46 protein-coding genes (2 of these 46 running past the window's edge) are annotated in these 57,671 nt (G+C 63.6%); 19 read left to right on the top strand and 27 right to left on the bottom strand.

All coding sequences use genetic code 11. The features are described 5' to 3' along the window. The 3 genes from CLV89_RS14580 to CLV89_RS14570 all read left to right on the top strand — a co-directional run. On the top strand, positions 1–957 hold the 3' portion of the coding sequence (locus tag CLV89_RS14580; RefSeq protein WP_106164460.1) for an iron-containing alcohol dehydrogenase. It extends 189 nt beyond the left edge of the window; only the last 957 of its 1,146 coding nucleotides appear in the window; its start codon lies off the left edge, out of view; its stop codon occupies positions 955–957. Positions 958–1,109: 152 nt separating this feature from the next. Then, entirely contained in the window at positions 1,110–1,562 is a 453-nt protein-coding gene (locus CLV89_RS14575) for a MarR family winged helix-turn-helix transcriptional regulator (protein ID WP_106164459.1), read from the top strand. Continuing rightward, positions 1,555–2,421: an alpha/beta hydrolase family protein gene (locus tag CLV89_RS14570; RefSeq protein ID WP_243395023.1), complete on the top strand. Its 867-nt coding sequence runs from the start codon at positions 1,555–1,557 to the stop codon at positions 2,419–2,421. The genes CLV89_RS14575 and CLV89_RS14570 overlap by 8 nt, the downstream gene beginning before the upstream one ends. Positions 2,422–2,425: 4 nt before the next feature. Here CLV89_RS14570 and trhO read toward each other — a convergent pair whose 3' ends face one another. Continuing rightward, positions 2,426–3,319 carry an oxygen-dependent tRNA uridine(34) hydroxylase TrhO gene (gene trhO, locus CLV89_RS14565; RefSeq protein ID WP_106164393.1) on the bottom strand — a complete coding sequence of 298 codons (894 nt, stop codon included), beginning with the start codon at positions 3,317–3,319 and terminating at the stop codon, positions 2,426–2,428. 215 nt (positions 3,320–3,534) lie between these two features. Between trhO and pncA the strand changes: the two genes are divergently transcribed. From pncA to pncB, 3 genes are all read left to right on the top strand, one after another. Further along, positions 3,535–4,128: a bifunctional nicotinamidase/pyrazinamidase gene (pncA, locus tag CLV89_RS14560; protein ID WP_207796939.1), complete on the top strand. Its 594-nt coding sequence runs from the start codon at positions 3,535–3,537 to the stop codon at positions 4,126–4,128. A gap of 86 nt (positions 4,129–4,214) precedes the next feature. Next, on the top strand, positions 4,215–6,485 hold the full coding sequence (locus CLV89_RS14555; protein ID WP_106164391.1) for a hybrid sensor histidine kinase/response regulator: 2,271 nt from the start codon (positions 4,215–4,217) through the stop codon (positions 6,483–6,485). A 63-nt stretch (positions 6,486–6,548) separates the two neighbouring features. Further along, positions 6,549–7,838, top strand: a complete 1,290-nt coding sequence (gene pncB / locus CLV89_RS14550) for a nicotinate phosphoribosyltransferase (protein ID WP_106164390.1) — start codon at positions 6,549–6,551, stop codon at positions 7,836–7,838. Between the two features lie 79 nt (positions 7,839–7,917). Here the strand turns inward: pncB and CLV89_RS14545 are convergent, their stop codons facing one another. The 5 genes from CLV89_RS14545 to CLV89_RS14525 all read right to left on the bottom strand — a co-directional run bounded on the left by CLV89_RS14545 (position 7,918) and on the right by CLV89_RS14525 (position 13,332). Further along, positions 7,918–9,375, bottom strand: coding sequence for an aldehyde dehydrogenase family protein (locus CLV89_RS14545; RefSeq protein WP_106164389.1), 1,458 nt, complete (start codon positions 9,373–9,375; stop codon positions 7,918–7,920). After that, positions 9,368–9,841 (bottom strand): GNAT family N-acetyltransferase, encoded by a 474-nt coding sequence (locus CLV89_RS14540; protein ID WP_106164388.1) that lies wholly within the window; start codon positions 9,839–9,841, stop codon positions 9,368–9,370. The genes CLV89_RS14545 and CLV89_RS14540 overlap by 8 nt, the downstream gene beginning before the upstream one ends. After that, on the bottom strand, positions 9,838–11,448 hold the full coding sequence (locus CLV89_RS14535; protein ID WP_106164387.1) for an ABC transporter ATP-binding protein: 1,611 nt from the start codon (positions 11,446–11,448) through the stop codon (positions 9,838–9,840). Before CLV89_RS14535 ends, CLV89_RS14540 begins: the two co-directional genes overlap by 4 nt. After that, on the bottom strand, positions 11,445–12,260 hold the full coding sequence (locus CLV89_RS14530) for an ABC transporter permease (protein WP_106164386.1): 816 nt from the start codon (positions 12,258–12,260) through the stop codon (positions 11,445–11,447). Before CLV89_RS14530 ends, CLV89_RS14535 begins: the two co-directional genes overlap by 4 nt. A 124-nt stretch (positions 12,261–12,384) precedes the next feature. Beyond that, on the bottom strand, positions 12,385–13,332 hold the full coding sequence (locus tag CLV89_RS14525) for an ABC transporter permease (RefSeq protein ID WP_106164385.1): 948 nt from the start codon (positions 13,330–13,332) through the stop codon (positions 12,385–12,387). 109 nt (positions 13,333–13,441) lie between these two features. Here CLV89_RS14525 and CLV89_RS14520 point away from each other — a divergent pair, with 109 nt between their 5' ends. After that, positions 13,442–14,584: an acetoin utilization protein AcuC gene (locus tag CLV89_RS14520; protein ID WP_106164384.1), complete on the top strand. Its 1,143-nt coding sequence runs from the start codon at positions 13,442–13,444 to the stop codon at positions 14,582–14,584. 87 nt (positions 14,585–14,671) lie between these two features. On the opposite strand, the gene CLV89_RS14515 is transcribed toward CLV89_RS14520, so the two are convergent. Then, positions 14,672–16,150, bottom strand: coding sequence for an ABC transporter substrate-binding protein (locus CLV89_RS14515; protein WP_106164383.1), 1,479 nt, complete (start codon positions 16,148–16,150; stop codon positions 14,672–14,674). Positions 16,151–16,390: 240 nt separating this feature from the next. Here CLV89_RS14515 and panB point away from each other — a divergent pair, with 240 nt between their 5' ends. From panB to glpK, 3 genes are all read left to right on the top strand, one after another. Continuing rightward, on the top strand, positions 16,391–17,224 hold the full coding sequence (gene panB / locus CLV89_RS14510; protein WP_106164382.1) for a 3-methyl-2-oxobutanoate hydroxymethyltransferase: 834 nt from the start codon (positions 16,391–16,393) through the stop codon (positions 17,222–17,224). Positions 17,225–17,239: 15 nt separating this feature from the next. After that, the gene (gene panC / locus CLV89_RS14505) at positions 17,240–18,082 is read left to right on the top strand and encodes a pantoate--beta-alanine ligase (RefSeq protein WP_106164457.1); all 843 of its coding nucleotides are present in this window, start codon (positions 17,240–17,242) and stop codon (positions 18,080–18,082) included. Positions 18,083–18,184: 102 nt separating this feature from the next. Then, on the top strand, positions 18,185–19,669 hold the full coding sequence (gene glpK, locus CLV89_RS14500; RefSeq protein WP_106164381.1) for a glycerol kinase GlpK: 1,485 nt from the start codon (positions 18,185–18,187) through the stop codon (positions 19,667–19,669). Positions 19,670–19,720: 51 nt separating this feature from the next. Here the strand turns inward: glpK and CLV89_RS14495 are convergent, their stop codons facing one another. The 11 genes from CLV89_RS14495 to CLV89_RS14445 form a co-directional block, all read right to left on the bottom strand. Then, complete coding sequence (locus tag CLV89_RS14495) at positions 19,721–20,977, bottom strand: flavin-dependent oxidoreductase (protein ID WP_106164380.1); 1,257 nt, start codon at positions 20,975–20,977, stop codon at positions 19,721–19,723. A 68-nt stretch (positions 20,978–21,045) separates the two neighbouring features. Next, positions 21,046–21,600, bottom strand: a complete 555-nt coding sequence (gene idi / locus CLV89_RS14490) for an isopentenyl-diphosphate Delta-isomerase (protein WP_106164379.1) — start codon at positions 21,598–21,600, stop codon at positions 21,046–21,048. A 155-nt stretch (positions 21,601–21,755) separates the two neighbouring features. Next, positions 21,756–22,205 carry a c-type cytochrome gene (locus CLV89_RS14485; RefSeq protein WP_106164378.1) on the bottom strand — a complete coding sequence of 150 codons (450 nt, stop codon included), beginning with the start codon at positions 22,203–22,205 and terminating at the stop codon, positions 21,756–21,758. A 133-nt stretch (positions 22,206–22,338) separates the two neighbouring features. Next, positions 22,339–23,358 (bottom strand): P1 family peptidase, encoded by a 1,020-nt coding sequence (locus tag CLV89_RS14480; RefSeq protein WP_106164377.1) that lies wholly within the window; start codon positions 23,356–23,358, stop codon positions 22,339–22,341. A gap of 99 nt (positions 23,359–23,457) precedes the next feature. Beyond that, complete coding sequence (locus CLV89_RS14475) at positions 23,458–24,204, bottom strand: SDR family oxidoreductase (protein WP_106164376.1); 747 nt, start codon at positions 24,202–24,204, stop codon at positions 23,458–23,460. 71 nt (positions 24,205–24,275) lie between these two features. After that, the gene (arfB, locus tag CLV89_RS14470; RefSeq protein WP_106164456.1) at positions 24,276–24,695 is read right to left on the bottom strand and encodes an alternative ribosome rescue aminoacyl-tRNA hydrolase ArfB; all 420 of its coding nucleotides are present in this window, start codon (positions 24,693–24,695) and stop codon (positions 24,276–24,278) included. Positions 24,696–25,024: 329 nt separating this feature from the next. Then, positions 25,025–25,657, bottom strand: a complete 633-nt coding sequence (locus CLV89_RS14465) for a queuosine precursor transporter (protein WP_106164375.1) — start codon at positions 25,655–25,657, stop codon at positions 25,025–25,027. Positions 25,658–25,790: 133 nt separating this feature from the next. After that, positions 25,791–26,720 (bottom strand): esterase-like activity of phytase family protein, encoded by a 930-nt coding sequence (locus CLV89_RS14460; RefSeq protein ID WP_106164374.1) that lies wholly within the window; start codon positions 26,718–26,720, stop codon positions 25,791–25,793. Continuing rightward, a complete protein-coding gene (gene mepA, locus CLV89_RS14455) occupies positions 26,693–27,616 on the bottom strand; it encodes a penicillin-insensitive murein endopeptidase (protein WP_106164373.1) in 924 nt (307 codons plus the stop codon). Before mepA ends, CLV89_RS14460 begins: the two co-directional genes overlap by 28 nt. After that, positions 27,613–28,998, bottom strand: a complete 1,386-nt coding sequence (locus CLV89_RS14450; RefSeq protein WP_106164372.1) for an MFS transporter — start codon at positions 28,996–28,998, stop codon at positions 27,613–27,615. The genes mepA and CLV89_RS14450 overlap by 4 nt, the downstream gene beginning before the upstream one ends. Positions 28,999–29,040: 42 nt before the next feature. After that, the gene (locus CLV89_RS14445) at positions 29,041–29,619 is read right to left on the bottom strand and encodes an acyl-CoA thioesterase (protein WP_106164371.1); all 579 of its coding nucleotides are present in this window, start codon (positions 29,617–29,619) and stop codon (positions 29,041–29,043) included. Between the two features lie 133 nt (positions 29,620–29,752). Here CLV89_RS14445 and CLV89_RS14440 point away from each other — a divergent pair, with 133 nt between their 5' ends. The 3 genes from CLV89_RS14440 to yaaA all read left to right on the top strand — a co-directional run bounded on the left by CLV89_RS14440 (position 29,753) and on the right by yaaA (position 33,006). Then, complete coding sequence (locus CLV89_RS14440) at positions 29,753–30,040, top strand: YggT family protein (RefSeq protein WP_106164370.1); 288 nt, start codon at positions 29,753–29,755, stop codon at positions 30,038–30,040. Positions 30,041–30,171: 131 nt separating this feature from the next. Beyond that, entirely contained in the window at positions 30,172–32,211 is a 2,040-nt protein-coding gene (gene recQ / locus CLV89_RS14435) for a DNA helicase RecQ (RefSeq protein WP_106164369.1), read from the top strand. Between the two features lie 30 nt (positions 32,212–32,241). After that, the gene (gene yaaA / locus CLV89_RS14430) at positions 32,242–33,006 is read left to right on the top strand and encodes a peroxide stress protein YaaA (RefSeq protein ID WP_106164368.1); all 765 of its coding nucleotides are present in this window, start codon (positions 32,242–32,244) and stop codon (positions 33,004–33,006) included. Positions 33,007–33,009: 3 nt separating this feature from the next. Here yaaA and CLV89_RS14425 read toward each other — a convergent pair whose 3' ends face one another. Continuing rightward, positions 33,010–35,262 carry a response regulator gene (locus CLV89_RS14425; RefSeq protein ID WP_106164367.1) on the bottom strand — a complete coding sequence of 751 codons (2,253 nt, stop codon included), beginning with the start codon at positions 35,260–35,262 and terminating at the stop codon, positions 33,010–33,012. A gap of 151 nt (positions 35,263–35,413) precedes the next feature. Between CLV89_RS14425 and CLV89_RS14420 the strand changes: the two genes are divergently transcribed. The 3 genes from CLV89_RS14420 (at position 35,414) to CLV89_RS14410 (ending at position 43,931) form a co-directional block, all read left to right on the top strand. Continuing rightward, positions 35,414–40,861 (top strand): alpha-2-macroglobulin family protein, encoded by a 5,448-nt coding sequence (locus tag CLV89_RS14420; protein WP_207796938.1) that lies wholly within the window; start codon positions 35,414–35,416, stop codon positions 40,859–40,861. A gap of 128 nt (positions 40,862–40,989) precedes the next feature. Continuing rightward, the gene (gene pbpC / locus CLV89_RS14415) at positions 40,990–43,038 is read left to right on the top strand and encodes a penicillin-binding protein 1C (protein ID WP_423837301.1); all 2,049 of its coding nucleotides are present in this window, start codon (positions 40,990–40,992) and stop codon (positions 43,036–43,038) included. Positions 43,039–43,064: 26 nt separating this feature from the next. Continuing rightward, the gene (locus tag CLV89_RS14410; RefSeq protein WP_243395022.1) at positions 43,065–43,931 is read left to right on the top strand and encodes a 2-keto-4-pentenoate hydratase; all 867 of its coding nucleotides are present in this window, start codon (positions 43,065–43,067) and stop codon (positions 43,929–43,931) included. Positions 43,932–44,155: 224 nt separating this feature from the next. On the opposite strand, the gene CLV89_RS14405 is transcribed toward CLV89_RS14410, so the two are convergent. Genes CLV89_RS14405 through CLV89_RS14390 form a run of 4 tightly spaced genes read right to left on the bottom strand, consistent with a single transcriptional unit; the run spans position 44,156 to position 50,915 of the window. Next, positions 44,156–46,198 (bottom strand): DUF7408 domain-containing protein, encoded by a 2,043-nt coding sequence (locus CLV89_RS14405; RefSeq protein WP_106164366.1) that lies wholly within the window; start codon positions 46,196–46,198, stop codon positions 44,156–44,158. Between the two features lie 45 nt (positions 46,199–46,243). Then, a complete protein-coding gene (locus CLV89_RS14400; RefSeq protein WP_106164365.1) occupies positions 46,244–49,006 on the bottom strand; it encodes a DUF4159 domain-containing protein in 2,763 nt (920 codons plus the stop codon). Next, positions 49,003–49,911, bottom strand: coding sequence for a DUF58 domain-containing protein (locus CLV89_RS14395; RefSeq protein WP_243395021.1), 909 nt, complete (start codon positions 49,909–49,911; stop codon positions 49,003–49,005). The genes CLV89_RS14400 and CLV89_RS14395 overlap by 4 nt, the downstream gene beginning before the upstream one ends. Next, on the bottom strand, positions 49,908–50,915 hold the full coding sequence (locus CLV89_RS14390; protein ID WP_106164364.1) for an AAA family ATPase: 1,008 nt from the start codon (positions 50,913–50,915) through the stop codon (positions 49,908–49,910). Before CLV89_RS14390 ends, CLV89_RS14395 begins: the two co-directional genes overlap by 4 nt. A 64-nt stretch (positions 50,916–50,979) precedes the next feature. On the opposite strand from CLV89_RS14390, the gene CLV89_RS14385 reads away from it, so the two are divergent. Further along, positions 50,980–51,561: a DUF1285 domain-containing protein gene (locus tag CLV89_RS14385; RefSeq protein ID WP_106164363.1), complete on the top strand. Its 582-nt coding sequence runs from the start codon at positions 50,980–50,982 to the stop codon at positions 51,559–51,561. A 268-nt stretch (positions 51,562–51,829) separates the two neighbouring features. Next, on the top strand, positions 51,830–52,597 hold the full coding sequence (locus CLV89_RS14380) for a hydroxypyruvate isomerase family protein (protein ID WP_106164362.1): 768 nt from the start codon (positions 51,830–51,832) through the stop codon (positions 52,595–52,597). 153 nt (positions 52,598–52,750) lie between these two features. Here CLV89_RS14380 and CLV89_RS14375 read toward each other — a convergent pair whose 3' ends face one another. The 4 genes from CLV89_RS14375 to CLV89_RS14360 form a co-directional block, all read right to left on the bottom strand. Further along, complete coding sequence (locus CLV89_RS14375) at positions 52,751–53,014, bottom strand: hypothetical protein (protein ID WP_106164361.1); 264 nt, start codon at positions 53,012–53,014, stop codon at positions 52,751–52,753. A 91-nt stretch (positions 53,015–53,105) separates the two neighbouring features. Beyond that, entirely contained in the window at positions 53,106–55,910 is a 2,805-nt protein-coding gene (gene polA / locus CLV89_RS14370; RefSeq protein WP_106164360.1) for a DNA polymerase I, read from the bottom strand. A 233-nt stretch (positions 55,911–56,143) separates the two neighbouring features. Next, complete coding sequence (locus CLV89_RS14365; protein WP_106164359.1) at positions 56,144–56,629, bottom strand: flavodoxin family protein; 486 nt, start codon at positions 56,627–56,629, stop codon at positions 56,144–56,146. 42 nt (positions 56,630–56,671) lie between these two features. After that, positions 56,672–56,854 carry a zinc-finger domain-containing protein gene (locus CLV89_RS14360; protein ID WP_106164358.1) on the bottom strand — a complete coding sequence of 61 codons (183 nt, stop codon included), beginning with the start codon at positions 56,852–56,854 and terminating at the stop codon, positions 56,672–56,674. A gap of 70 nt (positions 56,855–56,924) precedes the next feature. Here CLV89_RS14360 and CLV89_RS14355 point away from each other — a divergent pair, with 70 nt between their 5' ends. Further along, a protein-coding gene (locus tag CLV89_RS14355; RefSeq protein ID WP_106164357.1) for an ABC transporter ATP-binding protein crosses the window boundary here: on the top strand, positions 56,925–57,671 show its 5' portion. 183 nt of this gene lie beyond the right edge of the window; only the first 747 of its 930 coding nucleotides appear in the window; it begins with the start codon at positions 56,925–56,927; its stop codon lies beyond the right edge, outside the window.

Genomic DNA, 57,671 nt, shown 5'->3' with positions numbered 1-57,671 from the left:
GGGATGTTTTCAGAGGTGGACCCCAACCCGAACGAGAAGAACCTCGATGCCGGTGTCGCGGCCTACAAGGCAGGTGGCCACGACGGCGTGATTGCCTTTGGCGGCGGCTCCGGTCTTGATCTGGGCAAGATGGTTGCCTTCATGGCGGGCCAGACCCGCCCGGTCTGGGATTTCGAGGATATCGGCGACTGGTGGACCCGCGCCGATGCAGACGCTATCGCGCCTATCATCGCGGTGCCGACCACTGCGGGCACTGGCTCTGAAGTGGGCCGTGCCTCTGTGATCACCGACAGTGTTACCCATCAGAAAAAGATCATCTTCCACCCCAAGGTCCTGCCCACCGTGGTGATTTGCGATCCCGAACTGACCGTCGGCATGCCCAAGTTCATTACCGCGGGCACCGGCCTCGATGCCTTTGCTCACTGTGTCGAGGCATTCTCCTCGCCGCACTACCATCCGATGTCTCAGGGCATGGCGCTTGAAGGCATGCGCCTGGTCAAGGACTACCTGCCGCGCGCTTACGCCGATGGCACCGACATTGAGGCGCGCGCGCATATGATGTCTGCGGCGGCCATGGGCGCGACAGCCTTTCAGAAAGGCCTCGGTGCAATCCACGCCATGAGCCACCCGATTGGTGCGCATTTCAATACTCACCATGGAACCACCAATGCAGTCTGCATGCCTGCTGTGCTGGAGTTCAACGCCTCCGAGATATCGGAGCGGTTTGACATCGCGGCAGCCTACCTCGGGATTGAGGGGGGCTTTGAAGGCTTCAGAGCCTTTGTGCAGGAGTTCAATGACAGTCTCGGCATCCCGCGTGGCCTTTCCGAACTGGGCGTGACCGAGGACTCGATTCCGGAGCTGGTCAAAGGCGCGATCATTGATCCGAGCTGCGGCGGAAACCCGATCAAACTGACCGAAGAAAACCTGACGCAGCTGTTCAAAGCTGCGCTCTGACAGGGTCGCCCCCCGAAATGAGAGAGGCCGCGCCCCCTGGGCGTGGCCTTTTTTGTATCGAGACGCGCTTGCCTGACGTCGGGACACCATTGTCAGGAGCTGAAAGTAGTTCCTATACAAACTAAATTGCTTTGCATGCGAAGGAGATTGGTTTGACAAGGTTTCGTGTCTTTCATCACTTGCAAAAGGCCCATAGCGCGTTGTTCCGTGCTGCAGACAATCGCGGCCGGCAGGAACTGGATCTGAGCACTAGCCAGATGGCGGTGCTGATTATCCTGCTGAACGACGGTGCCCTTCCATCAACCGCACTTGCCGCCCAGCTTTCCATGGCCAACTCCGGCATCACAGGTCTGGTAGACCGGCTGAGCACGCGAGGGTTGGTATCCCGCAAACCGGCGACAACCGATGGACGCAGCATTCTCGTCCACCTGACCGAGAAGGGCGAAGCGCTGGCGATGCGCGCACGTCAGGACACGCGTCACTATAATGCAACCTTGCTGGCTCCGTTCAGCGACGAGGAATGCGAGGTGATCCGGCGCTTTCTGACCCATCTGGAAGACAACGCCGACAAGATCATCACAGGAGGCCCAGCGTCCCGTGGCTGAAACTTTGATCGAAGACATTGGCTTTGCGGCGGCAGATGGTTGGCCTCTGGCGGGCACGCTGTACCACAGTCAAGCCGAAGCGACACACGCGGTGATGATGTCGGCGGGCACAGGGTTTCCCCGCAGGTTCTACCGTCATTTTGCACAGTATCTTGCGGGGCGGGGTGCAATGGTATTGACCTACGACTATCGCGGTATCGGTGGATCCTTCAACGCTGGGCATGGCTTTGCCAATATCGAGTACTCCGACTGGGGCCGGTATGACATGTCCGCCGCAGTTGATGTTCTGGCGCGCGTTGCCGGTGATCTCCCGCTCACGCATGTAGCGCATAGTGTGGGGGGGCATTTTCTGGGTTTGATGCCGAACCAATCCCGGCTGCTACGGCATGCGTTTCTCAGTATTGGAACCGGTTACTGGGGCGGCCATCACTGGCGGAATATACCTAAGGAACTCTACTTCTGGTGGGGACTGGGAAGCTACTCTTTGTGGCGGCACAAGGCTGTGATGCCGATCGGAGGCTGGCAGGGCGAGGCGCTGCCTCCGCGTCTGTTCCGCACATGGAGACGCTGGAGCCACCGGCGGGGCTATTTCCAGCCTGATCTAGAGGGCGCCCTGCATCCTCAAGCCTATGCAGAGGTCAACGCGCCGATCCGGTCGTGGATCTTCTCGGATGATCCCATAGCCACGCGCGCGAGTGGACGGGACCTGCTCGCGGTTTATCCGAGTGCGGATACGGAACTGGTCGTGCGCAGTCCACGAGAGTACGGCGTGAACCGCATCGGGCACGAAGGCGCCTTTCGCCCGGGGCGTGAGGCTCTTTGGGACGAGGTATCTGGCTGGTTGGAACGCGGTCTTTAAAACGTCAGCTGAGCTCGCCGCGCTCGCGCGCCAGGCGGATTTGTTTCTGCCGCTCACGGAAGCGCGCTTTGTCCGCGTCGCTGGTGGTGTCGCGGCATTGGTGACAGGAGACCCCGGCCTCGAACTCCGGGCGCGCCTTGTCGGCAGGCAAGATCGGACGTCGGCAGCCGTGGCATAGCTCGTGGGGGCCTTCCGCCAGCCCGTGCCCGACAGACACGCGATTGTCGAAGACAAAACACTCGCCCTGCCAGGTGCTGTTGTCCTCGGGCATTTCCTCAAGGTAACGCAGGATGCCGCCCTTCAGGTGATAGACGTCCTCGACCCCCTGCGAGAGCAGGTAGTTGGTCGACTTCTCGCAGCGAATGCCGCCTGTGCAGAACATGGCAACGCGCTTGTTGTGAAAGCGGTCCTTGTTCTCTTCCCACCATTTCGGAAATTCGCGAAAACTCTCGGTTTTCGGGTCCAGAGCGCCTTCGAAGGTGCCGATGGCGACCTCGTAGTCATTCCGGGTGTCGATCACCACCACATCGTCAGAGCGGATCAGGTCGTTCCATTCACCCGGTTCTACATAGTGGCCGACCGTGGCGCGCGGATCGACGTCGGGCTGGCCCATGGTGACGATCTCTTTCTTCAGCCGCACCTTCATCTTGCCAAAGGGAGCTTGCTCTGCTGTCGCTTCCTTCCACTCCAGCCCGCCACACCCGGGCAGGGACTTGATGTGCGCAAGAACTGTGTCGATCCCGCGCCGCGGCCCCGCGATCGTTCCGTTGATCCCTTCCTTGGCCAGCAGAAGCGAGCCCTTGACGTCTTGCGCAAGACACAGGTCGAGCAGCGCCGGCTTTAGCGCGGCTGGATCGTCAAAGCGGGTGAACTGGTAGAGTGCGGCAATGGTGTACATAGAAGGGGCGGATAGAGCGAAGTGCGCAATTTTGCAAGATGAGAAAATGTCAACCATGAGCGCGCAAATAAGTAGCTGAAATATATCATTTGCTGGCGTTCGAGTCACAGGCGACCTCAGGGTGAAACACCTTGTGGTTGATTGCGCTTGCAGGCTGTTTGGCGCAGTCTTCTGATCAGACAGAGCCAACGATATGAACGATATTGGAGACGATGATGACCGAAGCGCTGATCGTAATCGATGTGCAGAATGATTTCTGCCCCGGCGGAGCGCTGGCCGTGCCGGATGGAGATCAGGTGGTCGCACCCATCAATGCCATGATGCAGCAGTTCGATACGGTGGTTCTGACTCAGGACTGGCATCCATCGGGGCATTCTTCCTTTGCCAGCTCGCATCCCGGACACGGGCCGTTCGATACGACGGAGATGCCCTATGGCCAACAGGTGTTATGGCCGGATCACTGTGTGCAGGACAGCTCGGGCGCGGCGTTTCACTCCGATTTGCGAACCGATGGCGACCTGATCATTCGCAAGGGGTTTCGTCCCGATGTTGATAGCTACTCTGCGTTTTTTGAGAACGATCAGATCACTCCGACCGGGCTCGAAGGATATTTGCGCAGCCGCGGGATCACGGATCTGACGATGGTCGGTTTGGCCACGGATTTCTGTGTCGCCTTTTCCGCGCTGGATGCCCGTCGTCTCAATTTCTCCGTCAGGGTTGTGCTCGACGCCTGCCGGGCGATCGACCTTGACGGATCTCTGAGCACCCAAATGGAGAATATGCGTCAGCGGGGCGTGAAATTTGCCTGAGCAAGTCGGTCATTTGTTAATCTCAGTGCTGTAAGAAGATGTCTGAGCCTGCCGACAGAGAGCAGGCGCAACCGAGTACACGTGACATGGAGCAGACCAAACCTGCATCAGACGGCCCACTGTCGTTACACAATGCTCAGTTCAGCCCCAAGGGGCTATTGTCGCGCTATGCAGTCATTCGCAGCAGGCTTTTCTATGGCCGCCTTTCGGTAGCCGTTGGAGCGACTCTTGTTCTGTCGCTGATTTTCAGCACCTTCTGGCCCTTGCTTGTTTTTGCAATCTACCTGACCGCTGATCTGGCAGAGACCGCATATCTGCGCAACTTGCCCAAGCGTCTGAATGCAGGGCTGCCGCTCGCTCGGGCACATCTGGTAATCTCGGTCTATTCAGGGGTGCATGCGCTGTGTATCTGCGCCTTCGCAATCATCCCTTATTTTCGAGTGCATGTGGAGCGCAGCTCTCATGATGTGCTGGTTGAGCCCTTCTTTGCCTTGTGCATCGTACTTGGCGCCTCGCTAAGCGCTTCTCTTGATTTTCGCTATTCGCCGTGGTCGGCCACGGTGCGCTTGATCTTCCTGCTCTTGCCGCCGCTTGGGATTGCAGCGCATATCTTGCAGGTACATGAAGCCGATAGCAAAAGCTTGCAGGTCATGGGCGCCGGCTTCCTGGCCTTCGCCCTGACACAAATCTGGTTTCTGGTGCTGGTTCAGAAAAGGCATCGAAATGCGCGACGCACTCTGCGGTCGCAGGCACTGCAGCGACAGGCGCTCGAAGATGCCTATATGCGCCTGTTCGATCAGAAGCAGGAGGCGCGGCGCCTGGCAATGATCGCCGAACACGCCAATGATGGCGTCATGCTGATCGGGTGCGATGGGATCGTACGCTGGGTCAACGACGGTTTCTCGCGCATGACCGGCTACTCCTTTGATGAGCTGGTGGGGTGCAATCCGGGAGCGATCCTAAACAGTGATGCGACTGACAAGGACACATTGCGGTTCATTGAGGATGGCCGCAAGGAGGCCCGTCCGTTTCGGGCAGAGCTGATCAATCGGCGCAAGGATGGCAAGAACATCTGGATCGAAACAAATCAGGTCCCTGTTTTCGATGATGCGGGTCGCGTGGAGACCTACATCGCGGTGGAGCGGGACGTGACCGCGACCAAGGAGCACGAACGCGAATTGAAAGAAGCCCGCAGGGCAGCCGAAGAGGGCGCGCGTATCAAGGAAGAGTTCCTCGCAACCATGAGCCACGAATTCCGCACGCCGATGAACGGGGTGATCGGCATGGCGCAGATGCTGCAGGCCACCGAACTGAGCGAGGACCAGAAACTCTACACCGAGACGATCCTCAGTTCCTCCCGCGCTCTGTTGTCGCTGATCAACGATGTGCTGGACCTGTCGCGTATGAACGCAGCCGGGGTGTCCCTGTTCAATGTGGAATTCGATCTACACGCCTGCGTGCGCGACACTGCGCTTCTGCTCCGTGGTCAGGCGGATGAGAAACAGCTGTCGCTCTCGATCAATATCGATCCCGATGTGCCCGCCTGGGTGTGTGGGGATGATCGCCGTTTGCGCCAGATCCTCGTCAACTTGGTGGGCAATGCCGTAAAATTCACCACCACTGGCAATGTCAAAATCCGGGTCAGCGCCGAGATGCGCGATGAGGCGCTTGCGACTGTCATTGCGGTGCAGGACACGGGGATTGGGATACCGGCAGACAAGCTGGATCATATCTTTGAGCGGTTTTCGCAGGCGGATAATGCGATTTCACGGAAATACGGCGGCACCGGGCTTGGGCTGTCGATCTCTCGGGGGCTGGCGCAGGCCATGGGCGGTGACATCAGCGTGACATCCACACCTGGCAAGGGCTCTTGTTTCAAGCTGACACTCGATCTGGAGCTGGCCTCCAACCCGACTGTACCGGTGGCAGTGTCCGAAACGGTGAGCCATCTTCCGGACCTGTCAGGGCTGGACGGGCTGCGGTTGCTGGTCGCCGAGGACAACCGGGTCAATCGTCTTTTGATCAGCAAATTCCTGGCTGATGCGCCACTCAATCTGCGTTTCGCCCGCAATGGCGCGGAGGCAGAGGAGCTGACGGTCGGTTTCAAACCACAGATCATCCTGATGGATATGTCGATGCCGGAGGTGAATGGGCTTGAAGCAACCCGCGCCATTCGCAAACTCGACATCGTGCAGCCGTTTATCGCCGCGTTGACCGCCAATGCGGACGACACCAGTCGCGAAGCCTGTTTTGAGGCCGGCATGGACACATTCCTGTGCAAACCGCTGTCGCGCCACGAGTTGCTGAACCTGTTGCTGGAATTCGCCGAAACCGCCCGAGAGACCGAAGGCGGTTGAACTGCTTGCTGAACTGGCGCAGCCTGTCCTATCAATCGGTGAACAACCGGAAGAGGTCGGCCCTTGGATATTGCAACGCGCGTCTACAATCACAAGTGGAAGATCGATCCGATCGTCCGGTCCCTGATTGATACGGATTTCTACAAGCTGCTGATGTGCCAGTCGGTGTTCCGCAATAAGCCGGACACACAGGTCACCTTTTCGCTGATCAATCGCTCCACCTCGGTGCCTCTGGCAAAGCTGATCGATGAGGGGGAGCTGCGCGAACAGCTGGATCATATCCGCTCGCTGTCACTGAGCCGGGGGGAAAGCACCTGGCTGCGCGGCAATACGTTCTACGGCAAGCGGCAGATGTTCCGCCCAGACTTCATGGAGTGGTTCGAGGGGCTGCGCCTGCCGCCCTACCACCTGGAGCGCAAGGGCGACCAATACGAGCTGACGTTTGAGGGCTCCTGGCCTGAGGTGATGCTGTGGGAAATACCGGCATTGGCGGTGCTGATGGAGCTGCGCTCGCGCGCGGTGCTGGATCAGATGGACCGGTTCGAACTCCAGATCCTCTATGCCCGCGCCATGACCCGTGTCTGGGAGAAGATCGAGACGCTGCGCGGCATCGACGGGCTTGGTATTGCGGATTTCGGCACCCGTCGGCGGCATGGGTTCCTCTGGCAGGACTGGTGCGTGCAGGCGATGATGGAGGGGCTGGGGTCATCCTTCACCGGCACCTCGAACTGTTTCATTGCCATGCGGCGCGAGGTGGAAGCGATCGGCACCAATGCCCATGAGCTGCCGATGGTCTATTCGGCGCTGGCCGAGGATGACGCCGCCCTGGCGCGTGCGCCCTATGATGTGATGTCCGACTGGCACGAAGAGCACGACGGCAACCTGCGCATCATCCTGCCGGATACCTATGGCACCCAAGGGTTCCTCGACAATGCGCCGGATTGGCTTGCGGGCTGGACCGGCATTCGCGTCGACAGCGGCGATCCTGCGGCGGCGGCCGAGATCGCCATCCGCTGGTGGCAAGAGCGCGGCGAGGACCCGCGTGAAAAGCGGGTAATCTTCTCCGACGGGCTCGACGTGGACAAGATCGCCGAGCTGCACCGGCAGTTCTCAGGCCGGGTGAAGGCGTCGTTCGGCTGGGGCACACTGCTGACCAATGACTTCCGCGGGTTGGTACCCGATGACGGGCTGGCGCCATTCTCGCTGGTCTGCAAGGCGGTCTCGGCCAACGGACGTCCCACGGTAAAGCTGTCGGATAACCCGGAGAAAGCGATGGGACCGGCGGAGGAGATTGCGCGCTACAAGCGGGTCTTTGGTGTTGGGGCACAGGAGAGCATGGACGTGATTGTCTGATCGCCGGTGGTGACAGGGGGCGCTGCCCCCTCGGGCCAGTGGCCCTCACCCCCGAGGTATTTCTGAAAAGATGAAATGATCAGCCGTGGTGGGCGGCCACGGTTTTCAATTGTGAGAAGCCATAGAGCGCCTCGAAGCCCTTCTCGCGGCCATGGCCGGATTTGCCGATGCCGCCAAATGGCAGTTCCACGCCGCCGCCCGCGCCATAGGTGTTGAGGAAGACTTGTCCCGCTTTCAGCCGCTTGGCCAGCCGGAGTTGCCGGGCCCCGTCGCGGGTCCAGAGGGCGGCAACAAGGCCGTAGTCGGTGCTGTTGGCGATCCTGACCGCCTCGGCCTCGGTCTCGAACGGGATCAGCACCTGCACCGGGCCGAAGATCTCCTGCTGCGCCAGCGGATGATCGGCGGGCACATCGGCAAACAGGGTGGGGCGGACATAGGCGCCTGCTTCTGGCGCGTTGTCGCTGATCCGGCCCTGACCCGCGATTTCGAGATCCGCACCTTTGCCCAGGAAGCCTTCGACGATCTCCTTCTGGCGGGTTGAGATCAGCGGACCAAGCCGCAAGTCCTCTGCCGCCGGGCCGACGGTAAGGTCGGCATAGGCCGCAGCCATGCGCGCCTTGACCGCCTCGTAGACCGGGCGTTCGACCAGGATGCGCGAGGCGGCAGAGCAGGTCTGGCCGCCGTTCTGGATGCCGGCGTTGACGAGAAAGGGCAGGGCCGCGTCGAGGTCTGCGTCGGCAAAGACGATCTGCGGGGATTTGCCGCCCAGTTCCAGCGTCACCGGCACCACGTTTTTCGCCGCTGCGGCCTGCACCAGCGCGCCTGTGGCAACCGAGCCGGTGAAGGAAATGTGCTGAACCCCCGCATGGCCCGAAAGTGCCGCCCCGGCCTCCGCCCCCAGCCCCGGCACCACGTTCAACGCCCCTGCGGGCAGGCCCGCCTCCGCTGCCAGATGGGCAAATGCCAGCGCGGTGAGGCAGGCCTCTTCTGCGGGTTTCAGCACGCAGGAATTGCCCATCGCCAGCGCCGCGCCAACAGAGCGTCCGATGATCTGCATCGGGTAGTTCCAAGGCACGATATGGCCGGTGACGCCAAAGGGTTCGCGCAGAGTGAAGACGGTGTAACCGTTCATATAGGGGATGGTGTCGCCGGTGATCTTGTCCGCCGCTCCACCGTAAAATTCGCAGTAGCGCGCCAGCGCCACCGCATCGGCGCGCGCCTGGCTGAGCGGCTTGCCGACGTCCAACACCTCCAGCGCTGCAAGCCTGTCCACGTTCTGGGATATCACCTGGCCGAGGCGGGTCAGGATACGGCCACGCTCGGTGGCGCTCATCTCGCCCCATGCACCCTCTTGCGCGGCCTGCGCTGCGGCAACGGCGGCGTCGATATCGGCAGACTGACCGCGTGCTATCTGGCAGATTTCGCTACCATCTGAGGGGTTCGTCAACGGCAGGGTGGCGCCATCCTGTGCGGGGCGCCACTGTCCGGCGATGCAGCACAGGTGCGGGTCGAACCAGAGGGGAGGGGTGTCAGCCATGATGCGGTCCTTGGATTTCAAAGGTGAAGCTCTTGACCTGATGGTCGGTGAAGGGCGCGCCCTCCTGCAGGGCCCTGACATTGGGCAGCAGGCTGAGGCGGGTGCCCCAGAACGCCGCTGCCGCCGGTGAATGTCGGGAGATGCCCATACGCCAGAAGCCGGGAAATTCATTGAGGATAAGCGCTGCCGCCTGCATGCCCAGCCCCCGGCGACGGTGTTGCGGCAGGATCATGAATTCGGACAATTCGCGCCGGTCATCGGGCAGGTTCAGCACGATGGCAAAGCCGACCCGACGGGCCGCGTCGTGGATCCAGAAGGTGGTGACATCCCTGCGATTGAGCAGCTGGCCTGCGCGCTCGGTCGGGTCGATGCGGGCCTGCGGGGCCACCTCGGCAAAATAGGGCGCCAGCAGGCTGGCAAGCCGTCCCCGCTCTCGCGGCAGGATCAGCGAGAGCGTGACGCTCATGCCGGGGTCTCGAGCGGTTCGGTCGGCGTGATATCCGGTAGCACGGGGGCGGCGGCCAGCAGTGTCTGGGTGTAGGCGTGTTTGGGCGCGGTAAAGACATCTTCCACCGGGCCTTGTTCGACGATTTCGCCCTTTTGCATGACCAGCACCCGGTCGCAGACCTCGCGCACCACGCTCAGGTCGTGGCTAATAAAGAGATAGGTCAGCCCATAGGCGTCGCAGAGGTCGGCAATCAGATCGAGGATGCGTGCACGGACCGAGACATCCAGCGCCGAGACTGCCTCATCAAAGAGGATCAGTTCAGGCCGAGTGATGAGCGCCCGGGCGATGGCGATACGCTGGCGTTGCCCGCCGGAGAACTGATGTGGGTATTTCTGCGCGTCGGCAGCGGACAGGCCCACGTCCTCCAGCACCTGCGCCACGAGATCCTGCCGGGCGCGGCCCATGGGGGCATCCGGCGACAGGTGAAAGGGTTCGGTCACCAGCCGTTCGACCCGGTGGCGGGGATTGAAGCTGCCGTAGGGGTCCTGGAACACCACCTGCATCGCCTGCCGTTCAGCGGGGCTGCGCTGTTGCGACAGCGGCTGACCATTCAGCAGCAGCTCACCGCCCTGCAGCTCTTCGAGGCCCAGAAGGGCCCGGGTCAGGGTGGATTTGCCGCAGCCCGACTCGCCCACCAGCCCCAGACGTTCGCCCTTGTGGAGCGTGAAGCTGACGTTGTTCACCGCGCGGAACCGCCCCGGTTTGCCAAGCCAGCCTTTGCGCGGGGTGGTATAATCCCGCACGGCTTCGCGTACCTCCAGCAAGGGGGCGGGAGCCGCTGGTGCGGCGGGCAGGGTGACCGCATGGCGCGACGCCTCGAACAGCATCCGCGTGTAGGGATGGCGCTGGTGGGTCAGGACGCTCATGGTCGGGCCACGCTCCACCACCTCGCCCTTGCGCATCACCACGATGCGGTCGGCAAGCCCTGCCACGACCGCGAGGTCATGGGTGATGATCATCAGCCCCATGCCATATTCGCGCACCAGATCGCGCAGCAGGTCGAGGATCTGCGCCTGCGTGGTGACATCAAGTGCGGTGGTCGGTTCATCCGCAATCAGCAGTTTCGGACGCAGCGCGATGGCCATGGCGATCACCGCCCGCTGGCGTTGCCCGCCTGACAGTTCATGCGGGTAGCGGTCCAGCGGAAACCGCTCCGGTGGCAGCCCGACGCGGGTGAGGACGCGGGCGGCCTCTGCCTGCGCATCGGCGGTGGAGGTTTCGGTGTGGATCAGGATGGTTTCCATCACCTGCGCGCCGATGGTCATCACCGGGTTCAGCGCCGTCATCGGTTCCTGAAACACCATGCCGATGTCACGCCCCCGACGCTGGCACATCTCGTCTTCACTGAGGGCGCAGAGGTCTTCGTCCTCCAGATAGACCGCGCCGCGGGTGGCCGCGGCCTGCGGCAGCAGGCGCATCACCGCAAGCGCGGTCATCGACTTGCCGGAGCCACTTTCGCCGGTGACCGCAAGGATCTCGCCGGCGGCGATCGACAGGGTCACATCGCGCAGGATCGGCAGCGCCCCGATCGACAGCGTGAGGCCGGAGATGTCCAGTAGGCTCACGCGCGGCCCTCCATCAGGCGCGGATCAAACCGGTCGCGCAGCCCGTCGCCAAGGAGGTTCAGCCCCACTACGGTGAGGATGATCGCCAGCCCCGGCACGATGGCCAGATGCGGCGCCAGGCTGACGAGGGTCTGCGCCTCGGCCAGCATGCGGCCCCAACTGGGGGTCGGGGGTTGGGCGCCAAGACCCACGTAGGACAGTCCGGCTTCGGCCAGAATGCCCAGCGAGAACTGGATGGTGCCCTGCACAATCAGCAGATTGGCGATATTGGGCAGGATATGCTCGGCCGAGATGCGGGCGCGGGATTTGCCCGCCACACGCGCGGTCAGAATGAATTCCCGCGCCCAGAGGCTGAGGCTGCCGCCCCGAGCGACGCGGGCAAAGACCGGGATGTTGAAGATGCCGATGGCGATGATGGCATTGGTGGCGCTGGGGCCAAAGACGGCGGTGATCAGGATCGCGATCACCAGCGAGGGGAAGGCAAAGACCAGATCATTGCCGCGCATGATGACCTCATCCAGCCACGATCCGCGGGTTGCGGCGGCAGCAAGGCCCAGGGGAACGCCCAGCCCGACGCCGATGCCGACGGCCAGCAGTGCCACCGCCAGTGAGGTGCGCGCACCGACCATCACCATCGACAGGATATCGCGGCCAAAATGATCGGTGCCCAGCCAGTGCGTGGCGTTTGGCGTCTGGAGCTTGTCGGGGATGTTCATCACCGCATGATCAAACGGTGTCCACACAAAGGAGGCTATGGCCAGAAGCAGCATGATCCCCGAGAGAAGACCGCCAAGAAACAGGCTTCGGTTCATGACGCCCTCGCGTGCAAGATATGAGGACTGCGCTCGACCCTGGGTGGGTGCGAAGCGCCCTCCCGTGGGGAGGCTCGGGCGCGGTCCGGCAAGGCCGGACACTTAACTTCAGAGTTGATGCCTGTCATGCCGCCCTCCGAAGCCGCGGATCAACCACCGCATAGGTCAGATCGACGAGGAAATTCACCAGGATCACCGCAAAGACCAGCAGCATCACCACGCTTTCCACCACGATCAGATCGCGCGCCGAGATCGCCTGGAACACCAGTCGACCCAGACCGGGGAGATAGAACACCTGCTCGATGATAATCGCACCCGCCAACAGAAAGGAAAACTGCAGCCCGATGATGGTCAGCACCGGGATCAGCGCATTGCGTACCCCGTGACGGCGGATCGCTTGCCGCTGGCTCAGCCCCTTGGCGCGAGCGGAGCGCATGAAGTCCTCGCCTAGCACTTCCAGCAGCGCTGAACGCATGACACGGGCGAGGATCGCCGCCTGCGGCAGGGCCAGCGCCACCGCCGGCAGGGTTAGCGCGTGCAGCCCGGCCCAGAGCCCCTTGTCCCAGCCGACAAATCCTCCGGCGGAGAACCAGCGCAGATTGATGGCAAACACCAGCACCAGCAGCATCGCGAACCAGAAGTTCGGCACCGCCACGCCCAGCTGCGTCGCGCCCATCACGGCCATGTCGCCCGCCTTGCCCCGGCGCGCGGCGGCATAGATCCCGGCGGGCAGGGCGATCAGCGTCGATAGCGTCAGCGCATAAAGTGCCAGCGGCAGGGACACCCAGAGGCGCTCGCCCACCATCTCTGCCACCGGGGTGCGGTAGGTGTAGGAGGTGCCGAAATCTCCGGTCAGCATGCCGCCGACCCAGGTCAGGTAGCGGCTGACCTTGCCTTGATCGAGGCCCAGTTCGCTGCGCAGGGCGGCCACCGTATCCTCCTGCGCGCCCGTGCCGAGCATGAAGGAGGCGGGATCACCCGGTGCCACCTCGATCACGGCAAAGATTACCATCGAGGCGACGGCAAGGCTCAGGATCAGCGACATCAGTCGTTTGAGGAGATAGTGCAGCATTGACGGCACGTTAGGCGCGCGCAGGTCATGCGTCCAGAGGCATGATTACAAAACTGCTTTGCGTGTCGCGGCGCTTGCCAATTCGGCGCGGTTCGCTAGCTATTGTGAGATGCTGCCACGCCCTCTTTTCATCGGTCATGAAATTTATCGCGGGTCGTCCTATGGCCGCTCGCATCCGCTGCGGGTGCCGCGTGTGTCGACCGTGATGGACTTGTCGCGAGCGATGGGTTGGCTGCCGCAAGAGGCATTCGTGACATCGCCTCGGGCCAAGCCAGCCGCGTTGCACGCCTTTCACACGCCTGAGTATGTGGCGGCCCTTCAAGCGGCAGAGGCCGCGCAGGAGGCCAGCGCCGATGTGAGAGCGCGCCACCACATTGGCACCGTGTCGAACCCGGTCTTCCCGGAGGTCTTTCGCCGCCCGGCTACGGCGGCGGGCGGGTCGATCCTGGCCGGAGAATTGCTGGCCCGGGGTGGGGTGGTCTACAATCCGGCGGGCGGCACTCATCACGGCATGCCGGATCGGGCCAACGGGTTTTGCTATCTGAACGATCCGGTGCTCGCGATGTTGTCGCTGCGCCATCATGGTGCTCCGCGGATCGCCTATGTGGATATTGACGCGCATCACTGCGACGGGGTCGAGGCCGCCTTTGCAGGCGATCCCGACGTGCTGATGATCTCGGTGCATGAGGAGAACCTCTGGCCGAAGACCGGGCTGCTGCAGGACGACGCCGGCGGCTCGGCGCTGAACCTGCCAGTGCCGCGGGGGCTGAACGACAGCGAGATGGCATATATCCGTGATGCGCTGGTCGTGCCTGCGGTGGCGGATTTCGCGCCGGATGCGGTGGTCTTGCAATGCGGGGCAGATGCGGTGACCGAGGATCCGCTGGCGCATCTCGACCTGTCAAACACTGCCCATTGGGCAGTGGTGGCGGCGCTGAATGGCTTGGCACCGCGTTACTTGGTTCTCGGCGGTGGCGGGTATAACCCGTGGTCGGTGGGGCGGTTATGGACCGGGGTCTGGGCCACATTGCTGGGGGCAGAGATCCCTGACCATCTGCCGCCAGAGGCTGAGGCACTCCTGCGCGCGCTGGAGTTCAAGGGCCACCGCCTTGGTCGCAACCCGCCGGAGCATTGGTTCAGCACATTGCGCGATGCGCCACGCAACGGGCCAATACGACAGGACATCACGGATCGCGTCGCGCACTTGAGGCAACGATGGCAAGCCGCCGGTCAAAGGGTGCGGCGCGCCTAGTGGCAGACCGCTATGTCTTGGTTGAGGACGCCGGGCCAGGTGACCCGACGCCCCTAAAGACGGCGCGAAAACTGCAGCGGTCCGGCCTTATTCCGCCCAGCTCAGCGCGCCGATCTCGATCGCTGCGGTGGGTGCGTTGGCCCAGACTCCCTGTAAACCAGCCTTGGCGATACCAAGCTTTGCAAGCTGGAACAGATAGCCGTTGACGTAGTCGTCAGCGATGATTGTCTGCGCCTCCTGCAGCATTTCTGTCCGCTTGTCTGGATCCGTTGTGGCGTTCAAACGGTTCATCACACCCTGCAGGTCCGGATTGTCATACTGAAAGTAATAGTCCGGGCGTGTGTAAATGCCGATGTCCATCGGCTCCGTGTGGCTGACGATGGTGAGGCCGAACGTCTTGCCCTTGAACACCGTTTCCAGCCACTGCGCCCATTCGACATTGATGATCTCGGCCTTGATACCGACCTGAGCCAGCTGAGCCGCCACGATCTCGCCTCCACGGCGGGCATAGGCGGGGGGCGGCAGGTGCAGCGTGGTTTCAAACCCGTCGGACAGCCCGGCCTCGGCGAGCAATGCGCGGGCCTTTTCCGGATCAAAGTCAGACTGAGCGGTCAGGTCCACATAGGCCGGATTATGGGGGGCGAAATGGGTTCCGATCGGGGTGCCGTAGCCGAACATGGCACCGTCGATGATCGCGTTGCGGTCAATCGCATGGGCCAGGGCCTCGCGGACCTTGGGATTGTCGAATGGTGCCTGCGCATTGTTGGTGGAGAGGATCGTTTCCCCTTCGGTGGAGCCGATGATGACCTGAAACCGGGGATCCGCCTCAAACTGCACCATGTTCTCTGGCGCCGGAAAATTGTCAAACGCGTCGATATCTTCGGCCATCATGGCAGCAAACGCGGCGGTCGGATCTGAAATGAACTTGATCGTCGCGCTGGTCAGCTCGGGGATTTCACCCCAGTAATTGGGATTGCGCACCAGTTCCACACGGTCGCCCTGAACCCACTCGTTGAAGCGATAAGGGCCGGTGCCCACAGGTGCGGTTTTCAGGGTCTCGACGCTCTCCTGTGCGACGATGACCGCATCCCCCCAGGCGAGGTTGAACAGAAGGCTACCGTTTGGTTCCGACAAGGTGACCACAACGGTTTGCGGCTCTGTCGCCTTGACGTCTGAGATGGTGGAGAAGAGTGATTTCTGCGCGTTGGTGCTGTCTTCGGCACGGGCGCGGTCCAGCGAGAATTTCACGTCCTCCGCCGTCATGGCGGTGCCATCGTGGAAGGTCACGCCGTCCTGCAGCGTGAACGTATAGGTCATCCCGTCCTCGGAGATATCCCATGACTTGGCCAGCAGCGGGACAACGGCCCCATCCGGGGTAAAGCGTGTCAAACCCTCGAAGATATTGAGATACACCACGGTGTCGATCGCCTGCGCTGCGCCGCCGGTCGGGTCCAGATGTGGGGGCTCCAGCTGCGTGGCATATGTCACTGTATCCTTGGCCCACGCCGCTCCGGCCATCAGGCCAAGCGCGGAGACCGCGGCCACAAAGGGCTTCTTCAATTTCATCGTCACAGGTCCTCCTCTGTCGACGGGCGCTGGGCGTCCGCCGGATCATTGCGCCCACGTTGCTGGGGCGATTGAACAGAGCGTCGGTCTTTTTCGCGACGTAATCAAGCTTTGCTGCGCTGCCGCACGGCTGGTATGCAGCTGTGTCAGTTGATATAGAATTTCCACTGTGCCGAAATGGTCACCTGCCGGCAGGCGGCGACCAGTCCCGCAGCGCAGGCCCAGACAGGGAGCCGAGACATGAGCGCCACCGCCCGAAAAACTGCCCTCAATGCGGCGGATATCCGCGCCATGAAGGGGCAGACCCCCATCGTGAGCCTTACCGCCTATACCACTCCGATGGCGCGACTGATGGATGAACATTGCGATTTTGTTCTGGTCGGCGACAGTGTCGGCATGGTGCTGCACGGTCTGCCGTCGACGTTGGGCGTGACGATGGACATGATGGTGATGCATGGGGCCGCCGTCGCCCGGGGACTGAGCCACGCCATGATGGTGATCGACATGCCGTTTGGCTCCTACGAGGAAAGCCCGGCGCAGGCCTTTCGCAATGCGGCCCGTCTGATGGCGGAAACCGGCGCCGCTGCGGTCAAGCTCGAAGGCGGCGTGGAGATGGCCGAAACCATCCGCGTCCTTGTCAAACGGGGCATCCCGGTGATGGCGCATATCGGGCTGACGCCGCAATCTATCAACACGCTGGGCGGCTACAGGGTGCAGGGCCGCGATGAGGCGGCCAAGCCGCTGATCGCCGATGCCCGCGCGGTGGCCGATGCCGGTGCCTTTGCCGTGGTGCTGGAAAAAGTGCCTGCCACCCTGGCCGATCAGGTCACTGAAATTGTGGACATTCCCACCATTGGCATTGGCGCCTCGGTGGGGTGCGATGGCCAGGTGCTGGTTGTGGATGACATGCTGGGCTTCTTCACCGCCTTCAAACCGAAGTTCGTGAAACGCTATGCCGATCTTGGGACCCAGGCCGAGGCCGCGATTGCAGAATATGCCACCGAGGTACGGGCGCGACGCTTTCCGGCACCCGAACATACCTTTGCCGATCAGGCCCCGGCCAAGAAGACCTGAAGGACCATGCCAAACATGACGACTCCGATTTTGCGCCGCCTTGAAGACCTGCGCGCGCTGCGCCGCGACTGGACCCAGAAGGGTGAGACACTCGCCCTCGTGCCCACCATGGGCGCATTGCACGCCGGTCACTTGTCATTGGTGGAGGCTGCGAAGGCGGCGTGTGACCACGTTGTCGTGACCATTTTCGTGAACCCGAAGCAGTTCAACAGCCCCGAAGATCTGGCGAACTATCCGCGCACTGAGCACGACGATGCCGAGAAGCTCGCCCCCTATGGTGCTGACGCGATCTATGTGCCCGATCCGGATCAGATTTATCCAGAGGGCTATGCGACGACGATCAGCCTCACTGGCGTGACCGACGTGATGGAGGGCCCCAATCGTCCGGGGCATTTTGAGGGCGTCGCGACCGTGGTGGCCAAGCTGTTCTTGCAGTCCGGCGCCGACAGGGCATTCTTTGGCGAAAAGGACTATCAGCAGTTGATGGTTGTCAAACGCATGGCGCGGGATCTGGATATTCCTATTGAGGTGATCGGGTGCCCCACTGTCCGTGAAGCCTCCGGTCTTGCCATGTCTTCGCGCAATATGCGGCTGTCGCCTGCGGCGGTGGCGGTAGCAGGTCAATTGAACCCCATGATGGAGGCCGCCGCCGAACGTTTGCGCGCCGGAGAGGTCTACGCCGCGCAAGAGGCCGGGATGCGCCGCCAGCTGGCAGATTTGGGGTTTTCTGAGGTGGAATACATCGACCTGCGCTGTGCCGAGACACTCCGCACGATGGAGCGCCTTGATCGCCCGGCGCGGATGTTCGTGGCGGCGTGGCTCGATGGGGTGCGCCTGATCGACAACATCGCTGTGTGAGCGCAATTCAGACTCTTGATCTACTAATTGATTAGTAGGGGCTGGTCGCGCTAACAATTTATGCCTAATCTCCGCCCCAAGAGATACTTTGGAGGGGACCTCATGACATTCATTCTTGCGATCGACCAGGGAACCACCTCGACGCGCGCGATCCTGTTCGATGCTGATATGCAGGTGGCCGCCGTGGCGCAGGAGGAGTTTCCCCAGCACTACCCGCAGGCGGGCTGGGTTGAGCATGACCCGGAGGACCTCTGGGCCACCACGCTCTCCACCTGCCGCAAGGTGCTTGAGCAAAAGGGTGTTTCCGCCTCCGACATTGCCGGGATCGGCATCACCAACCAGCGCGAAACCACGGTGGTCTGGGACAAGGCGACCGGGAAGGCGGTCCATAATGCGATCGTCTGGCAGGATCGGCGCACGGCAGAAACATGCGAAGCGCTCCGCGACGAGGGGCATGAGGATCTGGTGCGGGAAACCACCGGTCTGTTGCTGGATCCCTACTTCTCGGGCACCAAAGTAAAGTGGATCCTCGATACGGTCGAAGGGACCCGCGCCCGCGCCGAGGCGGGGGAACTGCTGTTCGGAACCGTCGACAGCTTCCTGATCTGGCGTCTGACCGGGGGGGGCTCGCACGCCACTGACGCCACCAACGCGGCCCGCACGCTGATGTATGACATCAAGGACGGCCAGTGGAGCGCGGAGATTTGCAAGATACTCGACGTTCCGATGGCCCTCCTGCCCGAGGTCAAAGACAGTGCTGCGGACTTCGGACACACCTCTGCAGAGCATCTGGGTGGCGCTATCCCGATCCTTGGGGTGGCTGGGGACCAACAGGCCGCCACCGTGGGCCAGACCTGTTTCAAACCGGGGATGATGAAATCCACCTATGGCACCGGGTGCTTTGCGCTGCTGAACACTGGCGACACACCGGTGCTGTCGAAGAACCGCATGCTGACCACCATCGCCTATCAGTTGGACGGCAAGCCGACATATGCGCTGGAAGGGTCGATATTCATCGCAGGTGCAGCGGTGCAATGGCTGCGCGATGGGCTGGGCATTATCGGCAAGGCGAGTGAGTCGGGCGTGCTGGCGGATAAGTCGGACCCGACGCAGGACGTGATCCTGGTGCCTGCCTTCACCGGTCTAGGCGCCCCCTATTGGGAACCCGAATGTCGTGGCGGCATGTTTGGGCTAACCCGCAATTCTGGTCCGGCAGAATTTGCTCGCGCGGCCCTGCAAAGCGTGGCCTATCAGACCCGTGACCTCTGGGAGGCGATGCGGGCCGACTGGCAGGGCGAGGCCAATGTCACCCTGCGCGTCGACGGCGGCATGAGCGCCAGCGACTGGGCGATGCAGAGCCTGTCGGACATTCTCGGCGCGGCTGTTGATCGTCCTGTGATGCAGGAAACCACGGCGCTGGGCGCTGCTTGGCTCGCCGGAATGAAGGCGGGTGTTTACCCGGATCAGGAAGGCTTTGCCGCAACCTGGGCGCTGGATCGCGAGTTCAAGCCGATGCTGGACACAGGCCGCCGCGAAGAGGCCTATGCCCGTTGGAAACGTGCCGTTCAGGCAGTGATCGGGGTCTAACCGAAACGAGTCTGATGATGGCAGGGCCCCGGCGCGTTCGGGGCCCTGCTGTCAGGCCAGTCGCGCACCGTCGGCAATGGTGCGCGGTCGCGCGTTGAGAGCCTCGATGGAAAAGCCGGAGATGGCTTTGTATTTCGCGGCATGCGCGGCCAGATCGGCCCGTGGGATAACGCTGTCGATGTTTTCAAACGCGCCGCCACACAGGGCCTCGACCTGCTGCAATACCGCATCCGGGCCGTTGCCAGAGCGATTCGCCATGCCAATCTTGGTGGCCGCCGGGCGCATCTCGGCCTCATAGGCGTGTAGCGCTTTCGGGGTCAGCCCCTGTGTCAGGACATGTGCCCCCATCACGCGAGCATCCAGAATCGCCTGGCTCGCTCCGTTTGATCCCACCGGATAGGTCGGATGCGCGGCGTCTCCCATCAGGGTGCGGCGGCCGAAGGTCCAGCGCGGCAGCGGATCGCGATCCACCATCGGGTATTCATAAACCGTCTCGGCGCCGCGGATCAGGGCGGGCACGTCGATCCAGTCGAACCGCCAGTCTGTAAACTCCGCCACGAAGCGTTCCACGTCTACGGCCCGGTTCCAGTCCTCGCGCTGGAAATCCTGATTGGGGTCAAAGCGCTTTTCCGCAATCCAGTTGAGCGTGGCGAGGCCGTCTGTATCGGGGGTGGAGATCGGGTAGGATACAAACCGCAGATCATCATGGCCGATCATCACCATCGCGCCCTCGCCCCGAAACAGCGGCGCGCGGGTGGTGGCACGCCACAGGATGCGCCCATCCCAAATCGGAGCGCCTTCACCGGGGTATTCAGCGGCACGCAGGGCGGAGTGGATGCCGTCAGCGGCCACCACCAAGGCGCCCGAGGCCTGGCGCCCGTCGGCAAGCTGCAATTTCGCCTCCGTGCCCGTATCTGCCCAGCCCACGGCGCGGGCGTTGGTCTCGATCACATCCGGTCCAGCCCGGTCAAGCAACGTCCGGTACAGCAGCATCTGCAGTTCGCCACGGTGCACGGAAAACTGCGGCCAAGCATAGCCCGCGTCCATCCCGCGCGGCTCTTCCCAGATCGTGTTTCCGAGCTTGGAGAAGAAACCAAGGCTCTGCGTGCGCACGCCTATGGTATCCAGCTCGGCTTCCAGTCCCAGATCGAAGAGTTCGCGCACCGCATTGGGCTGGAGGTTGATGCCAACCCCCATGGGCTTCAGCTCCCGCGTGGCCTCGAAGACCTTAAACGGCACCCCGATCTGGTGAAGCGTCAACCCGAGGGTGAGCCCGGCGATACCGCCGCCTGCAATCAAAACTGTCATCTGTTCCGGTTCCTCCCGCGCGGCATAAGACCACGCGTTCAAAACAAAACGCAAGCCGCAGACAGGCCTCAGATGCGTGAAGAGACAATCAGGTCCGGGCCGAAGATCACGTCGGCATACTCCGCAAGATAGATCTTCAACCATGGCGTGAAACGCTCTGGGTGGCGGCTGACCTCGGCCAGAAGATCATGATAATCGACCCAGCGGGTCTCCATCACCTCTGCCGGGTTTGGCGCGAGGCCAAGCGGCGCCAGCATATGGGCCAGATAGACATCGACCACCTCATGCTCGATCAAACCATCGCCCACGTCGGCACGATACTCCAGCGTGTGGCGGTATTCCGGGTGCAAGCCGGAGAGGCCGAGTTCCTCTTCCAGCCTGCGCACCGCGCAATGATCCGAGGCTTCGCGCCACATCGGATGGGTGCAGCAGGTGTTCGCCCAGAGGCCGGGCGTATGGTATTTGCCCATCGCCCGTCGCTGCATCAGGATCTCACGGCCCTGGACCACAAAGACGGAAACGGCCTTGTGCCGCAGGCCCTCCTGATGGGCGCGCAACTTGTCCACCGGGGTCAACGTATCATCGACCCAGGCGGGGATCAGATCGGGGCGGCGCTCTGGCATGGTGCTCCTGCGGATGAGCGGCCGGATGGGGCCGCGTGTGGAAAGCCGGTCATGTAGGGCAAGCCGTGACATATCTCAAGTGCGCGGGCGATGACGCAAGACGCCGCGGCCCGGAAGGCCGCGGCGTGTGTCGCAAGATTTCGCCAAGACAGACCTTAGTCGGTCGCGGTGGCCGCGTCGTCCGCTACGGCCTCGGCTGGGCCAAACTGAGCGAGATAGGCGTAGACATCCTCGCCGCCTTTCTTCAGGCGAAAGGACATCTTGGATTTGGCGCCACTATCGTCAAGCTCTTCCTTGAGGAAGCCACGCGGGTCCTGGACGTAGGCCAGGAATTTGGCCTCATCCCAGACCAGTCCGGCTTCACCTGCAGCTACGAGATCATCTCCGTAGCGGAAATCCTCGACGGTGCCAGCCTGACGGCCAGCGATGCCCCAGAGGTTGGGGCCGGTTCTGCCGCCTCTGACGATGGTTTCATCCGTGTCAGAGACGATCTGGTGACAGGATTTGCACTTGTTGAAGGCTTTCTCGCCCTTCTCGGCGTCGCCTTCGGCAAGGGCTGGCATCGCGAGACAGACAAGCGCGGCGGTGGTTAGAATTCGTTTCATAAACTGGCTCCTATGAGTTCTAGTCGCTGGCGGCAGGTTCGGGGTGTTTCCGGTGTGAAGTCAACGCGACATAAGAGACATGTGGTCGCGCTGATCAGAAATCACTTTCAAATCATGCCAAAAGACTTGCCGATCAGGCCTGCCAGCACGGCAGGATATCTCCATCGGCCGGACGCGCTTCGTAGACCGCACGGGCAATCGCACGGGCCAGGCACAGCGAGGCGGCGTGACACAGGCCCAGCATGTCCTGTGCCGGATCCTCCAGAGGGCGGGACCCGGTTGCAGCTGCAAACACCAGATCGCCGTCATGTGGCCCATGTGAGGGTAGGATGGCGCGGGCCATGCCGTCGTGCGCGGTGGTTGCCATGCGCTGGGCCTCGGCCTTGGTCAGTGCGGCGTCTGTCGCGACGATGGCAATGGTGGTGTTTGAGCCGTTTGAGGACACTGGTGCACCGGCCAGCGCAGCCATGGCTTCCATCTTGCGGCTGTGCAAACTGCGCCCGAGCCCCGCTGCCGGGTCGGGGCCAAGGCCGCCAAACTCCGCGTCGATCTCAAACGGTGCGGCCCAGAAATGCCGTTCGCCCGGTGTGGTGACCGATCCGATCGGGTTTGCGACCACCAGCGCGCCGACGGTGTGTCCGCTGTCGAGCACCAGCGAGGATGAGCCAAGCCCGCCCTTTTGCATCCCGGTGAGCGCGCCAGTCCCGGCACCACTGGTGCCGAGCGCAAAATCCGCACGTGCGTTTTGCAGCGCAGCGCGGCCCAGAGCGGGGTAGGGGTTTTGGTCCCAATCCTTCTCTCCGCCATTCAGCAGGTCGAAGATAATGGCACCGGGGACGATCGGAACCAGCGCGGGACCAAGGCGAAAGCCGCGCCCCATGGCCCGCAGCCCGTCCACAACACCGGAACAGGCATCGAGCCCATATGCAGAGCCGCCAGACAGAACCAGAGCGTCCACCGCCTGCACCGTTTTGTCGGGGGCGAGCAGATCGGTCTCTCGGGTGCCCGGCGCCCCCCCCATAATATGCACGGCAGCGGTAAAGGGCTGATCTGCGGTCAGCACTGTGGTTCCGGACTTCAACGCCGTGTCGGATGCATTGCCGACCTTGAGGCCGGCGACATCGGTGATCAGGTTGCGGGGGCCGGGTTTCATTTTCTCTGATCCTTGCGGGAGGGAGGGGTGCAAAGCGGAGCGCCCGTGCCGGGCGCGCAGTGTCAGCGCTGACGCGCCGTTTGGTGGGGGAGGCCTGCGTCAGATACACCTGCCGCCGTCCACCTCCATGCAGACGCCGGTGACCATGCTGGCCTCGTCCGAACAGAGGTAGAGCGCCGCGTTGCCCATGTCCTGTGGCGTGGAGAAGCGACCCAGCGGAATGGTGGAGAGGAATTTTGCCCGCACCTCCGGCGTGTCCTCTCCCATGAAGGACTTCAACAGAGGCGTTTCGCCCGCCACCGGATTGATTGCATTCACGCGCACGCCGGAGGGGGCCAGTTCGACCGCCATGGTGCGGGTCGCCGTGATCATCCAGCCCTTGGAGGCATTATACCAATTGAGGTTGGGACGCGGTGACACGCCCGCGGTGGAGGCAACATTGAGGATTGCACCGCTGCCCTGCGCTTTCATATGCGGCACCAGCGCCTGCGCGGTCAGGTAGACGGATTTCATGTTCACGTTGACCACCCGGTCGAACTCTTCCTCGGAGACCTCCTCCAGGGGCGTCGGAAGATGGGTGACACCGGCGTTGTTCACCAGGATATCGACTTGGCCAAAGGCCTGTCGCGCGGCCTCGCTCATGGCGTTGACCGAGGCGCGGTCGCCAACGTCGACGCGCTGTGCGATGGCTTTGTCGCCGCAGCGGTGGGCCAGATCAGCGGCAGCATCTCCGTTGATATCTGCGATCATCACCCGCGCACCTTCGCGCAGGAATGCCTCTACGATGCCCTGTCCAAACCCGGAAGCGCCGCCGGTTACGATGGCGGTTTTGTCCTTGAGACGCATGAATAATCCTCCCTCAAATCGCTTGTTTCGGGCAGGATGGCGCGCAGTGATCAGAAGGGCAATCGTGTAATTCAGTCGCCGTCGACACGCCCGCGCATGTTCTTGACTTCGGCGCGGGTTTTCTTGGCCTTGAGACGCCGTTCCACGCTGCCGCGGGTCGGCTTGGTGGCGATGCGCCGCTTGGGCTTGACCAATGCGCGGCGGATCAGCTCGGCCAGACGCTCGCGTATGATCTCTCGGTTGCGGGCTTGTGAGCGGGTCTCGTCACACTGCATCACCAGTGCGCCGTCGTTGGTCCAACGGCGTCCGGCAATACGACGCAGACGTGTCTTGACCGGTCCCGGCAGATGCGGCGAACGCTCTGCCTCGAAGCGGAGCTCCACGGCAGAGGACACCTTGTTCACGTTCTGCCCGCCGGGGCCGGAGGCACGCATGAAGCTTTCGGTCAGCTCCCAGTCCTGCAGGGTTATGTCATCACTGATACGCAGCATGGTGCGGACCATAGAACGTTGATGCCAAAGGGCAAATGAAAAACCAACGAGAGCATGTGCGAAGGTGGAACATACAGGGGGAATATAAAAAGGGCCGCCCCGAGGGGAGCGGCCCTTCCGAAAGTTTGAGAGCAAAGGCAGGTTAGGGTGCAATACCCCGCCGGTCGGCCACTGCCAAAGAGGGCTGCCTCAGAGGCGGGCCGCTCCGGTTGTTGCTACGCCTTGCTCCAACACCTTTTCTGACACTGGATCACCTCCTATTCTCTCTGTTTCCGTTGATTTCAGACTGGCACGGAATTCGAGGATCTCCAAATGAAATTCTCGCGAAATCAGGCGTTCGCGGGCCGCGCGCTTGTGAGGCGCGCAACAATCAGGCGGAACGGAACCAGCGCGAGCAGAGCCAGAGACAGTTTCACCAGCCAGTCAGCGACCGCCAGCGAGACCCAGAGCGGGCTGATCGGGCCGACGCCCAGCAGCGGCAACATCTCACCGGCCCAGGATACGTCGTTTGCGGGTTCGATAAAGCTCAGCGCGCCGGAGAAGGCCACGGTGAAGAAGATCGCCGTGTCGAGCGACGATCCGATCAGCGTCGAGGCCAGCGGTGCACGCCACCATTTGCCGCCACGCAGGCGGGCAAAGATCGCGACATCCGACAGCTGCGCCAGCAGGAAGGCAAGGCCGGAGGCAAGCGCAATACGCAGGGTCACCAGCGGGCCAAATTCGCCCATGATCTGCGTGCCGATGAGGGAGCAGATGACACCGACGACAAAGCCGGCCAAGACCACTTTGCGGGCAGGGCCGACGCCATAGACGCGGTTGGTGACATCGGTGACAAGGAAGGCCACCGGATAGGTGAACGCGCCCCAGGTCAGCCAGTTGCCGAACAGGAATTGTACGAGAATGTTTGAGGCCACCACGACGGCAGCCATGGCAAGAATGCCAGGTAGATAAGTGCGGGTCATGTTTTCATACCGTTTTTTAGACAAGGTCGCGGAGACTTGTGCACCCCGTCCGGTCAGGACACCGGGCGCGAAGGATCGCCTCAGTTATTCGGGTCAGGCTGGAATGGCAAGTGATTCCCCGATTCGTGATCGCTCAGAGCGGGTCGGGCAGCCGGTACTCGACAATCTCGGTGCGCTGGACCCAGAAGAAATTATCGTCCGAGATCATGGTGGCCCGAAGCGCCCCGCTGTCGTCTCGCCAGATGCTGAGGCCCTCGAGGTTGTCATGCTCTGCCAGCGGCGTATTGAGCAGCACATCTCCACCCGAAAGGCCTGTACTGGTTACGGTGAACCGGCGCAGGCGGCTGCGAAATCCGATGGTGACAAACTTTCGCTCAAGCACATAGAGCGTCCCGTCCGGCCCGAAATCTGCGCCAACAGGCAGAAACCCGTCCTGCTCCGGATAGGCGCCAAGGCCGTGCCAGCCGGTGTCGCGGGACCAGGTCCAGACGCGGGCAACCTGTGGCTGACGCGAGGATGCTTCGGAGATCATCAACAGTTGCCCAGCGGCGTCGCGGGCGAGACTCTCGAACGAGGCATTGAAGCGGAAGCTGGAGAATGCCTCTGGTGAGGGCAGTGCGCGAGGGCCTTCTGGGGTATACTCCAGAACCCGATGTGGGCTTTCGAAGGAGACGTAGAAATGCCCGTCGCCAGCCAACGCCAGCCCTTCGCTGTCCTCGGCACCTTTTTGGATCGGAGTGCCGTCTGCATCCAGCAGCCGCGACTCCCGCAGCATACGAACCGAGGTGATCTTGCCTGCTTTCCGGACCAGCGTGCCTTCGACGATATGGGAACGATCAGTGATCGCAACAAACCGCGTACCGTCGCTGTTCAATTCAAGCCCGGACAGGCCACCAAACCAATCAGCCTCTTCAGACCAGCGGAAGCTGGCAATGTGCCGGGCACTGTTGCTGTCGGTTTGCGTCGCCTTCCAGACCGCAGAGGCCGCCCAGGCTGCCGCGCAGAGCGTGACGACCAGGGCGGCAGAGAGCGTGATCAGTCGGAGGAGAGAACGGCGGCGCATTGCTGGGGGAGATCCGAAAGGGTGTAGTCCCTGCGCGGTTTAGGCTTTGGCGCGTTCGGGTCAACCGGTTTTGGCGGCGGCGGGTTGATGATGTTGGACACCCATTCACGGGCATCATCACAGCCATCGCCGCGTGGTGGCGGATCCTGCTCGACGCAGCCTCGGGCGCCGCGCGGGCAATTCAGCCTGACGTGGAAATGGTAGTGGTGCCCCCACCAGGGGCGGATCTTGCGCAGCCAGCTGCGATCACCGGTGGCTGTATCGCACATCTTCACCTTTGCGCCCGGAAAGACAAATATGCGTGCAACACGCGGATCGGAGGCGGCAGCCTTCAGAATAGCCTGATGCTGCGGGCTCCAGTTGTCGTTGACATAAGCACCGCTCGCCCGCCGCAGAGAGATCGAGGAGATGTTCTCACGCGCATCGCGGCTCAGGTCGAGACGGTTCGGCGGCAGCATCCAGATGTCGGCATCCAGCCCGATCTGGTGACTGCGGTGGCCCGACAGCATCGGCCCGCCACGCGGCTGGCTGATGTCGCCCACATAAAGGCCCTGCCAACCGGGCTGACGTGCGGCCACGCGGCTCAGGTCCTGAATGAAGTCAATCGTTTCGGGATGGCCCCAGTTGCGGTTGCGGCTCAGGCGCATCGCTTGCCAGGTGGGTCCGGTTTCCGGCAGCTGCGCCGCGCCTGCAACACAGCCCTTGGCGTAGGAGCCGAGAGGCGCCGGGCGCTGGGCTGAGCTATTGCGCTTGGCACCAAACAGCTGTTTCGCGGGCACTGTGGAATTCACGGCCTTGTTGGCAAATGCCGTTGCGGATGCGCGCGGACTGTCCTGTGCCGGGGCACAGGCGGCCAGAAACAGCGCCGCAAGGGTGACGTGTCGAATAAACCTCAAACCTGATCTCCTTCACCATCCACCCGCATCAATAAGAGCAGACCAAGGGCAAAGAGCGCAATCACCGGTGTAATTCCGAGGCGCGCACTGCCTGTCATTGTTGTCATTAGGCCGATCAGTGCGGGTGCAAGAAAGGCCGTCGCTCGTCCAGAAAGTCCATATAAACCAAAGGCTTCGGTGGCGGTTTCTGGGGTTGTATGACGCACCATAAGGGTGCGGCTGGTGGCTTGCAATATTCCGCCGAAGCCGCCGATCAGCACGCCGCAGGCAAAGAACACCTGATCCGGAAGCGCTGTCCCGTCTGCCAGCGGGATGCCAAAAAGATGCGTGCGGGACATGTTGACGACGATCAGGCAAACCAGGCTCAGCACCAGTATGGCGCTGATGATGACGGGTTTCGGCCCGAATTGCTTGTCCGCCAGCCCGCCGCCCCAGCTGAACAGCGCGGCGGAAACGGCGGCAATAATGCCGAAGATGCCGATCTGGGTGATTGACCAATCGAGCACCAGCCCCGCATAGACGCCGCCAAAGCCATAAAGCCCGTTCAGCGCGTCACGATAAAGCATGGAAGACACCAGATAGCTGGTCAGGCTGCGGCGCTGCCCCAACCCTTTGACGGAAGCGACCACCATGGACACTGCGCGTGTCAGACTGGCCGTGCCCAGACGCGGTCCACGCGGGTCGCGCACCCAAGCGAAATAGGGGATCATGAACACCGCAAACCAGAGCGCCACAAAGGGGCCGACGGCCCGGGTGCCCTCTCTGGCGCTGGCGTCCAGCCCGAGCGCGGGATCAAGGCCGATCAGCGTCTTGCCGCTGTCCTGCTCGACAAACAACAGCAGCATGATGAACAGGGCCACCACCCCGCCGAGATAGCCAAAGGCAAAGCCGGAACCGGACAGCTGCCCGACTTCCTCCTTGGAGCCCAGCGAGGGCAGCTGCGCGTTGACGAAAATCAGCGCAAACTCCGCGCCGATGAAGCCGATGCCGAAACTTATCAGCATCCACCACAGGTTGCTGCCTGCGGGGTCCATGAACCACAGACCGGCTGAGCCGACCACATAGGCGACGGAAAAGCCGATGATCCAAGGCATCTTGCGCCCGGCAATGTCTGCCAGTGCCCCGAGGAACGGCGCCGAAAGCCCGATGATCAGCCCGGTGATGGTCAGGCAGAGCGACCAGCTCGATTGCGCCTGCGCCCGCGCCGCTTCGCCATCCAGCCCGGTGGCGAGGAAATACTCCGTCGCGGTGGCGGCAAAGAAGGGGCCAAAGATAAAGGTCACCAGCAGGGTGTGATAGGGCTGGCTGGCCCAGTCAAAGAACCACCACCCCCAGATGCGTTTGCGCAGGGGAATGCCCTGCGCCACTGAAACCTCTGCCATCACTGTCCCCGATGTGCCTGTTCGGGCAAGGTATGGCAGGGGTCAGGAGGCGCTGGCAAGCCTCACGTGGTCCGGGTCGGCCTCGGCGTCGCTCATCGGCGGCCAGGGGCGCTTGTCTTCTGCCGCGCACCAGGCCAGCACCCAGTCGGGCAGGGGCGGGCTGTCGATATCCAACCCCCAGGCCTTGATCACCCGCGCGGGGGCCACGATACCGTTCTTGTCCGTCACCACCGTGCGCAACAGCGCATGGTTGGCGCAGTCACCGTTGGCCTTCCACATGCCCTGTTCCACATAAATAAACCGGTCGTCCCAGCCGATTGCCCGGCTTTTCATCTCAAAACGTTCAAAGGCCTTGATGCGGCGGCGATACCTGATCGACGTACCGGCCACAGCCACTGCCCAGCCTTCGCGCTTCAGCACCCCGGCCAGCCCGCTGCGCAAGGTCAGCATGGTGCGCCCGAGATCATAGAGCGTCAGCGTGCGGCCGTTGTTCAGCTCCATCCAGATGTCGATGTCCCAGGGCCAGCAATGGTGGCGCGACACATGGGTGTCGAGCGGCGCAAGGCGCGGTTGGCGGCTGGCAAGAACAGCGTCTTTCAGCAGGCGGACAATCGGGTACATCTGAACACTCCGGTTTACTTGTTCCCTAGATGCCACCCGTTCACTTCACGTCAACCAGGGACCTTGCGGAAGGGTTGCGAAATCGGCATGTCCCGCCTACCTGTGATGCAGAGCGAAAGAGGAAATTTCAAAGATGCAGTCGCTGTTTCAAATTCTGATGCTGGTTCTGGACATTGTCTGGTTCTTCATCATTGCCCACGTGATCATGAGCTGGCTGATCAATTTCCAGGTTCTGAACCTGAACCAGCAGTTCGTTGCGCAGATCTGGTATGGTCTCAACCGTATTCTTGAGCCGATCTATGCGCCGGTGCGCCGTGTTCTGCCTAACATGCAGGGTATTGATCTGGCGCCGTTGGTGGTTCTGGTCGCGGTCTACGCTCTGCGCATCATTCTCGTGAACAACGCGAGCGTTTTCTACTAATCCGATCTGGTGCAGGGCGATGTAAGGCGCGTCAATTGAACGCCATCCCGCCCTGCACCTCTTGCCCCCCGATTCCACCTGTGGGATTGTGCCGCGCATAGCATGAGCAGACCAACCCACAGGCCCCTCACATGAGCGACGCAATCCCCCTGTTGCGCGATATCTTTGGATTCGACGGCTTTCGCCCCGGTCAGGAAGAGATCGTCGATGCCGTGACCGCGGGCGAAAACGTACTGGCGATCATGCCCACCGGGGGCGGCAAATCCCTGTGTTTCCAGCTGCCTGCGCTGCGGCGCGATGGGATCACCGTAGTGATCTCGCCGCTAATCGCCCTGATGCGCGATCAGGTCCGCGCTTTGCAGGAGGCCGGCGTCTGCGCGGGCGCGCTCACCTCCGGCAACACGGAAGAAGAGACCGAGGCGGTCTGGAATGCCATCGAGGCGGGCGAGCTGAAGCTGCTTTATATGGCCCCCGAACGTCTGGCGGCGGGCAGCGCCATGGGCATGCTGCGCCGCATCGGCGTGTCGCTGATCGCGGTGGACGAGGCCCATTGCGTCAGCCAGTGGGGCCATGATTTCCGCCCTGACTATCTGCGCATCGGAGAGCTGCGTCGGGCGCTGGATGTGCCGCTGGCGGCCTTTACCGCAACGGCGGATCAGGAAACCCAAGCTGAAATCGTCCAGAAGCTGTTCGATGGCGAGGCGCCGCGCGCCTTTTTGCGCGGCTTTGATCGACCCAACATTCACCTCGCCTTTGCCGCCAAAGACAGCCCGCGCAAACAGATCCTTGAGTTTGCCGATGCACGGCGCGGCCAGTCCGGCATCGTCTATTGTGGCACCCGTGCCAAGACCGAGGACATCGCCCGCGCGCTGGAGGCCTCGGGCCATGTGGCCTGCCACTATCACGGCGGCATGGAGGCCGAGGACCGGCGCATCGTCGAGACACGGTTTGCGCGCGAGGATGGTCTGATCGTGGTGGCCACGGTGGCCTTTGGCATGGGTATCGACAAGCCTGATATCCGCTGGGTGGCCCATGCGGATCTGCCCAAAAGCATCGAGGCCTATTATCAGGAGATCGGCCGTGCCGGTCGCGATGGCGCCCCGGCGGAAACAATGACGCTGTTCGGCCCCGAGGACATTCGCCTGCGCCGCACCCAGATCGACGAAGGGCTCGCCCCGCCTGAACGCCGCGGCGCTGACCATGCGCGGCTCAATGCGCTGCTGGGTCTGGCCGAGGCGATGATCTGCCGCCGCCAGACCCTGCTGGGCTATTTCGGCGAAGAGGCGCAGCCCTGCGGTAATTGCGATCTCTGCGACACGCCGGTGGCGACCTTTGATGGCACCACCTCGGTGAGGAAGGCGCTGTCGGCGATCCTGCGCACCGATGAAACCTATGGCGCGGGACATCTGATCGACATCCTGATCGGCAACGCCAATGACCGGGTGCGGCAGAAGCGCCATGACGACCTGTCGGTCTTCGGCTGCGGCAAGGATCACTCGAAACCGGAATGGCAGGCGATCTTTCGTCAGATGATGGGCCGCGACCTGGTACGGCCCGACCCGGAACGCCACGGCGCGCTGCGGATGACCGAACCGGCGCTGCCGATCCTGCGCGGAGAGGCGGAGATCACCCTGCGCAAGGACACCGTGAAATCCGCCACCCGCCGTCCGGCAGTGAAGGCGCTGGTCTCGGATGAAGACGCGCCGCTGCTCTCTGCCCTGAAGGCCAAACGCCGCGCCCTGGCCGAGGCGCAAAAAGTCCCGGCCTATGTGATCTTCCCCGACCGCACCCTGATCGAGATGGCCGAGAAACGCCCGCAGACCCTGGACGAGATGGCACGGATCAGCGGTGTCGGCGCCAAGAAGCTGGAGCGCTACGGCGATGCCTTCCTCACCGTGATCACCGGCGAGGCAGAGGCGCTGCACCCGGCGCGGCGTAAGCTGGCCGGGCGCGAACAGGGCTCGATCTACGACACGCTGCTGGAAGTGCAGGCGCGATTGCAACGGGGCGAGTGCGGCACCCAGAAGCCACTGACCTGTTCGGCCTCGCAGCTGGCGAAAGTGGCGCAGATGCGCAGTGATGATGAAACGGGTCTTGAACGTTTGCTGGGGGAGCGCCGCGCGGAACGTTTCGCCATGGCGTTTCTGGACGTCTTGCGCGGCGCGGGCTAAGTCGGTGTCCAGAACCAACGGAGGCAGTGAATGCTTGTAGTGACATCCCCCGCCAAGAAACTCGACTGGTCCGACCGCGATGTGGACATGACCTATCCGGCGCTGCAGGGCGACGCCATCGCGCTGGCCGAAGAGGCACGCAAGCTGTCGGTGGGCGATCTGATGAAGCTGATGCATATCAGCGAGGATCTGGCCAAGCTGAACCACGACCGCTTTCGCACGTTTGAAGATGACCCCAAATTCGAGAACCTGCGCCCCGCCGCGCTGGCCTTTGCCGGCGATACTTATCAGGGGTTTGATGCGGCCTCGCTCGACGCGGAGGAGATGGCCTGGGCGCAGGATCATTTCCGCATTCTTTCAGGCCTTTATGGGCTACTGCGGCCGCTAGACGGAATGCAGCCCTACCGGCTGGAGATGGGCTCGCGGCTGAAGACGGCCAAGGGCAAGAACCTCTACGAGTACTGGGGCAGCAAAATTGCAGAAGCGCTGAATGCGCAAGCCGGGGCCGTGGGGGGCGATCTGCTGGTGAACTGTGCCAGCCAGGAGTATTTTGGCGCCGTGGATCTGCAGGCGCTGAAGCTGCGCGTCGTGACCCCGGTGTTTATGGAAGATAAGCCGGGCGGGCCCAAGGTTGTGAGTTTCTATGCCAAGAAGGCCCGTGGCGCGATGGCTCGCTTCATCATCCAGCATCGGTTGACCGACGCCGAAGCGATCCGTGGTTTCGACAGCGGTGGCTATGCGTATCAGCCCGAATTGTCGGAGACCGATAAGCCGGTGTTTCTGCGCAAGGGCTGACCCCTAGCCGGTGGCGCGCAGCCGGCCCGCCTCGTCGGTCAGCGGCGCCACATCATCAGGCTTGTTGTCCATGATACGCTCGTGGATCAGGGCCTTGCGGAGCGGTTTGGTCAAATAATCGTCGAGGCCAGCCGCCAGAATACCCTCGGAGTCACCGTCCATGGCATGGGCGGTGAGCGCCACGATCTTGATCCGACGCCCTGACTCATGCTCCAGTCCCCGAATCGTGCGGGTGGCTTCCTTGCCGTCCATTTTGGGCATCGAGATGTCCATGAAGATCATGTCGGGCTTGAAGTTCTGGTAGAGTTCCACCGCTTCCTGCCCATTGCCGGCAAACTGCAGATCGATGTTCAGGTCTTTCACCATCTTGCGGAACACAAGTTGGTTGGTGCGGTTGTCTTCTGCCGCCAGAATTCGCATTGGCCGTTGATCTGATTGACCTGCCTGCTTTGGCGTCTCTTGGGGGGGAGACCCGGTCGATGGCGGGGGTGTCGTGTCCGTTGGGGCAGGGGATGTTTCAACGTCCATTGTCGATGTGTTGAGACCCGCCAGCGCCGTAAAGAGTGCGCCGCGTGGTAGCGGTTTTTGCAAGACACCAGAAAAGATCTCGCGGATCGCGGGGTCGCGACTGTCGGCGGGGTCGGATGACAGCAACAGCACCGGCATATTCCGCTGCGCGTGCCGCAGGCTGCGTGCCAGCTTCAGCCCATCCATGCCGGGCAGGTTGCGATCGGTGATCACCAGATCAACCTCGTCGGAGACCTTCTCCAGCGCCTCGGCGCCGTTGTTCACCGCAAGCACCTTGAGCCCAAGGCGTTGCAGCTGGCGGTTGAGGATCTCGCGATTGACCTCCATGTCGTCCACGATCATCACGCAGTTCAGGTTCTCCGGCAGCTCCGGCGCATTGATCTGGCTGCCGTTTGATACCACGAGCGGCAGGCGGAACCCAAAGCATGACCCTTGGCCAAGCTCACTCTCGACCCATATTTCGCCATCCATCATCTTGATCAGCCGTTCGGTGATCGCAAGGCCAAGACCGGTGCCCTCGAACTGGCGATTGGCTTCATCCTCGACCTGATTGAACTCGCCAAAGATGTGCTGGATTTTTTCCTCGGGTATGCCGATGCCGGTGTCCTCGATCGCGATATGCAGCATCACGGTGTTGTCTTCGGGATGGGGCACCCCGGTGACCCGTGTGGTCACATGGCCGGTGTTGGTGAATTTCACCGCATTCCCGATGAGGTTGGTCAGGATCTGACGAATGCGACCCGGGTCGCCGATGAAGCTGGTCGGCATGAACAGATCGTAATCCACCAGCAATGTCAGACCCTTGTCGCGGGCGTTGGCCTGAAGCAGCATGACCACCTCATGCATGCAGGCCTCCAGATCGAAGGGTTCGGGATGCAGGACCAGCTTTTCCGCCTCGATCTTGGAATAGTCGAGCACGTCATTGATGATCACCAAGAGCGCGTCGCCGGAATTCTTGATGGTGTTTGCGTATAGGCGCTGTTCTTCGCTGAGGCTGGTATCGTTCAGCAGCTCGGCCATGCCCACGACACCGTTCATCGGCGTGCGGATCTCATGGCTCATGTTGGCGAGGAAAGCGGATTTGGCGCGGTTGGCGGCCTCGGCGCGTTCGCGGGCCGTGCGCAGCTCTTCCTCGTAATGCACGGTCGCGGTGATATCGAGTGCAAGGCTGACGATATCGCCATCATGGCCGCGTTGGTCGATCAGCTTCAGGTAGCGGTCATTCCACAGGCGGATCACCGTGGGTTCCGGCGCGGGCGACATCCAGCGTTCGGTCATCGTGGCGCGCCAGGCATCCGCCGAGAGTTCCTCGGTGTCGATCAGCCCCTCATCCGTCAGGATCTGCAGAATGCGCACGTAGGATACGCCGGGCGAGACCTCCTCGACCCCTTCAAAGATGTTGAGGTAGGCGGTGTTGGCGCCGATCAGCTTGCTGTTGTTGTCGAAAAACGCAAACCCGTCCTGAAAGGCCTGAATGGAATGCCACAGGCGTCGTTCGGCCTGTTCAACCTTCTCATTGGCGGTGTTGAGATCACTTTTGACCTTTTCGTTTTCGTTACGAAAGGTCGCGATCTCTGCCTGCGTTGCACCGATGCGTTTGGTCAAGGCCAGCGCATGCCGACCGAGCTTGCGGTTGGCGTCCGTCAATTCCGCTTGTTTCAGCTCCAGTAGTCGCTCTGCCGCCAGACGGGCTCTGCGTTCCTGGGCCAATTTATCAGCAAGCGACATATGCGCCAACTCCAACACTACTCATTTCCAAACCTGCGGCCTCAATCTCGCAGCCAATCCTTAATTTGCCTTTAGCGCTAGTGGTATGGCGAGCATGCTTGCCATGAGGTTAACCGCATGCGAGCCTCTGCGCGTTGACAGGGAGAATGCCATGCGGCGCCTTTTGATTTTATTCACTTTTCTTTTTTCTCATATTTCGGTGCCCGCAGTGCAGGCCCAGGCTGATGATTCTGGTCCTTTGCCGGCACAACGGTTTGTCTCGCAGCCTGACACCGATCATTTTGGTGCCGACCTGCAGGCGCTCTTCGATACATCTCTGAAGTCCTGCCAGCGGGCCTGCGCTACGCAATCGGCCTGTGTCGGCTTCGTCTACAATCTGAAATCCGATGCCTGTTTCCCGAAATCAGCGCTGCGCGATCCCTCCTCCTTTGTCGGCGCCCTGACGGTCCGCAAACTGTCGGTGGATGAAGGCCTCGCTGCACGTGCCGCGGAGCGCGCGTCCCGGCTGTCCTTGCCCGGTGGCGTGGATATCGCGTCTGCGCGTGATCTCGCCGTCGAGATCGGCACGCGGTACCAGCTGAGCGGACGTGATCTCGACACGCTGGTCGAAGGGGCGCAACAGTTCTTTGTCGGCAATAATGCCGAAATGGCTGTCCGCTGGATGGGCGAAGCCGTGGCCCTCAGCGACGCTGCCGATCTCTGGGTCGAATACGCCCGCTACATGCGCGCAATGCCGACAGATGGCGGCAGTGAAACCCGCCGCAATCATGCCGAGGCCGTTGCGGCCGCGCTGAATGGATATCTGCGTGCTGACTCGCCGCCAATGCAGGCCACCGCCCTGACTGAGACTGCACTCGCACTGGAGAAACTGGGACGTGGCCGCGATATGATTTCCGTGCTGCGTCTGGCGGAGACCATCGAACCTCGTAAGCAAATTGCTGACATTCTGAGCCCGGCCGTGGCAAAATACGGCTTCCGCGTCAGCGATACCCGGGTCGAGGCCGACAGTGCCGACCCGCGCATGTGCGTCGTCTTCTCCGAGGAGTTGGTCAAAACCGGCGTAACCTATGGCGATTACGTGAAATCCGAGGCCGAGGGTCTGGCGGTTGAAGCCGCGGGGCAGGAGCTATGCCTCACCGGTCTCAGCCATGGTCAGCACCTGCGGGTCACCCTGCGCCGGGGCCTTCCGGCGGCCAATGGCGAGACACTGATCAAGGACGTCGACCTCAGCCAATACATCCGCGACCGCAGCCCCTCGGTGCGCTTCCCCGGTCGCGCCTATGTGCTGGCGCGCAGCGATGTGATTGCGCTGCCGGTGGAGACGGTCAATGTCGACAAGCTCGATCTAAAACTCTCCCGCATTAGCGATCGCAACCTGTTGCGCAGCATGCAGGAGGATCTGTTCGCACGCCCGCTGAACCAGTGGCAGAGCGACAGTTTTGACGCCACGCTCGCCGAGGAACTCTGGACCGGCACCGCCGAGGTGGAACAGGATCTCAACCGCGACATGACCACACGGTTGCCGCTGGACGATGTGCTGGCCGACCAACCTGTGGGCATCTACGCGCTCAGCGCGGCGGTGCCGGGCGCCGATCCATATGACAGCCCGGCGGCGATGCAGTGGTTTGTGCTCACGGATCTTGGCCTCAGCTCCATGTCTGGGGCCGATGGTTTGCATGTGCAGGTTCAGGGCCTGTCGGATGCCAAGGCCCGCACAGGCGTCGAGGTCGAGCTGATCTCGGAGGCCAACGCGGTGATTGCCCGAGCCACTAGCGATGCCACCGGCTATGCGCATTTTGCACCAGGCTTGACGCGGGGCACCGGCAGCGCCGCGCCCGCGATGCTGCTGGCCCGTGCGGGTGAGGAGGACTTTGCCTTCCTGTCGCTGCGTGATGCCGCTTTTGATCTGTCGGATCGTGGTGTCGAGGGCCGTCCCGCGCCCGGTCCGGTTGATGTCTTCCTGACCACGGATCGTGGTGCTTATCGTGCCGGTGAAACCATCAACGTCACCGCCCTGTCGCGCGATCCCCGCGCGCAGGCCATCGAAGGCCTGCCGCTGATCGCGGTGCTGAAACGCCCTGACGGTGTGGAATATTCGCGCCATATCTCTGACGGTGGCAATGCGGGTGGCCATGTGTTTGCCTTGCCCGTGGGCGACAGCGCCCCGCGCGGCTCCTGGGCGGTGGAGCTCTACACCGATCCAAAGGCCGATCCGCTGGCGCGGCAAACCGTATTGGTCGAGGATTTCCTACCCGAGCGGATCGATTTCGAGCAGGACATCCGCGACGTCGCCAGCCTGCGCCCCGGCGGCCAGCTGGTTGTCGACATCAACGCGCGCTTCCTGTTTGGCGCTCCCGGCGCTGGCCTGAGTGTCGAGGGCGACGTTTCTCTCGCCCCGGTGCGGCAGCTTGCGGATTGGCCCGGCTATCGCTTTGGTCGCTATGATGCGCAGACCACCCGCCAGACCAGGTATTTTGGTGGCGATGAAACGGACCCAAAAGGGCAGTCCGTGGCCATCGGTGACCTGCCCGAGGTCGAAGCCGCCGGCCTGCCGCTTGAGGCACGCTTGCGCACGCGGCTTTCCGATGGCTCCGCCCGCCCGGTTGAGCGTGAACTGACCGTGCCGGTACAGCCTGCGACCCCCGTGATCGGGATCAAGACGCAGTTTGCCGATGACGTGGTGGCCGAGGGCACCGAGGCCGGCTTCGAGTTGATCTCGCTCGCACCGGATCTCACCCCCGCGCCGATGCAGGTGCAATGGGTGCTGAACCGGGTCGAGACGCGCTATCAATGGTATCAGCTCTATGGCGACTGGCAGTGGGAGCCGATCACCCGCCGCACCCGCGTGGCCTCGGGCGAGGCGATGCTGGGCGGCGATCCGGTGGCGGTCACCGCGCCGGTAGACTGGGGCCGCTACGAGCTGGTGGTGGAACGTCTGGATGGCGACTACGTGACCGCTGCGCAGGATTTCTACGCCGGCTGGTATGTGCCCGCCTCCGATGCGCAGACCCCGGATCGTCTGGAACTGTCGCTGGATGGCGAAAGCTATACCCCCGGCGACACCGCTCGCCTGCGTATCGTACCGCAAGCGGCGGGCACCGCGCTGATCTCCGTCATGGGCAGCGAGCTGATCCACCGTCAGGCGGTTGAGGTGACGGCGGGCGAGAACGTGATCCCGCTTGAGGTCACATCCGAGTGGGGCAGCGGTGCCTATGTGACCGCCTCTGTCGTGCAGCCCGTCGCCAGTCGGCAGGGCCGCACCCCGACCCGGGCACTGGGCATCGCCCACGCTGCGGTGACCCAGCCGGGGCAGGAGTTGGATGTCACGATCAAGACCCCCGAAGTAACCCGCCCCCGCCAGACGGTCGAGGCGACCGTGACTGTCGCCGGGGCCGAGGCGGGCGAGGAGGTCTGGCTGACGCTGGCCGCCGTTGATGTCGGCATTCTCAACCTCACCGGCTTTCAGAGCCCGGATCCCGTGGGCTATTTCCACGGTCAGCGGCGTCTGGGGGTGGAGCTGCGCGACATCTATGGCCGTCTCATCGACCCCGGCAACGGCGCGTTGGGACGTGTGCGCTCCGGCGGCGATGCCGGGCTTGGGGCGCAATTCCAGTCCCCCCCGCCGACGCAGGATCTGATGTCGGTCTTCCACGGTGCGGTGCAGGTTGGGAACGATGGCAGCGTGACCCTGCCCATTGATCTGCCGGACTTCAACGGCACCGTGCGGCTGATGGCCGTCGCCTGGACTGACCGCTCGGTCGGGCAGGCGGAGGCCGACATGATCGTGCGCGATCCCGTGGTGTTGACCGCCTCGCTGCCGCGCTTCCTCGCGCCCGGCGATCAGAGCCGCATCCGGCTGGATATCACCCACGCCGACGGACCTGCGGGCGAGATCGGACTGGGAGCTGAGGTGATCGGGGCCGGGCTGCAACTGGGGGCGCTGCCGCCCTCGGTGACGCTCACCGAACAGGGCCGGGTGCTGCTGGAACTTCCGGTCACGGCAGAGGCCGTGGGCGATCCCGAGCTGCGCCTGAGCCTGACCACCCCCGGCGGCGAGGTGCTGGACCAGACCCTGCGCCTGCCGGTGCGGGCCAATGATCCGGAGGTCTCGGAGACCCGGCGCTTCTCGTTGGCGGGCGGTGACAGCTTCCTGTTCAACGCGGATGTGTTCGAAGGGTTGCGCCCCGGCTCCGCCCGCGCGGTGATGTCGGCCGGTCCGCTGGCCAAGTTCGACGTGCCGGGGCTGTTGTCGCAACTGGACGGCTACCCCTATGGCTGCACCGAGCAGGTGACGTCGAAGGCGCTGCCGCTCCTCTATCTGTCGTCGGTCGCCGAGGCCGCCGGTCTGGGCGATGGCCCCAAGGTGGACGCGCGCATCAACGGCGCCATCCGCAAGGTACTGACCCGGCAGGCCGCCAATGGCGCCTTTGGCCTCTGGCGCGCCGAAAGCGGCGATTTGTGGCTGGATGCCTATGCGTCCGACTTCCTCAGCCGGGCCCGGACCAAAGGCTACATCGTGCCGGATCAGGCCTTTGCCCGCGCCATGGACAATCTGCGCAATCGGTTGAACTACGCGCCCGATTTTGACAGCGGCGGTGAGCAAGTGGCCTATGCGCTGCTGGTGCTGGCGCGGGAGGGCGCTGCGGCGATGGGGGATCTGCGGTATTATGCGGATGTGAAGGCCGAGGCCTTCTCAACCCCGATGGGCGCGGCGCAACTGGGGGCCGCACTGGCGGCCTATGGCGATCAGCGCCGGGCGGACAAGATGTTTGCCCGCGCCGCGCAGATGATCGCAGGCCAAGGCGCGGAAAAGCCAGTGTGGCGTGTCGATTACGGCACCCAGCTGCGTGATTCGGCTGCGGTCTTGGCGCTCGCGGTGGAGGCCGGCAGCACGGCGGTTAATCGCGACTACCTCACGGCGCGGGTTTCGGGCGGTGACGGGTATCGCTCCACCCAGGAAGCCGCGTGGAGCCTGATGGCGGCGCAGGCGCTCGTCGACAATCCCGAAGACTCCGGCCTGCGGGTCAATGGCCAGCCCGTTAGCGGCGCTTTTGTCGAGGTGATGGAGGGTGACAGTCCGGCAGATCTGTCGGTCACGGCGGCCTCCGGGCGGAGCACCGACATCACCCTGACCCGCATCGGCGTGCCTATCGTGCCGCCTGCGGCGCGTGGCTACGGCTTTGCACTGACGCGGGAGTATTACACGTTGGAAGGGGAGCCGTTGGATCTGACCTCGGTCGAGGTCGGCACCCGGCTGGTGACGGTGCTGCGGGTGCTGCCGCAAGAGGAGATCGGTGCCCGGCTGATGGTCAATGATCCGCTGCCGGCAGGCCTGGAGATCGACAATCCCAACCTGCTGCGCTCCGGCGATCTGCGCGATCTGGACTGGCTGAGCCTCTGGGAGGCAGATCACGTTGAGTTCCGGTCGGATCGCTTTCTGGCGGCGGTGACCTCGCGGGGGGACGATCCGATCACGCTGGCCTATATGGTGCGCGCGGTCAGCCCCGGTGAGTTCCACCATCCGGCGGCCTCGGTTGAGGACATGTATCGCCCGGCCTATCGCGCCAATACGGCGGCGGGACGGCTGCAGGTCGAATGACACCGACAGATCGCCCCGGCTGGCGGCGCATGTTGCGGCGACGGCGGGGGCGCCCGGCCCCTGCCGGGGCCGGGCGCGGCCTGACCGTTCGGTCAGGCGGGGGCGGTGCCCGCCCCTTGGTCCAGACGATGGCGCGGCTCCGGACGCCGCTGTTGGTGATGCTGGTTGCAGGTCTTCTGGGTGGCAAAGGGCTGGAGGCTTGGGTCGCGGCCACCGAGCTGCCGCGCAGGCTTGCGGAAACCTCGGTCGAGCTGCGGGACCGCACCGGACGCCTGTTGCGGGCCTATCCGGTGGAGGATGGCATCTGGCGCATGGCGGTGCGGGCCGAGGATGTTGACCCGACCTATCTGCAGATGCTGCGCGCCTACGAAGACAAGCGGTTCGACACGCATATGGGGGTTGACCCGCTGGCGATGCTGCGCGCGGCCGGGCAGGCCCTGTGGCACGGGCGCACAGTATCCGGCGGCTCCACGCTGACCATGCAGGTGGCGCGGCTGCTGGAGGATGGTTCCACCGGTCGATGGAGCGGCAAGCTGCGCCAGATCCGGGTGGCGCTGGCGCTGGAGCGGCAGCTGTCCAAACCGGAGATCCTGACGCTCTATCTGACCCATGCGCCCTTTGGCGGCAATCTCGAAGGGGTGCGGGCGGCGAGCTTTGCCTGGTTCGGCAAGGAGCCGCACCGCCTGACCGCCGCCGAGGCGGCGCTGCTGGTGGCGCTGCCGCAATCGCCGGAAACGCGACGCCCCGACCGTTCGGTAAGTGCAGCACGCTCCGCACGGGCGCGGGTGTTGCAACGCAGCTATGAAGCCGGGGTACTGTCGGCACAGGTCGCGCGTCAGGCGGCGCAGGCACGGGTGCCGGACAGCCGCCGCCCGTTCCCGTTGCTGGCGCCGCATCTGGGCGACCAGCTGCGGACGGCCTCGCCAGCGCAGGCGCGGTTCGACGTGACGCTGGACGCCGATCTGCAGGCGCGGCTACAGGCGGTGCTGCACCGGCGGGTGACGGCGGCGGGGCCGCGGCTCAGTGCGGCGATGATCGTGGCGGATCACCACACGGGCGAGATCCTCGCCCGCATCGGTGCGCCGGACTATACCAATTCCGCGCGGCGCGGCTTTGTCGATATGGTGACGGCTGAGCGCTCGCCCGGCTCGACCCTGAAACCGCTGGTCTACGGCCTCGCCTTTGACGAGGGGCTGGTGCATCCCGATACGCTGATCCGCGACGCGCCGGTGTCCTTTGGCGGCTACGCGCCGCAGAATTTTGACGGCAGCTTTCGCGGCGACATTCGCGTGCGGGATGCGCTGCAGATGTCACTTAACACGCCGGTGGTGACCCTGACCGACGCTCTTGGTCCCTCGCGGTTGATGGCGGCAATGCGTCAGGCCGGCATGCGCCCCGTGCTGCCGGGCGGCAAACCCGGGCTGGCGGTGAGCCTTGGTGGCGTTGGTGTCAGCCTGCAGGATCTGGTGCAGATGTATGCGGTTCTGGCAGCGGGGGGCGCGGGACCACGGCTGACGGTTCAGGCAGGCGACGGCAGCGACCCGACCCCGCGGGTGATTTCCCCCGTGGCAGCCTGGTATCTTGGCAATATCCTGCGCGATGTGCCGGTGCCGCGCGGTGCCCGGGCTGGCGTGCTGCCCTATAAGACCGGCACCTCCTACGGGCATCGGGATGCCTGGGCCGTGGGCTGGGACGGCCAGCATGTGATCGGGGTCTGGCTGGGACGGGCGGATGGCACCCCGGTTCCCGGCGTCTTTGGCGCGGAACTGGCGGCGCCGGTGCTGTTCGAGGCCTTTGCTGCGCTGAAGCCCGACCTGACGCCGTTGTCACCGCCGCCGCCCAATGCGCTGGTGCTGTCCTCGGCCGAGCTGCCGCAGCCGTTGCAGCGGTTCCGGGACCGGGATGAGGTGTTTTCCGACACTGGCATCGGGGCGCCGGAGGTGGTCTTTCCGCCCATCCGCGCCCGGCTGGCGCTGGTGGAAGGCCGTCTGGCGCTGAAGCTGCGCGGCGGGCGGCTGCCCTTCACGGTGCTGGCCAACGGACTGCCGGTGGCCCGGGGTCTGCGGTCCCGTGATCTCGACCTGCCGAGCCCCGGGCCGGGCCACGCCACGCTTGTGGTGATCGACGCGGACGGGCAATCTGCCCGGGTGACCGTCGAGATCGAGGAGACGGGCTGACGCGAGCGAAAGAGGAGGCGAGCGGAATGCAGCAGGTAGGACACTGGATTTGGGCGCTGATCGCGGCGGGGGTGATCGGGGCGGGCAGCGCTGCCGCCGATTGCGCCAGCGACGAGGAGGTGGCGCGGTTTGTGGCAGATTACATGGATCATCGTCCAACCGAAGCACTGGGGCAGGGCGGCACGATGGTGGATGCACTTTGCACCCAAGCCCGTCTGAGCGATGCCTTGGCTGCGCATCTGGGTCCGGTGATCGGCTACAAGGCAGGGCTGACCAGCACCCCGGCGCAGGAGCGGTTTGGCGCCAGTGCGCCGGTGCGCGGCGTGCTTTATCGTGACATGATGCTTGAGAGTGGCGCGACGCTCGACGTGCCCTGGGGCGCGGTGCCGATGGTGGAGGCGGATCTGGTGCTGGAGATCGGCGATTCCGCCGTCAATTCCGCCACCACGCGCGAGGAAGTGATGCAGAACATTTCCAGCATCCGCCCCTTCATCGAACTGCCGGATCTTGCGGTGGACCAAAGCCAGCCGATGACGCCTGAAACGATCACCGCAATGGGGGTGGGCGCGCGACACGGGGTTCTGGGCGCAGCGATCCCGGTGGCGGACGCCGCGGCAATGACCAAGGCGCTGGCCGAGATGCAGGTGCAGCTGCGCGATGGCGCGGGCGAAGTCGTGCTCTCCGCGCCTGGAACCTCCGTTCTGGGGCATCCGGCGGAGACGATCCTCTGGCTGCACGCGGTTGGCGTGACCTTCAAGGCGGGAGATTTGGTCTCGGTGGGCTCTTTCGGACCGTTGGTGCCACCGGGCAGCCTCAAGGGCGGTGCGACGGTGAGCTACGAGGGCCTGCCGGGAAGCCCGGAGGTGTCGGTGCTGTTTGGGCCGTCGTCTTGAGGGACATTGTCCAAGCCCACCTGCCCGCGGTGGTTTGCAAGAACATCTGAGGAGTGAAGGGTTTCGCATCGGGCTTTGCCCGATGCGACCCGCGCCGCGCCAAAGGCGCGGCGCTTGGCCCACTGCGTGAAAAATGCCTCAGGCCACAAGCGCTGGCGTAGGTTGCTGCTGCTCCAACGCCGCGCGACTCAGGGCTCAGGTCCGTAAGCGACCCATGAGTTATGTCAGCTGCGCCCTTCGCGCAGCCAGGCGCCGATCAGCAGTGACGCGGCCAGCAGCACCAACAGCCACGCGGGCAACAGCGGCGACTGGGTCACGGCGGTGGTCTCATAGGCGCCACGCGGCACCAGACCAACCCAGCCACGCCCCGCAGCAGGCCGCCCCTCCCGGATGTTGCGCAACGATGGCAGCCCATCCTCCAGCGCCACAGCACCGCCGCGCAGGCTGCGCACCAAGGGCGACATCACAGCGGCGGTGGCGATGGTCTGTTCGAACTCCCGGGGCGCGGCAGGGCCGAGACCGATCACCGCACGCTCATCGCCCTCCGCCAGATGGTAGAGGCCGATCTGATCACTTTCATAGCGCCCCTCCCAGAGACCGGGACGTGCCTCGCGCAAGCGAACCTGCGAGGTGCTGCCGTCCGGGGCGGTCACCGTCACCGGGCCGACGGTTTCCCCAAGCGTGCGCCGCTGGATTCGCATGCGCTGGCCGGTGGCCTCGGCGGTGAGCACCTCTTCTTCCAGCTCCGGCTCCTTCATCATCCAATGGGCGAGACGGCGCAGCAGTTCCAGCTGCGGACCGCCGCCCTCATATCCGCGACTCCACAGCCAGGCGTGGTCCGAGGCCAGTAGCGCGACACGGCCCTCCTCCACCCGGTCCAGCGTCAGCAGGGGGCGCTCGCCGATGCCGCGCATCAGGGTGGTGCCGCCGGTAGTTTCCAGCTCCACCTGCCGCATCCAGCGCCCCCAGTCCTCGGCGCCGGTCAGCTCTGCGGTGACCGGATGCTGCAGGCCGGTCTCGCTGATGGTGGGGCGATAGGGCTCTTCCAGTACGCGGGCCGAGGGGCTGGCAGGCAGAACCTCCGCGAGAGGTGTGCGAAAAATACTGTCGGCGCTGGCGAAATCCGGCCCCGCCGCCACCAGCACCGCTCCACCGCGGCGCACGTAGTTGGCCACATTCTCGAGATAGGCTGAGGGCAGGATGCCGCGCCGCTTGTAGCGGTCAAAGATGATGAGATCGAAATCCTCGATCTTCTCCAGGAACAGTTCGCGGGTTGGGAAGGCGATCAGCGACAGCTCGTCCACCGGCACACCATCCTGTTTTTCCGGCGGGCGCAGGATGGTGAAATGCACCAGATCGACGGCGCTGTCGGATTTCAGCAGGTTGCGCCAGGTGCGCCCGCCCGGATGCGGCGCGCCGGAAACCAGCAGTACCCGCAGCCGGTCCCGCACGCCGTTGATCTGCAACAACGCGGCGTTGTTGCGGGCGGTCAGCTCGCCCTCGGCCTCGGGGACGCGGAACTCCACCACGTTGCGGCCGCCATGGGGCAGGGTCAGCGGCAGGTCGAAATCGACCCCCACCGGCAGGCGGAAAGTCTGCGCCTCGCCACCATCGATGGAGATCTGCAACTCCGTCAGCCGCGCATCATCGGGCACAGCGCCCTGATCCTCGACCCGGAGTGACAGGGTGATCGGTTCGCCGATGATGCCGAAGGAGGGCGCGTTCTTGACGATCAGGCGGCGGTCCCAGTCGTCCGAGCGGCCCGTCATCAACAGATGCAGCGGTGCGGGCAGGTCAGGCGCGCGGGCCATGTCGTGCACTTGCCCGTCGGACAGCGCGATCAGCCCGGCCACCCGGGCGCGCGGCTCATCGGCCAGGGCTCGGGTTAGCGCGTCCATCAGCTGGGTGCCGCCATCGTCTGGGCTGTCCTCCACGGTGATCCAGCGCACCTCGGTGTTGGCGCGCCCGGCCAGTGCGGCTTCCAGTTCGGCGCGCGCAACCGTCATCTGGTCGGGGCGGTCGGACAGGTGCTGGCTGGCGGTGCGGTCCTCAGCGACGATGACGATATCACTGAGCGGGCTGCGGTCCTCGACCTGCATCACCGGGCCAGCCAGCGCGACCAGCAGCACAAGTGCTGCGCCCGCGCGCAGCGCCCAGCCTGAAAGCCGCCGCCAGATTGCCAGCCCCAGCGCCAGCGTGCTCAGCCCGGCCAGACCGGCTAGCACCAGCCAGGGCACCAGCGGGTCGAAGAGGATGGATTGCGTCATTGCGGATGGGCTCCTTGCGGCGCGAATTGGAGGGTGGCCATGGCGCTATTGCCCTAATCGATCAAGCAGTGCCGGCACATGCACCTGGTCGGATTTGTAGTTGCCGGTCAGCACATGCATCAGCAGGTTGACGCCAAAGCGCCGTGCCAGTTCCCGCTGCCGTTCGCCGGCAAAGCCGCGTCCGACCGGGTAAAGGGGGGCGTTGTCTTGATCCACCGCCCAGGCCGCGGCCCAGTCGTTGCCGCCGATGACCACCGGTGTCACCCCGTCGTTGAGGTTGCGAAACGGCAGCCCCTCGACCTGTTCGGCATCCTCGGGCGCGGCCTCGACCCAGATCTGACCACGCGGATGACGACCAGGAAAATCCTGTAGCAGATAGAAGGCCCGGGTCAGCACGTGGTCGGCGGGCAATGGCTCCAGTGGCGGGATGTCCAGCGGCAGCGCCAGTTGCTGTAGTCGCCGCGCAGCGTTGCTGGTGGCTCCGGCCTGCGCCAGATCCGCATCGCGGGTGTCAAAGAGGATCATGCCGCCGGTGCGCAGATAGGCGTTGAGCTTGGCATAGGCATCGGAGGAGGGCAGCGGCTGGCCTTCCGTCACCGGCCAGTAGAGGAAGGGAAAGAACGCCAGCTCATCCGTCTCCAGATCAACGCCGTAAGGCGGTGCAGGCTCGATCGACGTGCGGAGGGTCAGAACGTTGCTCAGCCCCTGTAGCCCCTCGGAGGTAATGCGGTCGGTCTTGGCATCGCCGGTCAGAACATGTGCCAAAGTCAGCTCAGCGGTAAGGTCGGTCGGGGTGGTGACCGATTGGGCCAGCATCTCCTGCGGCACCCCAAGCATGAGACCACTCATCAGGAAGATTGCCGCCGTACGGGCGGGTGACCAGAGGCCGGACACCAGCAACGCTGCGGCAATATCCAGGGCCAGCATCACCAGCGCCGCACCTAACAGCAGACCGCCAAGCGGCCGTTCATCTGCCCCCTCATAAGTCATCACCGGCACCGACGCGGGCCAGGATGTGGGCAGCACATCATCGCCCTCCCGCAGGACGTTGCGGGCATAGGCACGGCTGCCGCTGGTATAAAGCCCCGGTTGCAGCTCGGGACCAGAGGGCGCCTCGACCAGATCCGGCCCGGCGACCCCGGCCAGCGTGTCGGCGTCCGTCAGGCGGCCAAAGCCATCAAGAACCTCGGCGGCCTGCCAGGTGGTGCCCTCCAGATCATCGGCCACCGGAGGTTTGGCGGCGGAGGAGACTGCGAGCCGTTCCAGCATCTCGACGAACAGGCCCGACAGCGGCAGGGTGCTCCATTCCGCATTGGCCGTGACATGGAACAGGATGACCTGCCCCTGACCCAGCGGCTTGCGGGTGACCAGTGGCGTGCCGTCACTCAGCTCGGCCACCACACGGCTGGCCAGTTCGGGGTCCGGCTGCGCCATCACCTGCGAGCTGATCGTGACCTCCTGCGGGATCTCCAGCCCGTAAAAGGGCGAGCCCTCGCCAAAGGGGGCCAGCGCCTTGGGTTCGCCCCAGCTCATGGCGCCGCCGATGCTACGTCCGCCGATGCGCAGGCGCACCGGCATCAGCGGCTCCTCGGTGTCGCGGGCGGTGTCGCTGGCGGCCAGACGTGGCCCGGCAAAGCGCAGCAGCAGCCCGCCCTGATCCACCCAGTCGATCAGTGCTTTTTCCTGTGCCGGGGCCAGTCGGGCCACATCGGCCAGCACCACCACATCCGGGTTGGCGGGCAGCAGGTCCGACAGCGCCCCTTCCAGCAGCTCCGCCGTCGGCTCCAGCGCCTGACGCAGATAATGCAGAGGGGACAGCAGTGCGAGACCCTCGTCGCTGCTCTGGGCCGAGATCAGCGCAACCTCGCGTCGCCGCAGCCGATCATCGGTCAGCGAAACTGCCCCGGCAGAGCGGGTGTTGAGGATTTCAAAGCGGCTGATGCGGGCGCGCAGCTCCATCGGCAGTGCCAGCTGCGCCTCGGTATGATGCGCTGCCGCGTCGAACTCCAACGTAGCCGAGGCCAGTGCGCGTTCGGTGCCGCTGGGGTCGGGGCCAAGCGCCTGCACCGTGGCCTCTTGCGCCAGACCGGCCGTGCTGCGCGCGGCGTGGAGCACGATCAGGCCATCTTCATATGTGGCAGGCAGCAGGCCGATCACCGGCGCGCCGCTTTCGTAGACATCAATTTCGCCACGTTCGGCCAGCGCGGTGACCAGATCGCTGCGGCCCTGCATTTCCACCCCATCGCTGAGCCAGAGCGTGTCGAAACCGCCATCGGTCTCGGAAATCACGTCGAGGGCCGTGGCCACCTGAGCAGGGGCGGCGACCCATGGCGCGGGTGTCATCCCTGCCAGCTGCCGGGTCCATTGCGCGGCAGCGAGGAATTGCAACGGTTCCGGTGCGGTGAGACGCAGCATGGCGACGGGGCGCCCCGCCCGCCCGGCTTCGGAGAGCTCCGCTTCGATCTGAGCGCGGTTCTGCTCCCAATTTGGCGCTCCGCCCCAGCCCGAGTCCATCACGATCAGCAGGGGGCCGGAGCCGCCGTGTTCCTGTACCGGGTTCAGGACCGGACCAGAGAGGCCAATGATCGCCGCCGCAACCGCCAGCATGCGCAGGAGCAACAGCCACCACGGTGTGCGATCCGACAGGCTTTCGTCATCCTTCAACCCCAGAAGCAGCGTCACCGCAGGGAACGGCTGCCGCTTTGGCGCGGGCGGGATGGCGCGCAGCAGCAGCCACAGGATTGGCAGCACCAACAGCCCCAGCAGCAACCAGGGACTGGCAAAACCTATGCCGGCGATCATGGTCATTGGCGTCGCTCCAATGCGTGATAAAGCCAGAGCAGGCCAGATTGCGCGCTGTCCCCGGTATGATGCAGCCCCAGTGTCCAGCCCGCAGCGCGGCACAGGCGCTCCAGCGCGTCCCGCCGCTCGGCCAGGCGCTCCAGATAGCGGTCGCGCAGGGCGGAGGCTTTCAGTGTTTCATGGGTGACGCCATTGCCCGGACCTTCAAAGCGGGTGCGCCCGGCAAAGGGGAACAGTTCTTCGCTGGGGTCCAGGACCTGCAACAGCACCCCGCGCAGCCCGCGATCCGCAGCTTTGGTGAGCGCGATCTCCAACTCCTCAAACGGGCCGAGGAAATCGGACACAAACAGCGCCCTAGCATGCGGGATCAGCGCCCTGTGCTCTGGCGGGGCGTAGGGGGTATCGTCATCATCGGTGAAATGCTGTGCCATGCGCAGGACTTGCATATTGCCACGGCGGGGCGGTAGCTGCCCGCCGGTCAGGCCGACACGCTCGCCCCCACGGATCATCAGCACCGCTGCAGCCAATGACAGCAGGCGCGCCCGGTCGATCTTGCGCGGCAAGTTTGTGTCAGAGGCAAAGCGCATGGATTGCCCCTGATCGACCCAGAGGTGAACGGTCTGGGCGATTTGCCATTCCCGTTCGCGGACAAATTGCTGATCGCCTCGGGCTGATCGGCGGTGGTCGATCATGCGGCGACTGTCGCCCTGCTGCACCGGGCGATACTGCCAGAAGTCATCACCGACGCCCGAGCGCCTGCGTCCGTGCTCCCCCAACAAAACCGCGCCCGCCAGCTGCTGCGCCTGCACCAGCAGGGGCGGCAGGACACTGGCGGCCTCTTCGGCGCGGGTGCGGAGCTGTCCAGCGGGGATATCCGCGATGCCGTTGCGAGAGGACGCGGGCTGGCTCACGCTGCGGCCTCGGTCCGGACCAATGCGGCGGCGGTCTCGTCGATCAGATCCGCCAGGTTGTCACCGCGTGCCCGTGCGGCAAAGTTCAGTTGCATCCGGTGGCTCAGCACCGGGCGGGCCATCTCGATCACATCCTCGGCGTTGGGCGCCAGCCGCCCTTGCAGCAGCGCCCGCGCCCGGACCGCCATCATCAGCGCCTGCGCGGCGCGTGGTCCCGGCCCCCAGGCCACGGTCTGTGCCACCCGGGCGGTCACGTCAGGTTCGTCAGGACGGAAGGCGCGCACGAGATCGAGGATCACTTCGACCACCGATTCACCGACGGGCATCCGACGCAGAAGCGTCTGCGCGGCGATCAGTTCGGCAGCGGTAAAGACCTGATGCGCCTCTTCTTCCTCGACGCCGGTGGTGGCCAGCAGGATATCACGCTCGGTGTCGCGGTCAGGGTAGGGGACGTCGATCTGCAGCAGGAAACGGTCCAGCTGTGCTTCGGGCAGCGGATAGGTGCCCTCCTGTTCGATCGGGTTCTGGGTGGCCAGCACGTGGAACGGCGCCTCCAGTGCCCGATCCGCACCAGCAACGGTGACGGTCTTTTCCTGCATCGCCTGCAAAAGCGCCGATTGCGTTCGGGGCGAGGCGCGGTTGATCTCATCCGCCATCAGCAGCTGGCAGAAGATCGGCCCCTGCACAAACCGGAACGCCCGGGTGCCGTCGGCGGCGGTGTCCAGCACCTCCGAGCCGAGGATATCGGCGGGCATCAGGTCGGGCGTGAATTGCACCCGGTTGCCATTGAGGCCCATAACCGTCGATAGCGCCTCGACCAGGCGGGTCTTGCCGAGGCCGGGCAGGCCGATCAGCAGCCCGTGACCACCGCAGAGCAGCGTCGCCAGCGTCAGGTCCACCACCCGTTCCTGGCCGATGAACCGGCGGGTGATGGAGGTCCGTGCCTCCTGCAGCTTGGTTTCCAGCGCCTCGATGTCGGACAAAAGATCCTGTGCTTCGCTCATGACTTCCCTTCCCGTGGGCTTATATGGTTTGAGTGTATCGCGCGCAGATGGAATGGCAAAACGAATGAGTGGACAAAAAGTTGTGACCCCCAATGCAGATGCCCTTGAAGCAAGCGCAAAGGCGGCTGGCAAGGGCGGATTGCCGCCGGTGCATCTGTGGAACCCGCCGTTCTGCGGTGATCTGGATATGCGGATCGCGCGCGACGGCAGCTGGTACTACCTCGGCTCCCCGATAAACCGGTTTGAGCTGGTGAAGCTCTTCTCCTCGATTCTGAAGCTGGAGGACGGGAAATACTATCTCGTCACGCCGGTGGAAAAGGTCGGCATCACGGTGGATGATGCGCCTTTTGTGGCGGTGGATTTCGATGCCTCGGGACAGGGGGAGGCGCAGGATCTGACCTTCACCACCCATGTGGGGGATCGCGCGACAGCGGGACCCGAAAATCCGATCCGGGTCGAACGTGACCCGCAGACCGACGAGCCATCCCCCTATGTGCACATCCGAAACGGGCTGGAGGCACTGATCGACCGCAAGAGTTTCTACCGGCTGGTGGAGCGTGGCGTTGCGCGCGATGGCTGGTTCGGTCTCTGGTCCGGTGGCGAGTTCTTTCGCATCATGCCTGCGGACGAGCTGGATCTCGCCTGAAAGGGCGTCGCACGATCCTGACGCTTGCACCTGGGTGGGCTGCAGGCTCAGACTTTGGCCCGAGGCGGTGGCGAAGGGAAGACGGGGGTGTGCGATGTGGATCATTAAAATTGCACAAATCGAGGGCATTTCCATCCGTGCTGCGCAAAGGCATATCTTCGCACCGAGAGAGCAGATGCAGTTCAAAGTTAAGTTAAATCGATCTACGCCAGCCGCAGGTCTGTGGTATAGTCAGACGTAGGGGCTGCATGCGCAGCAGGAGGTGAGAATGCCAAGGTTCGCGGCCAATCTATCCATGCTCTTTGCGGAGCTGCCCTATCTGGACCGGTTTGCCGCGGCATCCGCTGCCGGGTTCAAGGCGGTGGAAGTGCTGTTTCCATATGAGTTTGCAGCGAAAGAAACTCAGCGAGCGCTCCTGGCCAATGGTCTGGAGCTGCTGTTGATCAATGCACCGCCGCCGAATTATGCGGGCGGTGACCCGGGCTATGCTGCGGTGCCAAAGCTGGCGGACCGCTTCCAGCGCGACATCCGTCGGGTGATGCGCTATGCGGATATGCTGAAAGCGCAACGTGTCCATGTGATGGCAGGGCCCGCCAAGGGGGATGCCGCACGGGCGACCTATGTGCAGAACCTGCAGATGGCTGCGGATTCTGCCCCCCATCAGCAGTTCACGATCGAACCGCTGAACAGCGGTGATTTCCCCGGCTATTTTCTGGATGACTATAACCTCGCGGTCGAGATCCTTGATGAGGTGGACCGGGACAACGTCACCCTGCAGTTCGACGCCTATCATGCTCAGCTGATACATGGCGACGCGTTGAAGGTCTGGGAGGTCTTCGGCCACCGCGCCACCCATGTGCAGTTTGCGGCAGCGCCATCGCGTTGCGAGCCGGGGCGCGGCGCGCTGGATTTCGATCAGTTCTTCGCGGCGGTGGATGACAGCGGCTATACCGGGTGGGTCAGTGCGGAATACACCCCAAGTACGCTGCGCACCGAGGACAGCCTGCGCTGGATGCGGACTTTGCAGGCGGCCTGATTACACCTGTTGTCACGCGGCTGGGCGCGATGCGTGATCTGTTACGCAATCCGGGCAGGGGGGCTCCCGCCCGCCATTCAATCATCACAGATGATCTCTGGCCGTTGGGCCCGGCGCCGCTGACGCGGCGCGGAGCCAGGCCGCCAGCTCAGCTTATTGCAGGCAAAGGAACAGGTCGAGATTGCGACCACGGGCGCGATCCTTCCGGGTGGATGCATGTTCCGCCCGCTTGCCCTGTCCCTGACGACAGACACGCTCCGCTTCGTCAGAGGCCACATTCAAAGCCCAGCGGCGCTTGAACGTCTCGCTGGTGGCGATGGTGACGCTGTCGCCGTTATAGGCCGTGACTTCCGGGTTGATATGATGGGCGCAGGCAGACAGCGCCGCGAGCGCTGCAGTCAATATGATCGGTTTCAAAGGTCTTCATCCAATTGGCTTTGGTCAATGACCGGCGGCCACGTCGGGCGCCCGCCGGAAAGGGCTGTGCCGATGAGGGGCATGAGGCGCTTTAATGCGCCTCTGCCCAGTTCTGGCCGCGACCGGCGTCCACCACCAGTTTCACGTCCATATGCACCGCCGGATCGGCAGCGCCTTCCATGATCTTGCGGGCGACCGAAATGGTCTCATCCACGTGACCTTCTGGAACCTCGAATATCAATTCATCGTGCACCTGCAACAACATGCGGGCCGGCAGGTGGGTGATCGCGTCCGGCATCCGAACCATGGCGCGGCGGATCACATCCGCCGCCGTGCCCTGGATTGGCGCGTTGATCGCTGCGCGTTTGGCAAAGCTCGCCCGCGGTCCCTTGGCGGCGATCTCCGGCGTGTGGATCTTGCGCCCAAACAGCGTCTGCACATAGCCGTGCTCCTTGGCGAAATTCACCGTGTCGTCCATATAATGACGAATGCCGGGGAAGCGTTCGAAGTAGCGGTCGATAAAGCCCTGCGCCTCGCCGCGCGGGATGCGCAGGTTGCGCGCCAGGCCAAAGCCCGAAATTCCGTAAATCACCCCGAAGTTGACCGCCTTCGCCTTGCGGCGGATTTCCGAGGTCATCTCGTCCAGCGGCACGTCGAAGATCTCCGAGGCGGTCATGGCGTGAATGTCATGACCGTCGGCAAAGGCTTGTTTCAGCGCGTCGATTTCCGCCACATGGGCGAGGATGCGCAGCTCGATCTGGGAATAGTCGAGCGACAACAGCACGTTGCCTTCATCCGCGACAAAGGCCTCGCGGATGCGCCGACCCTCTTCGCTGCGCACCGGGATGTTCTGCAGGTTCGGGTCGGAGGAGGCCATGCGCCCGGTGTTGGCGCCGGTCTGCAGGTAGGAGGTATGCACCCGGCCGGTCTCTGGGTGGATATGTTCCTGCAGCGCGTCGGTATAGGTGGATTTCAGCTTGGACAGCTGCCGCCAATCCAGCACGCGAGCGGGCAGCTCATGCTCGGTCGCCAGATCCTCAAGAATATCGGCGCCGGTGGAATACTTGCCGTTCTTGCCGCGCTTACCACCCGGTAGGGACATCTTGTCAAACAGGATCTCCCCCAGCTGCGCTGGTGAGCCGACGTTGAAGCTCTCGCCCGACAGCTCGTGGATTTCCGATTCCAACGCCGCCATCTTCTGCGAAAAAGCGTTCGACATCCGGCTCAGCGTGTCGCGGTCCACCTTGATGCCGTGACGCTCCATCTGCGCCAGCACCGGCACCAGTGGACGTTCCAGCGTCTCGTAGACCGTGGTCACCTGTTGCTGATGCAGCTGTGGCTTGAACTGCTGCCACAGGCGCAGGGTGATATCGGCATCCTCGGCCGCATAGGGCGTGGCCTCGTCGATCGGCACCCGGTCGAAGGTGATCGCGGATTTGCCCGTGCCCAGCAGAGATTTGATCGGGATCGGCTGGTGGTCGAGATAGCGTTCCGACAGCGTGTCCATGCCATGCCCGTGCAGGCCGCCGTGCAGCGCATAGGACAACAGCATGGTGTCGTCGATCGGCGCAACTGTGATGCCGTTGCGCACGAAGATCTTGGCGTCATACTTCATGTTCTGGCCGATCTTGAGGATCGCTTCATCCTCCAGCACCGGCTTCAGCATCTCCAGCGCCTGCTCCAGCGGCATCTGCCCCTCGGCCAGATCGTCAGAGCCAAACAGATCGTCGGAATTGCCCGCCTTATGGGTCAGCGGCACATAGCAGGCCTGCCCGGGGGTGACACAGAGGCAAATCCCCACCAGATCGGCGATCATCTCGTCAAGGCCGGTGGTTTCGGTATCCACCGCGACATAGCCATGCTCGCGAATGCGGTCGATCCACTGTTGCAACGTTTCGGCATCGCGCACGGTGGTATATTCGGCGACGTCAAAACCGGGGGCTTCGGGCAGATCCGCCTGCGCGGCCGGGGCGGCGGTTTCGGGGATCGTCGGTGCCTCCTGACCCAACTGATCGGCCAGCCGTTTGGTCAGGGTGCGGAACTCCATCTCCGACAGGAAGCCCAGCAGCACCTCCGGGTCGGGGTCGCGCACTTCCAGCTCGTCGAGGGTGAAGTCCAGCGCCATCTCGCAATCGAGCTGCACCAGCGTTTTCGACATCTCGATCTGTTCGCGTTTCTCGATCAGGGTCTGGCGGCGCTTGGGCTGCTTGATCTCCTCGGCACGGTCCAGCAGCTCCTCAAGAGAGCCGAATTCGTTGATCAGCAGCGCGGCGGTCTTGATGCCGATGCCGGGGGCGCCGGGCACGTTGTCGACCGAGTCGCCCGCCAATGCCTGCACGTCCACCACCCGGTCGGGGCCGACGCCGAATTTCTCGCGCACGCCGTCGCTGTCGATGCGCTTGTTCTTCATCGCATCCAGCATCTCGACGCCGTCGCCCACCAGCTGCATCAGATCCTTGTCCGAGGAAATGATGGTCACCCGTCCACCGGCGTCGCGCGCCTGACAGGCCAGCGTGGCGATGATGTCGTCGGCCTCGAAGCCTTCGGTCTCTTTGCAGGCGATGTTGAAGGCGCGGGTGGCCTCGCGCGTGAGCGGGAACTGAGGCACCAGGTCCTCGGGCGCGGGCGGGCGGTTGGCCTTGTATTGGTCGTAAAAATCGTTGCGAAAGCTCTTGCCGGAATGGTCGAAGATCACCGCCACATGGGTCGGCGCGTCCGGGCCGGTGTTGCCCTCCACATAGCGCTGCAGCATGTTGCAAAAGCCCGCAACCGCGCCGATCGGCAGCCCGTCGGATTTGCGCGTCAGCGGCGGCAGCGCGTGGTAGGCGCGAAAGATGAAGGCGGAGCCATCGATCAGGTGAAGATGGCAGCCTTTGCCGAATTGCGTTCCGCTCATGACCGTCGCGCTCCTTCTCGGGAAATCGTTCGTGTTCTGTTTCTGGGTTATCAATGATCCGGGGGCCAAGGGCAATTGGAGTTTGGGATTGGAGGGCTGATCGGCAGGTTGCAGAGGACAGTGCCTGACCTTGGGGAGGCGTCACCGTCCGGCCGATAGGTCGGGCGGCCCCCGACCCTCCCCCCGGGAGGGGGCTTCACCCCCACCCAGGCTCGGGGGCTGTCCTCAGTGCTTCAAAACATCCCCATCACCAGCCCCGCGCCGATGGCCTGCCCCAGTTCCCGGCACAGCTGCAAGTCAGCCTCGGGGATCACCTTGTCGGCCAGAATGTCCTCGGGAGTCTGCGCATGGGTGCAGACAATCAACGGGTCCTGCACCGCCTTCAGTCGCCAGCCCTGCGCGATCCGTGCCAATTGCCGGGCGGCATTCTCGCCATCCGATCCGGCGCAGATCATTTGCGCATAGGCGCGCCCGTTGAGGTGCCCCAGAACGGGATAATAACAGCGGTCGAAGAATTCCTTCATCGCGCCGGATAGCGCGGCGAGGTTCTCGGGGCCGCAGAACAGATAGCCGTCTGCGGCCAGAAGATGCTCCGGTGTGGTCTCATCGGCGGTCAGCAGATGGGTGGTGATCTCTTCCGCAGCGCCCGCGCGGGCGGCTTCGGCCATCTGGTGACTGCCGCCGGTGCGGGAGTGATAGACAATCAACAGCTCTGCCATGCATCAAAGCCTAACGGCTCATGTCCAGGCGCGAAAGCCGGATCAGGCGATCTTGCCTTCGAAATCCTTGTGGATGAACCTGCAGTCGCAATAGGGGCATTCCACAAATCCAGTGTCCTCGGGGATCTGCAGATAGACTCGTGGATGTCCCAATGCGCCTTCGCTGCCGTCGCAGGCCACTCGCATGCTGTCCACGATTTTGGTTTCCGGCGCTTCAATGGTCATCGCTGGCGGTCCTCTGGCTAATGGGTTAGGAGCTTTATGAGCCATGAAAATACCGGGGGCAAGGGTCGCGATGACTGATGAGGCAATCCGAATTGAAGCTTTGCGCAAAACCTACAAAGGCCAGAAGGGCCAGCCTGAAAAGCACGCGCTGAAGGGCATCGACCTCACGGTGCCACGCGGATCGGTTTTTGGTCTCTTGGGGCCGAATGGTGCGGGCAAGTCGACGCTGATCAACATCCTCGCCGGGCTGGTGCTGAAGACCTCCGGCAAGGTGACGATCTGGGGCTTCGATCAGGATCAGAACCCCCGTCAGAGCCGGGCCTCGATCGGGGTGATGCCGCAGGAGCTGAACCTCGATCCCTTCTTCACCCCGCGCGGCGCGCTGGAGGTGCAGGCGGGGCTTTATGGCGTGCCAAAGGCAGAGCGCGACAGCGACGGAATCCTGAAACTGATCGGGCTGGAGGACAAGGCCGAGGCCTATGCGCGGACCCTCTCGGGCGGCATGCGGCGCAGGCTGTTGTTGGGTAAGGCGCTGGTGCATCGCCCCAATATTCTGGTGCTGGATGAGCCCACCGCCGGTGTGGATATCGAGCTGCGTCAGATGCTGTGGGAGAATGTCCGTCAGCTCAACGCGCAGGGCATGACCATCATCCTCACCACCCACTACCTCGAGGAAGCTCAGGAGATGTGCGACGAGATCGCCATCATCAACCAGGGCGAAGTGGTGGCGCGGGATTCGACCGCAAACCTGCTGGGACGTCTGGATGCGCGCGCCATGGTGGTGCAGCCCGCAACCCCGGTGACGGAGCTGCCGCAG

This window comes from Tritonibacter scottomollicae, assembly GCF_003003215.1.
Lineage (GTDB): Bacteria > Pseudomonadota > Alphaproteobacteria > Rhodobacterales > Rhodobacteraceae > Epibacterium > Epibacterium scottomollicae.
Note: the sequence above shows the minus strand (reverse complement) of the source record. Positions and strands in the feature narration are given on the sequence as shown.

Coding starts and splice junctions, on each gene's coding strand:
- trhO (WP_106164393.1), bottom strand. CDS start 3,319: ATGTACACCATTGCCGCACTCTACCAGTTCACCCGCTTTGACGATCCA.
- pncA (WP_207796939.1), top strand. CDS start 3,535: ATGACCGAAGCGCTGATCGTAATCGATGTGCAGAATGATTTCTGCCCC.
- CLV89_RS14555 (WP_106164391.1), top strand. CDS start 4,215: ATGGAGCAGACCAAACCTGCATCAGACGGCCCACTGTCGTTACACAAT.
- CLV89_RS14545 (WP_106164389.1), bottom strand. CDS start 9,375: ATGGCTGACACCCCTCCCCTCTGGTTCGACCCGCACCTGTGCTGCATC.
- CLV89_RS14540 (WP_106164388.1), bottom strand. CDS start 9,841: ATGAGCGTCACGCTCTCGCTGATCCTGCCGCGAGAGCGGGGACGGCTT.
- CLV89_RS14530 (WP_106164386.1), bottom strand. CDS start 12,260: ATGAACCGAAGCCTGTTTCTTGGCGGTCTTCTCTCGGGGATCATGCTG.
- CLV89_RS14525 (WP_106164385.1), bottom strand. CDS start 13,332: ATGCTGCACTATCTCCTCAAACGACTGATGTCGCTGATCCTGAGCCTT.
- CLV89_RS14520 (WP_106164384.1), top strand. CDS start 13,442: ATGCTGCCACGCCCTCTTTTCATCGGTCATGAAATTTATCGCGGGTCG.
- CLV89_RS14515 (WP_106164383.1), bottom strand. CDS start 16,150: ATGAAATTGAAGAAGCCCTTTGTGGCCGCGGTCTCCGCGCTTGGCCTG.
- panB (WP_106164382.1), top strand. CDS start 16,391: ATGAGCGCCACCGCCCGAAAAACTGCCCTCAATGCGGCGGATATCCGC.
- panC (WP_106164457.1), top strand. CDS start 17,240: ATGACGACTCCGATTTTGCGCCGCCTTGAAGACCTGCGCGCGCTGCGC.
- glpK (WP_106164381.1), top strand. CDS start 18,185: ATGACATTCATTCTTGCGATCGACCAGGGAACCACCTCGACGCGCGCG.
- CLV89_RS14495 (WP_106164380.1), bottom strand. CDS start 20,977: ATGACAGTTTTGATTGCAGGCGGCGGTATCGCCGGGCTCACCCTCGGG.
- idi (WP_106164379.1), bottom strand. CDS start 21,600: ATGCCAGAGCGCCGCCCCGATCTGATCCCCGCCTGGGTCGATGATACG.
- CLV89_RS14485 (WP_106164378.1), bottom strand. CDS start 22,205: ATGAAACGAATTCTAACCACCGCCGCGCTTGTCTGTCTCGCGATGCCA.
- CLV89_RS14480 (WP_106164377.1), bottom strand. CDS start 23,358: ATGAAACCCGGCCCCCGCAACCTGATCACCGATGTCGCCGGCCTCAAG.
- CLV89_RS14475 (WP_106164376.1), bottom strand. CDS start 24,204: ATGCGTCTCAAGGACAAAACCGCCATCGTAACCGGCGGCGCTTCCGGG.
- arfB (WP_106164456.1), bottom strand. CDS start 24,695: ATGCTGCGTATCAGTGATGACATAACCCTGCAGGACTGGGAGCTGACC.
- CLV89_RS14465 (WP_106164375.1), bottom strand. CDS start 25,657: ATGACCCGCACTTATCTACCTGGCATTCTTGCCATGGCTGCCGTCGTG.
- CLV89_RS14460 (WP_106164374.1), bottom strand. CDS start 26,720: ATGCGCCGCCGTTCTCTCCTCCGACTGATCACGCTCTCTGCCGCCCTG.
- CLV89_RS14450 (WP_106164372.1), bottom strand. CDS start 28,998: ATGGCAGAGGTTTCAGTGGCGCAGGGCATTCCCCTGCGCAAACGCATC.
- CLV89_RS14445 (WP_106164371.1), bottom strand. CDS start 29,619: ATGTACCCGATTGTCCGCCTGCTGAAAGACGCTGTTCTTGCCAGCCGC.
- CLV89_RS14440 (WP_106164370.1), top strand. CDS start 29,753: ATGCAGTCGCTGTTTCAAATTCTGATGCTGGTTCTGGACATTGTCTGG.
- recQ (WP_106164369.1), top strand. CDS start 30,172: ATGAGCGACGCAATCCCCCTGTTGCGCGATATCTTTGGATTCGACGGC.
- yaaA (WP_106164368.1), top strand. CDS start 32,242: ATGCTTGTAGTGACATCCCCCGCCAAGAAACTCGACTGGTCCGACCGC.
- CLV89_RS14425 (WP_106164367.1), bottom strand. CDS start 35,262: ATGTCGCTTGCTGATAAATTGGCCCAGGAACGCAGAGCCCGTCTGGCG.
- CLV89_RS14420 (WP_207796938.1), top strand. CDS start 35,414: ATGCGGCGCCTTTTGATTTTATTCACTTTTCTTTTTTCTCATATTTCG.
- pbpC (WP_423837301.1), top strand. CDS start 40,990: ATGGCGCGGCTCCGGACGCCGCTGTTGGTGATGCTGGTTGCAGGTCTT.
- CLV89_RS14410 (WP_243395022.1), top strand. CDS start 43,065: ATGCAGCAGGTAGGACACTGGATTTGGGCGCTGATCGCGGCGGGGGTG.
- CLV89_RS14405 (WP_106164366.1), bottom strand. CDS start 46,198: ATGACGCAATCCATCCTCTTCGACCCGCTGGTGCCCTGGCTGGTGCTA.
- CLV89_RS14400 (WP_106164365.1), bottom strand. CDS start 49,006: ATGACCATGATCGCCGGCATAGGTTTTGCCAGTCCCTGGTTGCTGCTG.
- CLV89_RS14390 (WP_106164364.1), bottom strand. CDS start 50,915: ATGAGCGAAGCACAGGATCTTTTGTCCGACATCGAGGCGCTGGAAACC.
- CLV89_RS14385 (WP_106164363.1), top strand. CDS start 50,980: ATGAGTGGACAAAAAGTTGTGACCCCCAATGCAGATGCCCTTGAAGCA.
- CLV89_RS14380 (WP_106164362.1), top strand. CDS start 51,830: ATGCCAAGGTTCGCGGCCAATCTATCCATGCTCTTTGCGGAGCTGCCC.
- polA (WP_106164360.1), bottom strand. CDS start 55,910: ATGAGCGGAACGCAATTCGGCAAAGGCTGCCATCTTCACCTGATCGAT.
- CLV89_RS14365 (WP_106164359.1), bottom strand. CDS start 56,629: ATGGCAGAGCTGTTGATTGTCTATCACTCCCGCACCGGCGGCAGTCAC.
- CLV89_RS14360 (WP_106164358.1), bottom strand. CDS start 56,854: ATGACCATTGAAGCGCCGGAAACCAAAATCGTGGACAGCATGCGAGTG.